48 protein-coding genes (1 of these 48 running past the window's edge) are annotated in these 57,467 nt (G+C 72.7%); 21 read left to right on the top strand and 27 right to left on the bottom strand.

The window, feature by feature from the left end:
- Positions 1–4 precede the first annotated feature (4 nt).
- Both AB0H71_RS26030 and AB0H71_RS26035 read left to right on the top strand, forming a co-directional pair.
- Complete coding sequence (locus AB0H71_RS26030) at positions 5–865, top strand: hypothetical protein (RefSeq protein WP_357025993.1); 861 nt, start codon at positions 5–7, stop codon at positions 863–865.
- A 116-nt stretch (positions 866–981) separates the two neighbouring features.
- Positions 982–2,337: an AarF/UbiB family protein gene (locus AB0H71_RS26035; RefSeq protein ID WP_357025995.1), complete on the top strand. Its 1,356-nt coding sequence runs from the start codon at positions 982–984 to the stop codon at positions 2,335–2,337.
- A gap of 72 nt (positions 2,338–2,409) precedes the next feature.
- Here the strand turns inward: AB0H71_RS26035 and AB0H71_RS26040 are convergent, their stop codons facing one another.
- The 3 genes from AB0H71_RS26040 to AB0H71_RS26050 all read right to left on the bottom strand — a co-directional run bounded on the left by AB0H71_RS26040 (position 2,410) and on the right by AB0H71_RS26050 (position 5,511).
- Positions 2,410–2,691 carry a WhiB family transcriptional regulator gene (locus AB0H71_RS26040; RefSeq protein WP_357026324.1) on the bottom strand — a complete coding sequence of 94 codons (282 nt, stop codon included), beginning with the start codon at positions 2,689–2,691 and terminating at the stop codon, positions 2,410–2,412.
- Positions 2,692–2,866: 175 nt separating this feature from the next.
- Positions 2,867–3,202, bottom strand: coding sequence for a hypothetical protein (locus AB0H71_RS26045; protein WP_357025997.1), 336 nt, complete (start codon positions 3,200–3,202; stop codon positions 2,867–2,869).
- Between the two features lie 134 nt (positions 3,203–3,336).
- A complete protein-coding gene (locus AB0H71_RS26050) occupies positions 3,337–5,511 on the bottom strand; it encodes an ATP-dependent DNA helicase UvrD2 (RefSeq protein ID WP_357025999.1) in 2,175 nt (724 codons plus the stop codon).
- A 92-nt stretch (positions 5,512–5,603) separates the two neighbouring features.
- Here AB0H71_RS26050 and AB0H71_RS26055 point away from each other — a divergent pair, with 92 nt between their 5' ends.
- A complete protein-coding gene (locus AB0H71_RS26055; RefSeq protein ID WP_357026326.1) occupies positions 5,604–5,837 on the top strand; it encodes a mycoredoxin in 234 nt (77 codons plus the stop codon).
- Between the two features lies 1 nt (position 5,838).
- On the opposite strand, the gene nudC is transcribed toward AB0H71_RS26055, so the two are convergent.
- Positions 5,839–6,738, bottom strand: a complete 900-nt coding sequence (gene nudC / locus AB0H71_RS26060; protein ID WP_357026001.1) for an NAD(+) diphosphatase — start codon at positions 6,736–6,738, stop codon at positions 5,839–5,841.
- A gap of 20 nt (positions 6,739–6,758) precedes the next feature.
- Positions 6,759–7,811, bottom strand: coding sequence for an NAD-binding protein (locus tag AB0H71_RS26065; protein WP_357026328.1), 1,053 nt, complete (start codon positions 7,809–7,811; stop codon positions 6,759–6,761).
- Positions 7,812–7,955: 144 nt separating this feature from the next.
- Between AB0H71_RS26065 and AB0H71_RS26070 the strand changes: the two genes are divergently transcribed.
- Positions 7,956–8,351: a hypothetical protein gene (locus AB0H71_RS26070; protein WP_357026003.1), complete on the top strand. Its 396-nt coding sequence runs from the start codon at positions 7,956–7,958 to the stop codon at positions 8,349–8,351.
- 158 nt (positions 8,352–8,509) lie between these two features.
- On the opposite strand, the gene AB0H71_RS26075 is transcribed toward AB0H71_RS26070, so the two are convergent.
- Both AB0H71_RS26075 and AB0H71_RS26080 read right to left on the bottom strand, forming a co-directional pair.
- On the bottom strand, positions 8,510–12,064 hold the full coding sequence (locus AB0H71_RS26075; protein ID WP_357026005.1) for an ATP-dependent DNA helicase: 3,555 nt from the start codon (positions 12,062–12,064) through the stop codon (positions 8,510–8,512).
- Positions 11,995–15,546: an ATP-dependent DNA helicase gene (locus tag AB0H71_RS26080; RefSeq protein ID WP_357026330.1), complete on the bottom strand. Its 3,552-nt coding sequence runs from the start codon at positions 15,544–15,546 to the stop codon at positions 11,995–11,997. The genes AB0H71_RS26075 and AB0H71_RS26080 overlap by 70 nt, the downstream gene beginning before the upstream one ends.
- Positions 15,547–15,709: 163 nt before the next feature.
- Between AB0H71_RS26080 and AB0H71_RS26085 the strand changes: the two genes are divergently transcribed.
- The 7 genes from AB0H71_RS26085 (at position 15,710) to mtnC (ending at position 22,488) form a co-directional block, all read left to right on the top strand.
- Positions 15,710–16,486: an alpha/beta fold hydrolase gene (locus AB0H71_RS26085; protein WP_357026007.1), complete on the top strand. Its 777-nt coding sequence runs from the start codon at positions 15,710–15,712 to the stop codon at positions 16,484–16,486.
- On the top strand, positions 16,486–16,791 hold the full coding sequence (locus AB0H71_RS26090; protein ID WP_357026009.1) for an MGMT family protein: 306 nt from the start codon (positions 16,486–16,488) through the stop codon (positions 16,789–16,791). The genes AB0H71_RS26085 and AB0H71_RS26090 overlap by 1 nt, the downstream gene beginning before the upstream one ends.
- 183 nt (positions 16,792–16,974) lie before the next feature.
- Positions 16,975–17,709 carry a VOC family protein gene (locus AB0H71_RS26095; RefSeq protein ID WP_357026010.1) on the top strand — a complete coding sequence of 245 codons (735 nt, stop codon included), beginning with the start codon at positions 16,975–16,977 and terminating at the stop codon, positions 17,707–17,709.
- A 10-nt stretch (positions 17,710–17,719) separates the two neighbouring features.
- Positions 17,720–19,558 carry an NTP transferase domain-containing protein gene (locus AB0H71_RS26100; RefSeq protein ID WP_357026012.1) on the top strand — a complete coding sequence of 613 codons (1,839 nt, stop codon included), beginning with the start codon at positions 17,720–17,722 and terminating at the stop codon, positions 19,556–19,558.
- Between the two features lie 69 nt (positions 19,559–19,627).
- Positions 19,628–21,238: an S-methyl-5-thioribose-1-phosphate isomerase gene (gene mtnA / locus AB0H71_RS26105; RefSeq protein WP_357026014.1), complete on the top strand. Its 1,611-nt coding sequence runs from the start codon at positions 19,628–19,630 to the stop codon at positions 21,236–21,238.
- A gap of 3 nt (positions 21,239–21,241) precedes the next feature.
- Complete coding sequence (locus tag AB0H71_RS26110) at positions 21,242–21,817, top strand: cupin (protein ID WP_357026016.1); 576 nt, start codon at positions 21,242–21,244, stop codon at positions 21,815–21,817.
- A complete protein-coding gene (gene mtnC, locus AB0H71_RS26115) occupies positions 21,814–22,488 on the top strand; it encodes an acireductone synthase (protein ID WP_357026018.1) in 675 nt (224 codons plus the stop codon). Before AB0H71_RS26110 ends, mtnC begins: the two co-directional genes overlap by 4 nt.
- Here the strand turns inward: mtnC and AB0H71_RS26120 are convergent, their stop codons facing one another.
- The 3 genes from AB0H71_RS26120 to AB0H71_RS26130 all read right to left on the bottom strand — a co-directional run bounded on the left by AB0H71_RS26120 (position 22,489) and on the right by AB0H71_RS26130 (position 25,623).
- Complete coding sequence (locus AB0H71_RS26120; RefSeq protein ID WP_357026020.1) at positions 22,489–23,430, bottom strand: hypothetical protein; 942 nt, start codon at positions 23,428–23,430, stop codon at positions 22,489–22,491.
- A 367-nt stretch (positions 23,431–23,797) separates the two neighbouring features.
- The gene (locus tag AB0H71_RS26125; protein WP_357026022.1) at positions 23,798–24,583 is read right to left on the bottom strand and encodes a helix-turn-helix transcriptional regulator; all 786 of its coding nucleotides are present in this window, start codon (positions 24,581–24,583) and stop codon (positions 23,798–23,800) included.
- A 254-nt stretch (positions 24,584–24,837) separates the two neighbouring features.
- Positions 24,838–25,623, bottom strand: a complete 786-nt coding sequence (locus AB0H71_RS26130; RefSeq protein WP_357026024.1) for a helix-turn-helix transcriptional regulator — start codon at positions 25,621–25,623, stop codon at positions 24,838–24,840.
- Between the two features lie 357 nt (positions 25,624–25,980).
- On the opposite strand from AB0H71_RS26130, the gene AB0H71_RS26135 reads away from it, so the two are divergent.
- From AB0H71_RS26135 to narI, 4 genes are read left to right on the top strand one after another with little or no spacing between them, the layout of a single operon-like run.
- Positions 25,981–29,652, top strand: a complete 3,672-nt coding sequence (locus tag AB0H71_RS26135; protein ID WP_357026026.1) for a nitrate reductase subunit alpha — start codon at positions 25,981–25,983, stop codon at positions 29,650–29,652.
- A 10-nt stretch (positions 29,653–29,662) separates the two neighbouring features.
- The gene (gene narH, locus AB0H71_RS26140; protein ID WP_357026332.1) at positions 29,663–31,354 is read left to right on the top strand and encodes a nitrate reductase subunit beta; all 1,692 of its coding nucleotides are present in this window, start codon (positions 29,663–29,665) and stop codon (positions 31,352–31,354) included.
- A complete protein-coding gene (gene narJ, locus AB0H71_RS26145; RefSeq protein WP_357026028.1) occupies positions 31,351–32,031 on the top strand; it encodes a nitrate reductase molybdenum cofactor assembly chaperone in 681 nt (226 codons plus the stop codon). The genes narH and narJ overlap by 4 nt, the downstream gene beginning before the upstream one ends.
- The gene (narI, locus tag AB0H71_RS26150; protein ID WP_357026030.1) at positions 32,028–32,765 is read left to right on the top strand and encodes a respiratory nitrate reductase subunit gamma; all 738 of its coding nucleotides are present in this window, start codon (positions 32,028–32,030) and stop codon (positions 32,763–32,765) included. Before narJ ends, narI begins: the two co-directional genes overlap by 4 nt.
- Positions 32,766–32,769: 4 nt before the next feature.
- Here narI and AB0H71_RS26155 read toward each other — a convergent pair whose 3' ends face one another.
- Positions 32,770–33,159, bottom strand: coding sequence for a hypothetical protein (locus AB0H71_RS26155; RefSeq protein ID WP_357026031.1), 390 nt, complete (start codon positions 33,157–33,159; stop codon positions 32,770–32,772).
- A 12-nt stretch (positions 33,160–33,171) separates the two neighbouring features.
- Entirely contained in the window at positions 33,172–34,545 is a 1,374-nt protein-coding gene (locus AB0H71_RS26160) for a hypothetical protein (protein ID WP_357026033.1), read from the bottom strand.
- Between the two features lie 246 nt (positions 34,546–34,791).
- Here AB0H71_RS26160 and AB0H71_RS26165 point away from each other — a divergent pair, with 246 nt between their 5' ends.
- Together AB0H71_RS26165 and AB0H71_RS26170 are read left to right on the top strand one after the other, a co-directional pair.
- On the top strand, positions 34,792–35,019 hold the full coding sequence (locus AB0H71_RS26165) for a hypothetical protein (RefSeq protein WP_357026035.1): 228 nt from the start codon (positions 34,792–34,794) through the stop codon (positions 35,017–35,019).
- 51 nt (positions 35,020–35,070) lie between these two features.
- Positions 35,071–35,985, top strand: a complete 915-nt coding sequence (locus AB0H71_RS26170) for a hypothetical protein (protein WP_357026037.1) — start codon at positions 35,071–35,073, stop codon at positions 35,983–35,985.
- On the opposite strand, the gene AB0H71_RS26175 is transcribed toward AB0H71_RS26170, so the two are convergent.
- The 3 genes from AB0H71_RS26175 to AB0H71_RS26185 form a co-directional block, all read right to left on the bottom strand.
- Positions 35,986–37,719: an amidohydrolase family protein gene (locus tag AB0H71_RS26175; protein WP_357026334.1), complete on the bottom strand. Its 1,734-nt coding sequence runs from the start codon at positions 37,717–37,719 to the stop codon at positions 35,986–35,988.
- A gap of 9 nt (positions 37,720–37,728) precedes the next feature.
- Positions 37,729–39,363, bottom strand: coding sequence for a class I adenylate-forming enzyme family protein (locus tag AB0H71_RS26180; RefSeq protein WP_357026038.1), 1,635 nt, complete (start codon positions 39,361–39,363; stop codon positions 37,729–37,731).
- A gap of 80 nt (positions 39,364–39,443) precedes the next feature.
- Positions 39,444–40,481: an NAD(P)-dependent alcohol dehydrogenase gene (locus tag AB0H71_RS26185; protein WP_357026336.1), complete on the bottom strand. Its 1,038-nt coding sequence runs from the start codon at positions 40,479–40,481 to the stop codon at positions 39,444–39,446.
- Positions 40,482–40,603: 122 nt separating this feature from the next.
- On the opposite strand from AB0H71_RS26185, the gene AB0H71_RS26190 reads away from it, so the two are divergent.
- Positions 40,604–41,218, top strand: coding sequence for a helix-turn-helix domain-containing protein (locus tag AB0H71_RS26190; protein WP_357026041.1), 615 nt, complete (start codon positions 40,604–40,606; stop codon positions 41,216–41,218).
- Here AB0H71_RS26190 and AB0H71_RS26195 read toward each other — a convergent pair whose 3' ends face one another.
- The 8 genes from AB0H71_RS26195 to AB0H71_RS26230 all read right to left on the bottom strand — a co-directional run bounded on the left by AB0H71_RS26195 (position 41,219) and on the right by AB0H71_RS26230 (position 50,694).
- Entirely contained in the window at positions 41,219–41,674 is a 456-nt protein-coding gene (locus AB0H71_RS26195) for a VOC family protein (RefSeq protein ID WP_357026043.1), read from the bottom strand.
- A gap of 81 nt (positions 41,675–41,755) precedes the next feature.
- Positions 41,756–42,700 carry an alpha/beta hydrolase family protein gene (locus tag AB0H71_RS26200; RefSeq protein ID WP_357026045.1) on the bottom strand — a complete coding sequence of 315 codons (945 nt, stop codon included), beginning with the start codon at positions 42,698–42,700 and terminating at the stop codon, positions 41,756–41,758.
- Positions 42,701–42,781: 81 nt separating this feature from the next.
- Entirely contained in the window at positions 42,782–43,483 is a 702-nt protein-coding gene (locus AB0H71_RS26205) for a sirohydrochlorin chelatase (protein ID WP_357026047.1), read from the bottom strand.
- Positions 43,480–44,730: a uroporphyrinogen-III synthase gene (locus AB0H71_RS26210; RefSeq protein WP_357026049.1), complete on the bottom strand. Its 1,251-nt coding sequence runs from the start codon at positions 44,728–44,730 to the stop codon at positions 43,480–43,482. The genes AB0H71_RS26205 and AB0H71_RS26210 overlap by 4 nt, the downstream gene beginning before the upstream one ends.
- A gap of 10 nt (positions 44,731–44,740) precedes the next feature.
- Positions 44,741–45,136, bottom strand: coding sequence for a nitrite reductase small subunit NirD (nirD, locus tag AB0H71_RS26215; RefSeq protein WP_357026051.1), 396 nt, complete (start codon positions 45,134–45,136; stop codon positions 44,741–44,743).
- 65 nt (positions 45,137–45,201) lie between these two features.
- Positions 45,202–47,733: a nitrite reductase large subunit NirB gene (gene nirB / locus AB0H71_RS26220; protein WP_357026053.1), complete on the bottom strand. Its 2,532-nt coding sequence runs from the start codon at positions 47,731–47,733 to the stop codon at positions 45,202–45,204.
- Positions 47,734–47,762: 29 nt separating this feature from the next.
- Positions 47,763–49,196, bottom strand: coding sequence for a nitrate/nitrite transporter (locus tag AB0H71_RS26225; RefSeq protein WP_357026055.1), 1,434 nt, complete (start codon positions 49,194–49,196; stop codon positions 47,763–47,765).
- Positions 49,197–49,440: 244 nt separating this feature from the next.
- Complete coding sequence (locus tag AB0H71_RS26230) at positions 49,441–50,694, bottom strand: MFS transporter (RefSeq protein WP_357026058.1); 1,254 nt, start codon at positions 50,692–50,694, stop codon at positions 49,441–49,443.
- 65 nt (positions 50,695–50,759) lie between these two features.
- Between AB0H71_RS26230 and AB0H71_RS26235 the strand changes: the two genes are divergently transcribed.
- Together AB0H71_RS26235 and AB0H71_RS26240 are read left to right on the top strand one after the other, a co-directional pair.
- Complete coding sequence (locus AB0H71_RS26235) at positions 50,760–51,431, top strand: FadR/GntR family transcriptional regulator (RefSeq protein WP_357026060.1); 672 nt, start codon at positions 50,760–50,762, stop codon at positions 51,429–51,431.
- Positions 51,432–51,564: 133 nt separating this feature from the next.
- Positions 51,565–53,040, top strand: a complete 1,476-nt coding sequence (locus tag AB0H71_RS26240; protein WP_357026062.1) for a nitrate/nitrite transporter — start codon at positions 51,565–51,567, stop codon at positions 53,038–53,040.
- Between the two features lie 52 nt (positions 53,041–53,092).
- Here AB0H71_RS26240 and AB0H71_RS26245 read toward each other — a convergent pair whose 3' ends face one another.
- The 3 genes from AB0H71_RS26245 to AB0H71_RS26255 form a co-directional block, all read right to left on the bottom strand.
- Entirely contained in the window at positions 53,093–53,944 is an 852-nt protein-coding gene (locus tag AB0H71_RS26245) for a TIGR02569 family protein (RefSeq protein WP_357026064.1), read from the bottom strand.
- Between the two features lie 103 nt (positions 53,945–54,047).
- Positions 54,048–55,229, bottom strand: coding sequence for an adenylyltransferase/sulfurtransferase MoeZ (moeZ, locus tag AB0H71_RS26250; RefSeq protein ID WP_357026066.1), 1,182 nt, complete (start codon positions 55,227–55,229; stop codon positions 54,048–54,050).
- A 99-nt stretch (positions 55,230–55,328) separates the two neighbouring features.
- On the bottom strand, positions 55,329–56,288 hold the full coding sequence (locus AB0H71_RS26255) for a DUF3152 domain-containing protein (protein WP_357026338.1): 960 nt from the start codon (positions 56,286–56,288) through the stop codon (positions 55,329–55,331).
- Positions 56,289–56,531: 243 nt separating this feature from the next.
- On the opposite strand from AB0H71_RS26255, the gene AB0H71_RS26260 reads away from it, so the two are divergent.
- A complete protein-coding gene (locus AB0H71_RS26260) occupies positions 56,532–57,224 on the top strand; it encodes a TetR/AcrR family transcriptional regulator (RefSeq protein ID WP_357026068.1) in 693 nt (230 codons plus the stop codon).
- Between the two features lie 58 nt (positions 57,225–57,282).
- Here AB0H71_RS26260 and AB0H71_RS26265 read toward each other — a convergent pair whose 3' ends face one another.
- Positions 57,283–57,467: the 3' portion of a DUF3107 domain-containing protein gene (locus tag AB0H71_RS26265; RefSeq protein ID WP_357026340.1), read on the bottom strand. 43 nt of this gene lie beyond the right edge of the window; the window shows 185 of its 228 coding nt (coding positions 44–228); its start codon lies off the right edge, out of view; the stop codon is at positions 57,283–57,285.

Consider the following 57,467-nt stretch of genomic DNA (forward strand, 5'->3'; position numbering starts at 1 on the left):
CGGCATGACGCCACCACCGCGAGGGCCCCTGCTGCAGCCGGGGGTCGCCATCCTGGTCCGCCCCTCCGGGGCCGTTCAGCTCGGCTGGGATCCGGAGCGCGCCGTCGTGCTCCGCCCGCCCGGGCTCGACCCGGCCGTCGTCGAGCGCTTCCTGCGCGGGCTGGACGGGTTGCAGACCCGGCCGCAGGTGCTCTGGCGGGCGGGTGAGCTGGGGCTCGCGCCGGAGCAGGCGAACGCCCTGCTGGACGCGGTGCAGGCCGCGGGGCTGCTGGTCCTGCCCGCCGACGGCCCCGCGCCGATTCGCGCGGTGCGGGTGCACGGCCGCGGCCCGCTCACCGACCGGGTGCTGGAGTGGCTGCGCGCCGAGGGGCTCGCCCCGGCCCGCTCGCCCGGCGGCTACCGCCGCGACGAGGTGCGGCGCTGGCGGGAGGATCTGGTGCTCCTCACCGACACCCTGGTCATCGACCCGCGGCTCGGCGCGGAGCTGGTGCTGGCCCGGATCCCGCACCTGCCGATCCGGATCCGGGACGGCCGCGGCGTGGTCGGGCCGCTGGTGCTGCCCGGCGCCACCAGCTGCCTGCGCTGCGCCGACCTGGCCCGCAGCGGCGGCGACGCCGAGTGGCCGCACCTGGCCGCGCAGCTGCTGGATCGGGTGGGCGCGGCCTCGCCCGCCATGGTCGCGCGGACCAGCGCGCTCGCGCTCACCGAGCTGGAGGCGATCTTCGCATGTTCCGCGCGCCGCGAGCCGCAGACGCTGGACGCGATCCTGGAGCCGGATCCCGACTCGCACGCGGTGCGCAGCAGGCGCTGGCCCGCGCATCCGGACTGCGGGTGCAGGCTGCTGGCGGCGGGCCCGGCCGCATGACGCCGCCGGGCGGACCAGTACGGCAGCTCGGCGGGAAGGCGGCCGAGCCGGGCCTGCCCCGCGAGTGTGGCGCACAGACCATCGATTTTCATGGCACGGCCGGGGAGGTTTCGGCCATGATGGGAACTGTGTCCGACATTGCGCGCCGCAGCTCATCCCGCAACGCGAAGTTAGCCAAGATTCCACTCGGGATCGCTGGCCGCGCCGCCGTCGGGTTCGGCAAGCGGCTGGTGGGCGGGGATCGCACCGAGATCAGCGCCGATCTGAACCAGAAGGCGGCCGAGCAGCTGTTCTCGGTGCTCGGCGAGCTCAAGGGCGGCGCCATGAAGTTCGGCCAGGCGCTGAGCGTCATGGAGGCGGCGGTCCCCGAGGAATTCGGCGAGCACTACCGCGAGGCGCTCACCAAGCTGCAGGCCGCGGCGCCGCCGATGCCGACCGCCACCGTGCACCGGGTGCTCGACCAGCAGCTCGGCACCCGCTGGCGGGAGCGGTTCAGCGAGTTCGACGACGAGCCGACGGCATCGGCGAGCATCGGGCAGGTGCACCGCGCGGTCTGGGCGGACGGCCGCCAGGTCGCGGTGAAGGTGCAGTACCCCGGCGCCGACGAGGCGCTGCGCGCGGATCTCAAGACGCTCTCCCGGATGTCCGGGCTCTTCGCGTCGGTCATCCCCGGCGCGGACGTCAAGCCGGTGCTCGCCGAGATCACCGAGCGCACCGAGGAGGAGCTGGACTACCGGAACGAGGCCGCGCACCAGCGCGCCTTCGCCAAGGCCTTCGCCGGCCACCCCGACTACGTGATTCCCAAAGTTGTCGCGGGTTCGCCCAAGGTGATCGTGACCGAGTGGGTCACCGGCACCCCGCTCTCCGGCATCATCCGGGCCAGCGACGAGGATCCGGCGGGCACGGTGGAGCTGCGCAACCGGGTGGCGGCGCTGCTCGGCACCTTCCACTTCTCCTCGCCGGTGCGGGCCGGGCTGCTGCACGCCGATCCGCACCCGGGCAACTTCATGATGCTGCCGGACGGCAGGCTCGCGGTGATCGACTTCGGCGCCTGCGCCCCGCTGCCGAACGGCTTCCCGCCGGAGCTCGGCCGGATGCTGGCGCTCTCGGTGGCGGAGCGGTACGAGGAGCTGACCGCGCTCATGTACGACAACGGCTGGGTGATCCCCGGCCGCACGGTGACCCACCAGGAGATCGCCGACTACCTGCGCCCCTTCACCGACCCGATCAAGACCGACTCGTTCCACTTCACCCGGCGCTGGATGCAGCGGGTGGCGGGCAAGGCGTCGAACATCTCCAGCGCGGAGATGAAAACCGCGCGGGCGCTGCAACTTCCGCCGGAGTACGTGATGATCTTCCGGGTGCTCGGCGGCTCGATCGGCATCCTGGCCCAGCTCGACGCCGAGCTGCCCTTCATGCAGCTGGCGCGGGAGTGGATGCCCGGCTTCACCGAGGAATCCGCGCTGCACTGACCCCGGAAACCAACGAACCGCCCACCGGAAAACGGTGAGCGGTTCGTCGGCGGACAGTCGGAAAGCCGGGTTTCATGCCGGGATCGCGACCTTACGCGGCCGGCCACGCGGCCGCTTGCGGGCGATCACGACCCCCTGATCGAAGATCTCGCCACCCCAGACCCCCCACGGCTCGCGCCGGTCGATGGCGGCGCTCAGGCAGCGCTTCCGGATCGGGCAGCTGGCGCACAGCGCCTTGGCCTCTTCCAGCTGGACCGGGCTCTCGGCGAACCACAGGTCGGGGTCGCCGGCTCGGCAGGGCAGGGCGGCCACCGCGCAGGCGCGCGGGGACTTGGCCACGGTCCGGCATGTCACGTCAGTAGCGGCCTGCGGCCATTCCTGGGCGGTGAACACGTCGTTCTCCTTCAGCTCGTTGCAGCGGTTCGGATGTTCGGTGCGAAACCGGTGCCACTGCGGCTGAAGGAGCCGGAGAATACTGGCCACGATTTCGCGCTGTGCGCTCCGTGGCCAGGAGGTGGGGGAGAATTCCCTACCTAGGTCGACATCTCTGTCGAATCCTGATCACGGACGCTGGGTGTGCGTTGCGGAGGCGTGCTGCCGCATTGCCGAGCTCCTCGGCGAATGCGGGCTGCCAGCCTGCGCTGGGCTTGTCCTGCGAAATGGCGTAAACGGGCAGCCGCAGGCCCTGCGTATCGCAGACCTGCGCATTGCCACCGCCGACACCGGACAGACCGATCCCCTGCACGGCGAGGATCCCCCGGGAGGCCGACATGGCTGTGCCCATCGCGCCGTCGACGCGCATGGTTTCGCCACCGCGCGGTGCGGTGCCGGATCCGGTGCTGCCGAAGATCGTGATGTTGTCCACTGGTCTGCCTCCCTCCTGTACTCGTCGGTTGTCGTGTTCCGTGTTCACCGGGCGCGAGCCCGGCCGATGCGCGCGGGAGAGACCTCCCGTTGCGCGCTCATCCACCATAGGCGGGCGCCCCATAACGCCACAACCTATTTTCTACCTGCAGTTTCAGGGGCATTCGCGGTAGCGGCCGGAGTGGTAGTGCGGCGCGAGCGGACGAGGGCGAGCACGTCGGCGCCGTACTGCTCGAGCTTGCCCGCGCCGACTCCGGCGATGCTCGCCAGCGCCGCGTCGTCGGCGGGCAGCTGCTCGGCGATGGCGGTGAGCGTGAGATCGGTGAAGACGGTGAACTCGCGCACCCGCATGGCCTCGGCCTTCTCCGCGCGCCACGCGCGCAGCGCGTCGAGCAGCACCTGGTCGAGCTCGGCCGGGCAGCGCCTGCAGCGGCCGAGCATGGTGGCGTAGGTGCCGATCAGCGGCTTGGCGCAGACCCGGCAGAGCGGCCGCTCGGTGCTGCGGGCCGGCGCGGCCGCGGCGGCGATCCGCGAGGCCGGCGAATCCTCCGGCACCAGGCCGTTCAGGAAGCGGGAGCGGCGGCGGTTGCGCCTGCCGCCGCTGTTGCGGGCCAGCGCCCAGGACAGCTGGAGCTGCTCGCGGGCGCGGGTGACGCCGACGTAGAGCAGCCTGCGCTCCTCCTCCAGCTGGTGCTGGTCGGCCACCGCGCCGTCGTCGCCGAGGACGTGCCCGATCGGCAGCATGCCGTCGGTCAGCCCGACCAGGAAGACGGCGTCCCACTCCAGCCCCTTGGCGGCGTGCAGCGAGGCCAGCGTGACGCCCTGCACCGTCGGCGGGTGCCTGGCCTCGGAGCGGGCGGCCAGCTCGCGCAGCAACCCGGCGGCGTCCAGCTCGGGGTCGTGCGCCACCAGCTCATCGACCAGCCCGGCCAGCGCGGTGAGCCCGGACCAGCGCTCCCGCGCGCCCGCGCCCGCCGGCTCCTCGGCGGTGAGCCCGAGCGGGGCCAGCGCCGCGCGAGTGAGCGTGGCCAGCGCGGCGCCGCGGCGCGCCGCCTCCGGCAGGTCGTCGCGCTCGGCGGCCCGGCGCAGCGCCGAGACGCCCTGCTTGATCTCGGCCCTGGCGAAGAAGGCCTCGCCGCCGCGCACCTGGTACGGAATGCCGAGCGCGCCCAGCGCCTCCTCGTACGCCTCGGACTGGGCATTGATCCGGAAGAGCACCGCGATCTCGGCGGCCGGGGTGCCCGCCGCCAGCAGCCGCTCGATCTCCTTCGCCACCGCGGCGGCCTCGGCGGGGGCGTCGTCGTACTCGGCGAAGACCGGCTCCGGGCCGTCCGCGCGCTGGCCGATCAGCTGCAGCCTGGTGCCCGCGATCCGGCCGCGGGCGGCGCCGATCACCCGGTTCGCCAGCGACACCACCTGCGGGCTGGACCGGTAGTCGCGCTCCAGCCGGACTACCGTCGCCTCCGGGAAGCGCCGGGAGAAGTCGAGCAGGTAGCGCGGGCTGGCGCCGGTGAAGGAGTAGATGGTCTGGTTGGCGTCGCCGACCACGGTGAGGTCGTCGCGCTCGCCGAGCCAGGAGTCGAGCACCCGCTGCTGCAAGGGGGTGACGTCCTGGTACTCGTCCACCACGAAGCTGCGGTAGCGCTCGCGGAACTCGTCGGCCACCGCCGGGTAGTCCTCCAGCGCGGCGGCGGTGTGCAGCAGCAGGTCGTCGAAGTCGAGCAGCATGCCGTCGGCGGAGGACTTGGCGGTCTCGTAGGCGTCGTAGACCCTGGCCACCCGGAGCGCCTCGCGCGGGGTGTCGCGGCGGCGCTCGGCGACCGCGGCCGGGTAGTCCTCCGGCGCGATCAGCGAGGCCTTCGCCCACTCGATCTCGCTCAGCAGGTCGCGCACGCTCTCGGTGTCCGACGGCAGCCCCTCGGCGTGCGCGGCCCGCGCCACCAGCGGGAACTTGTTGTCGATGAGCCGCCACGGCACGTCGCCGACGATCTGCGGCCAGAAGTAGCGCAGCTGCCGCAGCGCGGCGGCATGGAAGGTGCGGGCCTGCACCCGGCCCGCGTCACCGCCGAGCCCCAGGCCGCGCAGCCGCCCGCGCAGCTCACCCGCCGCGCGGGCGGTGAAGGTGACCGCGAGCACCTGGTCGGCCTTGACGTGCCCGGCCGAGACCAGGTGCGCGATCCGGTAGGTGATGGTGCGGGTCTTGCCGGTGCCCGCGCCCGCGAGCACGCACAGCGGCCCGCGCGGCGCGCGCACGGCGGCGGCCTGCTCGGGGTCGAGCGCGGCGGGATCGAAGGGGGGCACGGCTCCCATCATGGCAGTGCGCGCCGACAGCTCCGGGCGGGAACAGGTTCGGCCGCGGCGGCGTTGTTCCGATCGTGAGTGACGCAACCCCGCAGCTGACCATGTACTCGACCACCTGGTGCGGCTACTGCCGCAGGCTGAAGAAGCAGCTGGACGAGAACGGCATCACCTACGCCGAGGTCGACATCGAGCAGGATCCCGCCTCCGCCGAGTTCGTCGGCAGCGTCAACAACGGCAACCACGTGGTGCCGACGGTGAAGTTCACCGACGGCTCCACCGCCACCAACCCGACGCTGGCCGAGGTCAAGAAGATCCTGTCCGGCATCTCCTCCTGAACTAGACGCCCGCCCACGACTCCACGATGGTGCGGGCGATGGAGATGCTGCTCGGCAGCAGCAGCCGGGAGCCGGTCTCCCGCGCGGACCAGTCGCCCTGCTCCAGGGCGGCCCTGACCTCCGCGCGGGTGAACCAGTGCGCCTCGGCGATCTCGCCGTCCGAGAAGACCAGCTCCTCCTCCGCATCGCCGACGGCGGCGAAGCCGAGCATGAGCGAGCGCGGGAACGGCCACGGCTGGCTGCCCAGGTAGGTGATGTCGCGCACGTGCACGCCCACCTCCTCCAGCATCTCCCGCTCGACGCAGCGCTCCAGCGACTCGCCCGCCTCGACGAACCCGGCGAGCAGCGAGAACAGGGTGGGCGGCCAGCTGTGCTGGCGGGCCAGCAGCACCCGGTCGGCGCCGTCGTGGATCAGGCAGATCACCGCGGGGTCGATGCGCGGGAACTCCTCGTGCCCGGCCTCGGTGGTGCGCGACCAGCCGCCCTTGCTCGCCGCCGTCGCGACCCCGTCGGCGCCGCTGAAACCGGCCTTGTCGTGCCAGTTCAACAGGGCCATGGCCGCGGTGAGGATGCCCGCGGTGTAATCGTCCAGGTCGCCCGCCATGGCGCGCAGGTCGGTGAGGTCGCCGGTGAGCTCCGGCTCCCGGATGGCCCAGAGGTGCCTGCCGTCGGGGTCGGTGCCGAGGAAGACCGCGTTCGGGCTCGGCTCGGCCGAGTAGCCGACGGCGGGCTCCAGCACCAGCGCGCCCTCGGTGCGGCGGAACCGGCCGCGCCGGTCCACGTGCAGCAGCAGGGCCCGGGCCCAGCCCTCCTTCAGCGCCTGTTCGTCGGCCCTGATGTGCTCGGCCCGGTCGATGGTGGAGCGGGACAGCAGCGGAACGTCCTTGAGCGTGAAAGACACCCGTCGAGCCTAGCGCGCAACTATTTGGCGACGCGCTTGATGTAGAGCAGCTTGTCGCCGGCCTCGATGGCGTCCACCTCGGGCTCGCCCACCCGGATCAGGTCGCCGCCGCGCACCACGCCGAGCACGATGTCGCTGAGGTGCCGCGGCGAGCCGCCCACCTCGGAGAGCTCCACCTCACGCTCGGCGACCGCGAAGCCGTGCTCGGGGGTGAGCAGGTCCTCCATCATCTCCACCACCGAGGGGGTGGTGGTGGCGATGCCGAGCAGCCGGCCCGCCGTCTCCGAGGAGACGACCACCGAGTCCGCGCCGGACTGCCGCAGCAGGTGGATGTTCTCCGCCTCGCGGATGGCGACCACGATCTTGGCCTTCTTGTTCAGCTCCCGGGCGGTGAGCGTGACCAGCACCGCGGTGTCGTCGCGGTTGGCGGCGACCACCACCGAGGCGGCGTTCTGCACGCCCGCCAGGCGCAGCACGTCGGACTGGGTGGCCGAGCCGTGCACGGTGACCAGCCCGGCATTGGCCGCGGTCTCCAGCGCGGCGAGATCGGTGTCGACCACGACGATGTCGCCGGGCTGGACATTGTCGCCGAGCATGGCGTCGATCGCCGTGCGGCCCTTGGTGCCGTAGCCGACGACGACGGTGTGGTTGCGCACGCGGTGCCTCCAACGCTGGATCTTGAACGCCTGCCGGGACCGCTCGGTCAGCACGCCGAGGGTGGTGCCGACCAGCACGATGAGGAAGAGCACCCGCAGCGGGGTGATGACGATGATGTTGACCAGCCTGGCGTCCGGCGAGATCGGGGCGATATCGCCGTAGCCGGTGGTCGAGAGCGAGACGGTGGCGTAGTAGAACGCGTCGAGGAAGGAGAGCTCGTCGCCGGAGTTGTCGCGGTAGCCGTCCCGGCCGAGCCAGACCACGAAGGCGGCGAAGAAGAGCAGGAAGATCGCGAACAGCACCCGGCGGGTGAGCGAGATCCACGGGCTGCTCTGGATCTCCGGGATGCGCAGCACGCCGACGAGGGCGAAATCCGGGCGCCCGGTCAGCCCGACGGCGCGCGGCCGCAATCGCAGATCGGCGAAGACCCGCCCGCTTCGTTCGCCGAGCCGATCCTCGCGGAGCCCAGCATCTTCCTCCGGCACAGCACGGCAGCCTAACCGATCCGGCGGACGGCGTCGGGGCTCGACGCGAACGGGGGGCGAATGTCAGGGTGAAGCATGGCAACCACCACCGACCCCGCCCGCCGTCCCGCGCTGCTGCTCGCGGCCGGGCTCGCGGGCGCGGGCGTGATGCACTTCGTCACCCCCAAGTTCTTCGATTCCATCGTGCCGCCGGTGCTGCCGGGGCAGGCGCGCACCTACACCTACGCCTCCGGGGTCGCCGAGCTCGCCGTGGCAGGCGCCCTCGCGGTGCCGCGGACCAGGGGGTTCGGCGGCAAGCTCGCCGCGCTGCTCTTCCTCGCGGTGTTCCCGGCCAATCTGCAGATGGCAGTGGACGTGACGACCAATCCGAAGGCGTCGCCGCTGTTCAAGCTGGGGTCGATCCTGCGGTTGCCGCTGCAGATTCCGATGATCACGACGGCGCTCTCGGTGAGCCGCAAGGCGCGGGGCTAGGCCCTGTCTCGAAGTCCGGCCGGATGCATCCGTGGCTCGGATCGCCGCCTGGCAAGGCGGAGGAGGAGCCGATACCGGGGTTGTATCGGTGACGACGACAACGCGGCCAGGCGGTGATCCGGGCCGCGGAGGCGCCGGATGGGACTTCGAGACAGGGCCTAGGCCTCCGGATCGTCCTCGAGCCACTGCCCGGTCGCGCCCGTGGCGTCGCCGTCGCGGGCCGGGGCAGCCGCGCGGACCAGTTCCGCGAGCTCTTCCGGGCCCGCGAGGCCGCTCGGGGCGACGGTGCGGCCGGTGCGGACGTAGTAGAACGCGGCCGTGACCTTGCCGAGCAGCTCGGCCTCGGGGGCGCCGGTGCGGCCCGCCATGAGCCGGGCCCAGGCGACGCGGTAGACCGCGAGCTGCATGGCCAGCGCGGGTTCGTCGGCGGTGTCCGGCTCGGCGCCGGTCTTCCAGTCGACCACGGTCCAGCCGTCCGCGTCGGCGAAGACCGCGTCCATCCGGCCGCGCACCACGGTGCCTGCGATGGTGGTCTCGAAGGGAATCTCCACATCGATCGGGGTGCGGTTGGCCCAGGTGGAGCCGAGGAAGCGCTCCTGCATGCGGGCGAGCTCGGCGTCCTTGGCCGCCGCGCCCGCGTCCGCGGCGCCGGGCAGCTCGTCCAGGCCGGGCAGCTGGTCGGCGGCGAACCAGCGCTGCACCCAGGCGTGGAAGGCGGTGCCGCGGCGCGCCATCGGGTTCGGCGGGTAGGGCAGCGGCCTGCGCAGCCGGGCCGCCAGCGCGGCCGGGTCGGCGCGCAGGTCGACCAGCGCGGTGGCCGGGATCCGGCCGGGCAGCTCGACCTCCCGCTCCCCCGTCGCGCGCTCGGCGGCGATCTCGGCGAGCAGCGCGTCCACGTCGTCGGCCCAGCCGTCCGGGTCGGGTTCGGTGTCGGACCCCGCTGCCACACTGGGGTCGTCCGGGCTCGACGACCCAGGGGGGACGGCATGATCGGCATCCTCGGCGCGCAGCCGGGCCAGCGCGCTCCGCACCCGCTCGGCCCCGCCGGTGACCGCGGCGCGGCGGTGCCCGAGCGGGTCGCGCGGCCAGTCGGCGCCGATCGGCTCGTCGGTGAGCGGGTTCTCGGCGCCGTCTTCGGGCGGGTCGACCCAGTGCGCGAGCTCCAGCAGGCCGTCGGTCCGCTCGCCCGCCTCCCGCAGTTCGAGCAGGAAGTCCGACGGGCCCTTGGGTTTCGAGCCGGTCTCCGCCCACCAGAATCCGGAGACCAGCAGCACCCGCTCGGTGCGGGTGAGCGCCACGTAGAAGAGCCGCCGCTCCTCGTCCAGCCTGCGCGCGGCGAGCTCCTCCTTGTGCTCGCCGATGGCCCGGTCCAGGTCGGCGCGGTCGCCGAGCTCGAGCAGGTCGAGCACCGGCACGCCCTCCACCGAGTCGGCGGTGGCCCGGTCGCCGCGCAGCGCGGTGGGGAGCTCGGCGGGGGCGCCGAGCCAGGTGGACGAGCCGGTGCCGGAGGGGAAGACGCCCGCGGCCACGTGCGGGACCGCCACCACCTCCCACTCCAGCCCCTTGGCGGCGTGCACGGTGAGGATCTGCACCCGGTCCTTGGCCACCTCGATCTCGCCGGGCTCCAGCCCGTTCTCCACCGACTCGGCGGCGGTCAGGAAGGCGAGCAGCCCGGCCAGCGTGGCGTCGGAGTCGGCGGCATAGCCGGAGACCACGTCGGCGAAGGCGTCCAGGTGCTCGCGGCCCGCGCCCGCGCCGAGCATGGCCCGCCTGGCCTGGGTCTCCACCGCGACGCCGATGGTCCGCTCGACATCGGCGACCAGCTCGGTGAGCGGCTGCCCGGCCCGCTCGCGCAGCGCCGCCAGCTCCCTGGCCAGCGCGGTGATCCGGGCGTAGCCGGGCTCCGAGTAGTGCGCCGCGGCACCGGGATCGGCGATGGCGTCGGCCAGCCCGGCCTGCTCGGCGGGCTCCGGCGCGACATCGCGCAGCGCGGCGGCGAGCCCGGCGGCGTCGGTGATGTCGCCCGCCGCCTCGTCCGGGCGGCGGGCGATGGAGAGCTCGCGGGCGCGCCTGGCCAGCGCGGCGACGTCGGCGATGCCGAGCTGCCAGCGGGCGCCGGTGAGCAGCCGCAGCGCGGCGCTGCCCGCGCCCGGCTCCGCGATCAGCCGCAGCGTGGCGACCACGTCGGCGACCTCGGGGGCGGCGAGCAGCCCGCCGAGCCCGACGATCTCCACCGGCAGGTCGCGCTCGCGCAGCGCCTCGGCGAGCGGCGCGGCATCGGCATTGCGGCGGATCAGCACCGCCGAGGTCGGCGGCGGCTCGCCCGCGGCGCGCTTGGCCCGCCACTCCGCGGCGACCCGGTCCGCGACCCAGTCGCGCTCGGCGGTGACGGTCTCGGTGAGGGCGAGCGCGACCGCGCCGGGCCCGGCGTGCGGGGCCGCGCGCAGCTGCGCCACGGTGACGCCGCCCGCGTCGATCGCCCTGCGCCGCAGCGGCTCCGAGACCAGGTTGGCCAGCACCAGCGGCTCCGGCGGGTTGCGCCAGCTGGTGAGCAGCGAGAGCGTCGGGGCGGGCACGCCGGGGGCGGCGGGGAAGTCGGTGGTGAAGCGCGGCAGGTTGGCGGCGGAGGCGCCGCGCCAGCCGTAGATGGACTGCATGGGGTCGCCGACCGCGGTCACCGCCAGCGGGAGCCGGTCCGGGGCGGGCGCGGCGCGGGCGCCGCCGAAGAGCGCCGCGAGCAGGATGCGCTGGGCATGGCCGGTGTCCTGGTACTCGTCGAGCAGCACCAGCCGGAAGCGGTCCCGCTCGGCGGCGCCGACCTCGGGGTGCTCGGCGGCGAGCCGGGCGGCGAGCGACATCTGCGAGCCGAAGTCGAGCGCGCCGCGGCGGCGCAGCGCCTCCGCCAGCTGGCGCACCAGCGGGAGCAGCCCGACCCGCTCGCGCTGCACGGCCACGATGTCCTGCAGCCCCTTGCTCGGCCCGCCGCGCTGCCGGGGCCCGGCGGGCAGCGTGAAGACCAGCTTCTCCAGCTCGGTGTGCGCCTCGGCCAGCTGCTCCGGCTCCACCAGGTGCTCGGCGAGCTGGCCGCTCAGCGCGAGCACCGCCTCGGTCACCGAGACCGGGGTGCGGTCGGTGTCCAGCTCGCCCTCCCAGCCGCGCACCACCTGGTGCGCGAGCTGCCAGAGCTGGGTCTCGGTGAGCAGCGTGGCGGAGGGCTCGACCGGGAGCAGCAGGCCGTGCTCGGTGAGCAGCCTGCCCGCGTACGAGTGGTAGGTGCTGATCTCCGGCTCGGCGCCGGCCAGCAGGGTGCGCAGCTCGCCGCCCGGGTCGAGGTCGCGGAGCAGGGGGGCGCCGGCGAGCCGGGCCAGCCGGGTGCGGATCCTGGCGGTGAGCTGCTGCGCGGCCTTGCGGGTGAAGGTCAGCCCGAGTACCTGGTCCGGGGCGACGAGGCCGTTGGCGACCATCCAGACCACCCTGGCGGCCATGGTCTCGGTCTTGCCCGCGCCCGCGCCCGCGACCACGAGGGCCGGGCCGGGCTCGGCGGCGATGACCGCGGCCTGCTCGTCGGTCGGCGGGGGGAGGCCGAGGGCGTCGGCGAGTTCGTGCGGGGTCACGGCGGGGCCGGGGAACGCGCCGGGGGCGCTCACTCGTCGGTCACCTGCCTCCCCGTGTCGCGCGTCGGGCAGCACCCGGTGACCGGGCAGTGCCTGCATCCCTCGTTGCGGACGGCGCGGAAGCCGGGGCCTTTCGTCGCGCCCGCCGCATCGTGCACGGTATCGCGCCAGCCCTCGAGTGCCTCGTCGGCCAGCGGTGGTTGGGCGCGTTCCGCCGCCCCCTGCTTCGTGTTCGGGACGGCGACGTAGACCAGGCGGGCGCCGCCCGGGGGTTGCGGTTCGGGGCCGGAGGCGGGTTCGGCGGCTGGCTGCGGGTCGGGTGGGGCTGCGTCGCCCGGTTCGGCGGCCGCTGCTGCCAGGGCGGCGTCGAGGGCACCCGCGGCGACCGCGACCTGGTAGGTGGCGAGCTGGGCGTGGTCGGCCGCGGCCTGCTTGGTGACGGGGCTCTTGCCGGTCTTCACGTCGACGATGACGAAGCGGCCGTCGGCATCGCGCTCCAGCCGGTCCACCCGGCCGCGGATGCGCACCGGCGGCTCGCCCTCGGCGCGGGCGGGGAGCAGGCAGTCGACGGCGATCTCCACCCCGGCCTGGGTGAGCTCGGCGCGGGTGGCGCGGAACCAGGCCAGGAAGTTCTCCAGCATGCCCTCGGTGCGGCGCAGCTCCTGGCGCGAGTGCCAGCCGGTGCCCGGCTCGACATTGGCCCACGCCTCGTACAGCGCGTCCCGCACCCGCTCCTCCGGCACCTTCCCGGCCAGCGCCTGCACCAGGGTGTGCACCAGGTTCCCCTTGAGCGCGTACGGGTTCTCGCCGTCGCTGCCGCCATTGCGCTCCAGCGCCCAGCGCAGCGGGCAGGTGCGCAGCAGCTCGACGGTGGAGGGCGAGAGGTTCACCGGGGCGCCGTCGTCGGCCCAGAGCGGCTCGGCGGTGCTCGGCGCGCCGGTGCCGTACCACTCGTCCGGGTGCGTACCGCGCACCCCGGCGGCGGCCAGCCGGGCCAGCTGGTGCGCGGCCCGGTCGCGCCGCTCGTCGTCCGCCTCCGGGTCGCAGACCACGCCGCGCAGCTCGGCGACGAGCGCGTGCAGCACCAGCGCCCGGCCCGGATCGGCCACGGGGAGCACCCCGGGCTCGCCGTCGTCGCTGTGCCCGAGCAGCTCGGTGAGGAAGCGCGACGGCACCAGATCCCGGTCGCCGGTGACCGATTCGACCGCCGTCACCAGCAGCGAGCGCCGCGCCCGGCTGCACGCGACGAGCAGCAGCCTGCGCTCCTCGGCCAGGATCGGCGCCGCCCGGCTCACCCGCTCGCCCGCGCCGGAGACGCCGCCGTACAGGTCGACCAGGTCCTCGGTGTGCAGCAGGGTGCCGCGCGGGCGCGGGTTGGGCCAGAGCCCCTCCTGCACCGCGGCCACCGCGACCACGTCCCACTCGCGGCCGGCGGCGGCGTGCGCGCTGAGCAGCTCCACCGCGTCGCCGGGGGCGACCGGGGCGGAGAACTCCTGCGGTATCTCCTGCTGCCGGACGTACTCGACGAACCCCTCCAGGCTGGCGCCGGGCAGCCGGTCGACGTAGGCGGCGGCCGCGTCGAAGATGCCGACCGCGGCGTCCAGGTCGCGGTCGGCCTGCATGCCGACGGCGCCGCCGCGTTCGGACTGCGCGACCCAGCGGCGCTCCAGCCGGGAGCCGGTCCACAGCGCCCACAGCACGTCCTCGACGGCGCCGCCGCGGCGGCGGGCGGCGCGGCCGCGTTTCAGTGCGGTCAGGGTGCGGCGCAGCGGCGCGGACTCGACCTCGGTGAGCCGGTCGAGCAGGGCGCTGTCGCCGGTGCCGACGATGATGTCGCGCAGCGCCTCCGCGGACGAGCGGTCGTCCGGATCGGGCTCGCGCTCCAGCGCGGCGCGGCGGATACCGCGGCGGAGCCGGCGCAGCGCGATCTGGTCGGCGCCGCCGAGCGGCCCCGCGAGCAGGTCGAGCGCGTCCTCCGGCTCGAAGAGCTGCGCGGTGGAGCCGTCCGGGCCGCGGCGGGTCTCGTCGCCCGCGAGCAGGGCGCGGACCGCGAGCAGCAGCCAGGCGGCGCCGCGCCTGCGCGCCAGCGGGACGTCGGGTGCCGGTTGGTGCACCGGGACGCCCGCCGCCAGCAGGGCGCGGCGCAGGGGGGCCAGCGAGGCGGGCACCGAGCGCAGGATCACCGCCATGCGCGACCACGGGACGCCGTCGCGCAGGTGCGCCCGGCGCAGGTGGTCGGCGACCAGCGCGGCCTCCTTCGCCGGGGTCGCCAGCACCCGCACCCGCACCTCGGCCGGGGGGAGGTCGTCCGGCGCGGCGGAGTCTGCCGGGCCGTTGCGCGGATCATCGCCCGATACCGAGCGGCCATCCGGCTCCCCGGAGGCCCGCTCCGGATCGCCATCGGCCCCCGCGGCAGCTCGGTCACCGCCCGGCGCGGACCGGCCGGAGTCGGGCCGCGGGGCGCCGGATGGCCTTCCTGCCTCGGCGCGGCCGGGGACCGGGCTCCGATCCGCGGGGTCAGCGGGCACGGCCCGGGCGATATCCAGCGCCGACTCCACCACCCGGTGCGGCGGGTTCCCCGGCAACCGCCCGGCGATGCGGGCGATCGCGACCTCGATCGGGCCGTCGGTGCGGTGGTTGCGGCGCAGCAGGATACGGCGGTCGGCGGGGGCGCCGGGGTCGGTGACGAAGGCGGGGTCGGCGCCGCGGAAGGTGAAGACGGCCTGGTCGGGGTCGCCCGCGAGCACGGTGGTCGCGGCTCCGGCGCCGATGGCGCGGACCAGCAGCGCGGCCTGCGGGTCCAGGTGCTGGGCGTCGTCGACGAGCAGGTAGCGGATGCGCTCGCGCTCCTCGGCGAGCAGCTCGGGGTCGGCGGCGAGCGCGTCCAGCGCGGCGCCGACGAGCTCGGCGGCGTCCAGCGCGGGCGCGCTCGCCTCCGGCGCCTCCACCCCGACCGACCAGCGCAGCAGCAGCGACTCCTCGAACCGGCGGGCGAACCGCCCGGCCGCCACCCACTCCTCGCGCTCGTGCTCGCGCCCGAGCCGGACCAGATCCTCCGGCCCGAGCCCGCGCTCGGTGGCGCGCAGCATGAGGTCGCGCAGCTGATCGGCGAAGCCGGCGAGGCCCAGCGCGGGCTGCAGCCGCTGCGGCCAGAGCCGCGCGCCCGCGGCCATGTCGAGCAGGTCGCCCTGCAGCAGTTCGCGGACGACGGCATCCTGCTCGGCACCGGTGAGCAACCGCGGCGGCGGGTTGCCGTGCCTGGTGGCGTGGCGGCGCAGGATGGCGAAGGCGTAGGAGTGCAGGGTGCGGGCCAGCGGCTCGCGGCTCGCGCCCGGGACGCCGCCCTCGTCGGCGTCGTCCGGGCGCAGCCGGGCGGTGACGGCGTCCCGCAGCGTGTTCGCCGCCTCCTTGGAGTAGGTGACGACCAGCACCGATCCCGGGTCGACGCCGGCCGCGATCCGCTCCGCCGCGTACTCGACGAGCAGCGTGGTCTTCCCCGTGCCCGGCCCGCCGAGCACCTGCCACGGCCGCCACCCCGGCCGGACCGGCCCGGCGTCCGCGGCCGCGAAGAGCGCGCGCACCTCGGCGCCCCGGACGGGGATCCGGGGCGCGGTTATCCGCCGGCGAACGAGCCGCACCGCGCTATCCGATCGCACCACGCCGGCTATTCCAACAGACGCCCCCGACAGCTCCGCGGCGGCGGCCGCCGCGACACCGCCGTCCGGCACCCGGCAAAATGGCCGGATGTCCGATCTGCACGTCCATCGCTTCGGTCCGGAGAGCGGTCCGGCGGTCCTCGCACTGCACGGCGTGACCGGGCACGGCAAACGCTGGGAGGCGCTCGCCGCCGAGCACCTGCCCGAGGCGCGCGTGCTGGCGCCGGACCTGCGCGGGCACGGCCGCTCCACCGGGCTGCCACCGTGGAACTTCGAGACGGTCGTCGCCGATCTCGTCGCGCTGCTGGAGGCCGAGGACGCCGGGCCGGTGGTGCTGGTGGGGCACTCGTTCGGCGGCGCCTGCGCGCTGCACCTCGCGCACCGGCGGCCGGACCTGGTGCGCAGCCTGGTGCTGCTGGACTCGGCGATCGGGCTGGAGCCGGAGCGCATGCTCGATATCGCGCTCTCCTCGCTGGCCCACCCCGACTACGACAGCGTGGCGCAGGCGCGCCGGGACAAGCAGGAGACCGGGTGGGGCTCGGTGGAGCCGCGGCTGCTGGAGGCGGAGCTGGACGAGCACCTGGTGCCGACGGCGAACGGGCAGGTGGGGTGGCGGATGAGCATTCCGGCGGTGAACTCGTACTGGGGACAGCTGGCGCGCGGGTACGTGTTACCGCCCGCCGAGCTGCCGACCGTGCTGGTACAGGCCATGCGGGTGCGGCCGCCGTTCCTCACGACCGAGTTCCTGGCGGCCATCTCGGCGCGGCTCGGGTCGAATTTCCGGCTGCTGCAGTGGGATTGCGATCACATGGTGGCGCAGGAGCTGCCCGCCGAGACGGCGGCGCTCATCCGCTCGGTGCTGTAGTGGCGACCGGGGACGAGCAGATCGAGCGGGTGCGGGCGCTGGTGGCGGCGGTGCCGGCCGGGCGGGTGACCACCTACGGCGATCTGGCCGCGGCGGCCGGGCTCGCCAGTGCGCGCACGGTCGGCTGGATCATGCGCACCGACTCCGGTGATCTGCCCTGGCACCGGGTGCTCGGGGCGAGCGGGCGGCCGGCCGCGCACCTCGCCGAGCGGCAGTTGCGGTTGCTCGCGGCCGAGGGGGTGCCGATCGTCGACGGGCGAGTGCGGTTGCGCGAGGTGCGGTACCCCTTCGCCGAGCTGGACTGAACATCCGAGCGCGGCGGGTCTCGATCCGCGGGGCGCGGGGCCCGGGTCGCGTGCCGCAGCCAGCCAGCGCCGCGTCTACGCCGGCGGGACGTCGGGGGCCGCTGGCACTGCTATCCGTTGCCCCCGGACAAGAGCGCGTCGTTCGGGCCCGGCTGCGGGGAGCCCGCAAGTACCGTGGGAACCATGTCCACCCGCCTGGTGTACGTCGCGGTCCGCGCGCAGCGGCCGCGGACGCTCGCGGAGTTCTGGGCCCGGCTGCTCGGCTGGACCGTCACCCTCGACACCGACGACCGGGTCGATATCGCCGCACCCGACCCCGGCCTCCCCGGCCCGGCGCTCACCTTCCGCACCGCCCGGCCGGACGCCCCCGCGCACACCACCCCCAACCGCCTGCACCTCGACCTCGCCACGCACAGCCCGCGCCAGCAGGACGACCGCGTCCGGCGCGCCCTGGAGCTGGGTGGCAGGCACCTCGATATCGGCCAGGGCGCGGTGCCGTGGGTGGTGCTGGCCGACCCGGAGGGCAACGAGTTCTGCGTGCTGGAGCCGCGCCCGGAGTACGCGGGCACCGGCGCGCTGGCCGCGGTGGTGGTCGGCGCCGCGGCACCGGCCCGGCTCGCGGCATTCTGGTCGACGGCATCGGGGTGGCCGATCGCGCGCGAGGGCACCGTGGCGGGGTTGCGCTCGCCCACCGAGCTCGGCTCCTGGCTGGAGTTCGTCCCGCACCCGGGACCGGGTGACGACCGGCTGCACCTGGAGCTCGGCACCCGCGCGGCCGCCACCGCGGCCGAACGGCTCACCGCCGCGGGCGCGGTCCCGAGGCCGGGGCCGGGGCCGTGCGGCGGCACCCGCTTCACCGACCCGGGGCACAATCCGTTCTGTCTGGTCGACGCCGAGCGCGGCCGGCCGACGAACTAGCATCGCCCGCATGGGGAACCGCGCCGCACCGCCGCCGGAGCGGGCCGATGCCGTCGTGCTCGCGGGCGGCCGGGCGAGCCGGATGGGCGGGGTGGACAAGCCGGGCATCGTGGTCGGGGGCCGATCGCTGCTGGATGCCGCGCTGGCCGCCGTCGCCGGGTGCGCGCGGGTCGCCGTGGTCGGCCCGGAGCGCGCCGAGCTCGGCTCCGAGGTGCGGCAGACCAGGGAGGATCCGCCCGGCTCGGGTCCGGTCGCGGCGCTCGCCGCCGGGCTGGGTGCGCTCGGCGCGGAGCCGTCGCCGCTGGTGGTGGTGCTCGCCGCGGATCTGCCCTTCCTCACCGCCGACACCGTGCGACGGCTGCTCGAGCACCTCGGCGCGGCCGATGCCGCCTTCGCGGCGGACTCGGACGGTCGCCCGCAGTACCTCATCGGGGTGTGGCGGCGCAGCGCGCTGGACGCCGCGCTGGCCGCGCTCGGCTCCCCGGTGAACCACCCGATGAAGGCGCTGGTCCCCGCCGCCAGCACGGTGCTCGAGCTGCCCGGCACCGACGACTGCGATACCGCCGAGCAGGTGCTGCGCGCCCGCACCGCCCTCGGCGACACCCTGGACGACGCCCGCGCCGCCCTGCGCACCGGCCTCACCCCGCTGCCCGCCCGCGGCGCCGCGCTCGCCGAGGCCCGCGGCGCCGCGCTCGCCGAGCCGCTGCACGCCGCCGGGCCGCTCCCCCGCTTCGACGTCTCCGCCATGGACGGTTACGCCGTGGCGGGGCCGGGACCGTGGCGCATCCGGCGCGATATCGGGTACGCGGGCGGCGAGCGCCCGGCCGGGCTGGAGCCGGGCGAGGCGGTGCGGATCGCCACCGGTGCGCACGTCCCCGACGGAACCACCCGCGTCGTCCGCGACGAATTCGCCGCCCTGCTCCCCGGCGCGCCGCAGCCCGCACCCGGGGAAGGCCACGCCATCGACCCGCAGCCCGGCCCTGCCGCGGACGACCGAAACGCCCCGCGGCCCGCTCACGCGGAAATCCTCGCGCTCCTGCCCGACTCACCGCTGCGCGATGACATCCGCCGCCGAGGCGAGGACCGCGACCTCGGCGACGAGATCGCCCCGGCCGGCACCCCGGTCACCACGGCCCTGATCTCGGCCGCCGCCTCGGTCGAGGTGACCACCGCCGCCGTGCGCGGCCCGGTGCGCGCCCGGATCATCATGACCGGCGACGAGATCCGCGCCGACGGCCCCCTGCACGCCGGGCAGACCAGGGACTCCATCGGCCCGATCCTCCCCGCGCTCCTGGCCGGCCGCGGCATCACCGCCGTCGACCGCGTGCACCTGCGCGACACCGCGCACGGCTTCGACGCCGTCCTCGCCGCCGCGCACGACCGCGACCTGCTGGTGGTGGTCGGCGCGACCGGCGGCGGCGCGGCCGATCAGCTGCGCGGCGCGATCGCGCGCTCCGGCGCCCGCATCCTCGTCCCCCGCCTCCGGCTCCGCCCCGGCGGCTCCACGCTGGTCGCCGAGACCACCGCGGGCACCACCGTTCTCGGTCTTCCCGGCAATCCGTACGCCGCCGTCGCGACGCTGCTCGCGCTCGCCCCCGCCATCGTCTCCGGCCGCACCGGCGCCGCCCCCGCCCCGGCACTGCGCGGCCCGCTGCACAATGCCGCCGAGATCGCGGGCCCGGTCCCGCGGATCGTCCCGGCCCGGTACGCGCCGGAGGGCGGCTTCCGCGGCGACCCCGCGATCCGCACCGCGCACCTCGGCGGGCTGGTCGGCCGGGACGGGCTGGTGGTGGTCCCGGCGGGCGCCGCCGACGGCGCGCTCGTCGAATTCCTCACACTTTCCCGCTGATTCGATTCTGGCGACCCGCCGCCCCCGCTGGTTCACTGGAGGGCGACCGCGACCCGAAGGACCCACCCGATGGACGACAGCTCCCTGCGCTGGGTCGACGGCGCCCTCGTCACCCTCGACCAGCGCGCCCTGCCGCGGGAAACCCGCGAGCTGCGGCTCGGCACCGTCGACGCGGTGATCGAGGCGATCGGCACGCTCGCCGTCCGCGGCGCCCCCGCCATCGGCATCGCGGGCGCCTTCGGCGTCGCCATCGCCGCCGCCGCGCACACCGGCCCGGCCGGGCTCGACCTCGCCGCCGTGCGCGCCGACGCCGACCGGCTGATCGCCGCCCGCCCGACCGCGGTGAACCTGGCCTGGGCGGTGCGCCGCGTGCTCCCGCTCGCCGCCGATGGCGCCGACGCGGTGCTCGCCGCGGTGCTCGCCATGCTCGACGAGGACGCCGCGGTGAACCGCGCCGCCGCCACGCACGCCGCCGACCTGGTGCGGCGGCTCACGCCGGACCGCCCGCTCCGGCTGCTCACGCACTGCAATACCGGCCGCCTGGCGACCAGCGCCTTCGGCACCGCCTTCGGCGCCATCCGGGTGCTGGCCGAGCGCGGCGCCGTCGCCGAGGTGCTGGTCGACGAGACCCGCCCGCTGCTGCAGGGCGCGCGGCTCACCACCTGGGAGCTGGCCGCCGCCGGAATCCCGCACCGGCTCACCGTCGACTCCGCCGCGGCCTGGGCCATGGCGAACGGCCTGGTGGACGCGGTGCTGGTGGGCGCGGATCGGATCGCCGCGGACGGCTCGGTGGCGAACAAGATCGGCACCTACGGGCTGGCGCTGGCCGCGCACCACCACGGCATTCCCTTCGTGGTGGTCGCCCCGGAGTCGACGCGGGATCCGGCGACCGCGACCGGTGCGGAGATCGTGGTGGAGCAGCGCGCCGCCGACGAGGTCACCGGCTTCGGCGGCGCCGCGACGGCGCCCGCCGGGACCGCCGCCTACAACCCGGCCTTCGACGTCACCCCGCCGCCGCTGGTGACCGCGGTGGTCACCGAGCGCGGGGTGGTCTCCGGAACGGTGCTCGCGGAACCGGCCCGCGCGATCGCCGCGGTCTCCGGGGAACTGCACGCGCGCGGCTGGATGCCGGGCACCGCGGGCAATATCTCGGTGCGCTCCGGCCCGGACGCGGTGATCACCGGCAGCGGCCTGGCCAAGGGCGAACTCGGCCCGGCCGACATGGTGACGGTGCGCATCGCCGACGGCGCCGCGATCGCCGGGCGGCGGCGCCCCTCCGCCGAGACCGCCATCCACACCGCCGTCTACCGCACCACCGACGCGGGCGCGGTCGTGCACGTGCACTCCCCCGCCGCGACCGTGCTGGCCACCAGGTCCGGCGCCGGCCCGCTGCGAATCAGCGGCTACGAGCTGATCAAGGGCCTCGGCGGCGGCACCGAGCTCACCGTCCCGGTCTTCGCCAACCACGCCGACGTCACCGCGATCGGCGCGGAGGTGGAGCGGTACCTGCGCGAGAACCCCGGCGCCGCACCGGCCCTCGCCATCACCGCGCACGGCATCACCACCTGGGGCGCGGATCTCGCCCAGGCGCGGGACCGCGCGGAGTGCCTGGAGGCGCTCTGCGAGCTGATCGAGCGCACCGGGCACGCGCACGCCGACGAACTACTCGAGATCGGATAGGACATGACCCTGCTCCAGGTGATGAGCGCCGACCGCCCGGACGAGATCCGGGTGCGGACCACCGACCGCGCGGCCATCGGCGCCGAGCTCGCCGCGCACGGCATCCACTTCGACGGCTGGCCCGCGCTGGACGGCGCCGCCGCCCGCCCCTCCGACGAACTGCTCGCGGCCTACGCCGACCGGATCGCCGAGCTGGACGGCTCGGGGAAGTACAAGCACGTCGACGTCGCCCGGCTGCACCCCGACGACAGCGACCCGCAGTGGCCGGTCGTCGCCGCGGCCGCCCGCGCCAAGTTCCGCGACGAGCACCGGCACGCCGAGGACGAGGTGCGCTTCTTCGCCGCCGGCCGCGGCTGCTTCTACCTGCACATCGACGACGCGGTGCTGGCCGTGGTCTGCGAGGCGGGCGACCTGCTCGCGGTGCCCGCCGGCACCACGCACTGGTTCGACATGGGCGACCGCCCCGACTTCGTCGCGCTGCGCTTCTTCGAGGCCGAAGACGGCTGGGTCGGCGATTTCACCGGCGCGCCGATCAGCGGCGGCTTCCCCACCCTCGACGAGCTGCTCGCCGCGCGGTGACCACCGCCGTCGTCCTGGATATCGAGGGCACCACCAGCTCGACCGCGGCCGTCAGGGAGCGGCTCTACGGCTACACCCGGCGCGAACTGCCGCGCTGGATCGGCACCGACGAGGCGGCCCCGGTGCGCGCGGCGACGCGGGAACTGGCCGGGCGGCCCGGCGCCACCCCGGCGGAGATCGCCGAACTCCTGCTCGGCTGGCTCGGCTCGGACGCCAAGGCCGAGCCGCTCAAGCTGGCCCAGGGGCTCATCTGCCACGCCGGGTTCCGGGCGGGCGCGCTGCGCGGCGCCTTCTACCCGGATGTCGCGCCCGCGCTGCGCGGCTGGCACGCGGCGGGGCTGCGGCTCGCGGTCTACTCGTCCGGCTCGGAGCGCAACCAGCGGGACTGGTTCGGCCACGCCGAGGGCGGCGAGCTCGCGTCGCTCGTCTCCGGCTGGTTCGACCTCACCACGGCCGGGCCGAAGCGGGAGCCGGGCTCGTACCGGCGGATAGCGGCGGCAATGAACACGCCCCCGGACGAGCTGCTCTTCCTCTCCGACCACCCGGACGAGCTGGACGCGGCGGTGGCCGCGGGCTGGCGGGTGGCCGGGGTGCACCGCGCGGGCGAGCCGAACGCCCCGCGCCCGCCGCACCGCTGGATCGCGGAGTTCGGCGAGCTGGCGCTGCCCTGACTACGCGCCGTGCGCGCGCAGCGCCATCTGCCTGCCGGAGCGGTCGGTGGCGAAGATGCGGCGCGCGTGCAGCGCGACCGGGCTGGTCGACCAGGGCGCGAGCGCGGTGGTGAACATGAGCTCGCACCAGGAGAGCGCGGGCACCTCGCCCGCGGCCAGGGTGGCGATCAGCGAGAGCTCGGTGTCCTGCTCCTGCCAGGCGGCGATCAGCCAGGCCGCGTCCAGCCTGCCGAGGAATTCGATGGCGTCCTCCGGCGGGCCGTGCGGGGTGTCCACGGCGAGGTGGACCACCGCGGCGATCGCGTGCCGCATCTTGGCGTCCAGCCCGACCGCGTCGTGCAGCAGCAGCGCCTCCAGCGCGGCGCGCAGCTCGACGCTCTCGTCGATGGGGTCGAAGGAGTCCGGACGGTCGGCGGTGGCGTGGTACATGGTGGCAAGCCTTTCCTCAGGGGCCGTATGGAGTTGTCGGTGCAGGAGCCGGGCGGTGGAGGCGGGGTCGGCGGCATCGTCGAGCGCCGCGGGTTCGCAGTCGCCGATGAGGTCGTCGAGGGTGCCCGCGCGCCAGTTCAGCCGCCCGTAGGCGTGGCACCAGTCGAGAGCGGGATTGTCGTCGGTGACGATCAGATCCAGCGCCAGCCCGGCCAGGGAGGCCGCGCAGGCCAGTGCGGTCGCGTCGATGTCGGAGTCGATGACGCAGAGGTGCAGCGTGGCCTCGTCCAGCCCGGCGTCGGTGCGGGCCCGGCCCGCCAGCCAGACCGCGCGGGCGGCGGCCGCGGTGGCCGCGGCCAGCCGGTCACCGCGCGGGTGGTCCGGATCGTCGGCCGCGAACGGCCCGTACCACAGCGCGTTCCCCTCTTCCCCGCACACCGCGAAGGTGCCGGAGCTGCTGTCGCCGGCGGCGGCCAGCGAGATATGCGGTACGGACTCGAAACGCTGCACCATTCCGGCTCACTTCCCCGCGGTCCACGATTCCGGTCCGGTTCGATACGAACCATCGGATCCCTGCTCCGGAATACGTCTCGCCCACTCGAGCTGAATTGTCTCGAGTCAGGTCTACCGACGCGGACAGGCAGATGTCCACGAATCGCCGTTGATCCGGCAAACCCCTTGTTGTACATACACCCGGCAGTGACACACCGGATTCCGCTGAACCACAGGCGGAATCGATCGTGCTCGGGCAAAATCTCGGCATCCGCTCCGAAGCACGCACCGCGAAGCACGCGGTTCCAGCGCACGGCCTGGCCACGCCCTCAGGGGAACGTTCTAGCTAACTTCTAGTTAATTGAAATCGCCCGATTGCCCGGCCTTCTCAGCGCACCCGCATGCCGAGGAAGTACTGCACGAAGCCGGGGTACGGCCCCGCGTCCAGCCGGAAGGTCTGCACCGCGATGTGCTGCGGCACCCCGGTCCGCGGGTCACGGAGGTACATGGCGAGCCGCTCGCGCCCGTACGAGGCGCCGCCGCGCTCCCACAACCTGCGGAATTCCGGGAACTCGGCGAGTTCGGCGAGAAAACCGACCGCCCAGTCCGATTCGGCGTAGCGGCCGATCGCGGCGCGCAGCGACTGCACCGCGAGCATGGCCTCGTCCTCCCACTCCAGCACCACCCGCGGCGCCGCCGGGTCGGCGAAGAACCAGCGCAGCACATTGCCGTTCTCCACCAGCCCCGGAAACGCGCTGCGGTAGGCATCGTTGCAGGCCAGGACATTCCAGCGGATGTCGAGGTAGGCCGCGAGGTTGGGCTCCTGCATGGCGAGCGTGCGGTGCATGTCCCTGCTGACGGCGGCCCGGAGGGTGGCCGGCTCGGGCAGCTCGGCGTGCTCAAGCCCGGCGAGTTCGAGCAGGTGCCTGCGCTCGTCGTCGCCGAGCAGCTCGATCCGGTCCAGGTACGCGATCAGCGCCGCGAGCACCGGGCGGGTGGGGCGGTCCCGGTCGCCGTTCTCCAGGTGCGTGATGTAGCTGGCGCTCACCCCCGCCGCGAAGGCGAGCTTCTCCCTGGAGATCCGGCGGCTGTCCCGCAACTCCCGGAGCAGCCCCCCGAGCGTCGGCAGCCGCAGCTGCCCCTCCGCACCCGACCCGGGTGTCTTGCGTGCCACAGCAACCCCGCTCCCGATTCGCCATCCGACGCAGCACCGTAGTTGACCACACGCGGCCCGGCTTTCCGGCGGCAAACCGAAGGGGCGCGACGGTGCGAGACATTTCCCACAGCGCGTGCCATATCGGCGGCCCACCCCGTCGAGCACGCTGAGCCGATATTAAACGACGAATTACCGGTGAAATGCGCAGCGCCGGTCGGCTCGGCGAAGTGGGGACTTTCGGCCCTGCCGATCGTCCCTTCCGGGGCCTGCGCTCAGCTGCTGCGGAAGCCGAGGAAGAAGCGGATCCACCCCGGGTGCACGCCGGAGTCGACCTCGTAGACCTGGAACTCCAGCAGGCAGGGTGCGCCCGCGGCGGCGTCGTGGAAGCGCAGCGCGGGGAGGTCGCCGCCGTAGGAGATGGCGCCGGTGCTCCAGAGCCGGCGGAACTCCGGGTAGCGGCTCAGCTCGGCGAGCAGCGCGCCCGCCCACCCGGCCTCGCCCGGCCTGCCGATCCGGCCGCGCAGATTGGCGACGCTGAGCGCGGTGACCTGGTCCCAGTCCGGCAGCGCGCGCCGGGCGCCGGGATCGCCGAACATCCAGTGCAGCATGTTCCCGCCCTCGGCCAGCCCGGGGAACATCGCCGCGGCCACCCGGTTCACCGCGAGCAGGTTCCAGCGCGCGTCGAAGAAGCCGGCCGGGTTGGGCTCGTGCAGACTCAGGCCGCGCCGCATGGCCGGGCCGATCCCGGCGCGCAGTTCGTCGACGGTCGGCACCTCGGTGACGGCGAGCCCGGCCAGTTCGAAGAGGTGCCTGCGGTCGTCGGCGGGCAGCCGGACCACCCGGTCCAGGTAGCGGAGCAGCGCGTCGACCACCGAGCGGGTGGGGTGCTCGCGCTCGCCGCTCTCCAGGTGCGCGATGTAGCTGGCGCTCACCCCGGCGGCGAAGGCGAGTTTCTCGCGGGAGACACCGCGATCGTCCCGGATCCGGCGCAGCGTGCCCCCGAAGGTCGGGGGGACCACGTCGAGGCGGTCGCGAGCCTCCAGCACACCATCCGACACGGCACACCACTCCCTGCGCTGTCGTACACCGCGAACCGGCGGACCTCATCGACGCGTCGGCCGCGGTGTGGGGCCGATCCTGTGTTGCCCCATGCTCAGCGATCCAGGCGGAAACAGCGCGCGGAGCCACGAAACTTTATCGATTCTTTACCTACGGGCCTGCGGCTCGCTGTGTAAACAAATGTAAACCGCCCGAGAACCGGCGGTTTCCGAACCATCACCGCGGACCCCGTTCGACCAGGTGATCCGCGGCCACCGTGACCGGGGTGTTGCGGCCGCCTCACAGCTCACCCCGGGCCGAAGCGGGCTGTGAGACAACCGTTTTGACCTGCGACGATGCCTCCTTACCCTCGGGTGGTGGCCGATACGCGAGAAACGCAGGATCCGGGTGACGCGCTGCTCCGGCTCGGGCGCTACTTCCGGCGCGACGAGACCTCGGACGATCTGCGCAGCGTGCACCGGGTGGGCGGGCGCTCGGCCGACGAGTTCTACCGGGACCGCTGGTCGCACGACAAGGTGGTGCGCTCCACGCACGGGGTGAACTGTACCGGGTCGTGCTCCTGGAAGATCTACGTCAAGGACGGCGTGATCACCTGGGAGTCGCAGCAGACCGACTACCCCTCGGTCGGCGCGGACAAGCCGGAGTACGAGCCGCGCGGCTGCCCGCGCGGCGCCTCCTTCTCCTGGTACACCTACTCCCCCGCCCGGGTGCGCTACCCGTATGTGCGCGGGGTGCTGCTCGAGCTGTACCGGGAGGCCAAGGAGCGGCTCAAGGACCCCGTGCTGGCCTGGGCCGATGTCGTCGAGGACCCGGTGAAGGCGAAGCGGTACAAGGCGGCGCGCGGCAAGGGCGGCTTCGTCCGGGCCGAGTGGTGGGAGGCGGCCGAGATCGCGGCCGCCGCGCACGTGCACACGGTCAAGGAGTACGGGCCGGACCGGGTCGCCGGGTTCTCCCCGATCCCGGCCATGTCCATGGTCAGCCATGCCGCGGGCGCCCGGTTCATCTCGCTGCTCGGCGGCTCCATGCTCTCCTTCTACGACTGGTACGCGGATCTGCCGGTGGCCTCGCCGCAGGTCTTCGGCGACCAGACCGACGTGCCGGAGTCGGCGGACTGGTTCGACGCCAGCTACCTGATCATGTGGGGCTCGAACGTCCCGGTGACCAGGACCCCGGACGCGCACTACATGACCGAGGCCCGCTACCGCGGCCAGAAGGTCATCGTGGTCTCGCCGGACTACGCCGACAACACCAAGTTCGCCGACGAGTGGGTGCCCGCCCGCCCCGGCACCGACGCCGCGCTCGCCATGGCCATGGGCCACGTGATCCTGCGCGAGTTCTTCGCCGAGCGGCGCACCGAGCGATTCCACGAGTACGTCACGAAGTACACCGACCTGCCGTACCTGGTCTGCCTGGACGGCGAGCTCCCCGGCAAGTTCCTCACCGCCGCCGACCTGGGCGAATCCGGTGAGGGGGCCGCGCACAAGCCGGTCCTCCTGGACGAGGGCGGCGCGCCGATGGTGCCGAACGGCGCGCTCGGCCACCGCTTCAACGCCGCCGACGCGGGCCACTGGAACCTCGACCTCGGCGACACCCGCCCGCTGCTCACCCTGCTCGGCGGCAAGCCCGCCACCGTGCGGCTGCCGCGCTTCGACGCCGATTCCCCCGAGGTGCTGCTGCGCGGCGTTCCCACCCGCGAGGTCGCGGGCAAGCGGGTGACCACCGTCTTCGACCTGCTGCTCGCGCAGTACGGGGTGGGCCGCGACGGCCTGCCCGGCGACTGGCCCACCGGCTACGACGATCCCGAGCGGCCGTACACCCCGGCCTGGCAGGAGCGGATCACCGGCGTCCCGGCGGTGCAGGCGGAGCGGATCGCGCGCGAGTTCGCCGACAATGCCGAGCGCTCCGGCGGGCGCTCCATGATCCTCATGGGCGCGGGCACCAACCACTGGTTCCACTCCGACCAGATCTACCGCTCGTTCTTCACCCTGACCCTGCTCACCGGCTGCCAGGGCGTGAACGGCGGCGGCTGGGCGCACTACGTCGGGCAGGAGAAGTGCCGCCCGGTGACCGGCTGGTCGACGCTGGCCTTCGGGCTGGACTGGCAGCGCCCGCCGCGGCAGATGCAGGGCACCGTCTTCTGGTACCTGAGCAACGACCAGTGGCGCTACGACCCCTTCACCGCCGAGAGCTTCGCCTCGCCGCTCGGCACCGGCCGCTTCGCCGGCCGCACCGCCGCGGACAATATCGCGCTCGCCACCCGCCTCGGCTGGATGCCGAGCTACCCCACCTTCGACCGCAACCCGCTCGACCTCGCCGACCAGGCCGCCGAGTCCGGCAAGCCCGCCGCCGAATACATCGTGGACGAGCTGAAGGCGGAGAACCTCCGTTTCGCCTGCGAGGACCCGGACGCCCCGGAGAACTTCCCGCGCTGCCTCACGGTGTGGCGGGCCAACCTGCTCGGCTCCTCCGGCAAGGGCAACGAGTACTTCCACCGGCACCTGCTCGGCACCGACTCCAACCTGCAGACCGACGACACCCCGGGCGTCCGCCCGCAGGAGCTGGTCTGGCGCGACGAGGCCGCCACCGGCAAACTCGACCTGCTGCTCTCGCTCGACTTCCGGATGACGAGCACCACGCTCTTCAGCGATATCGTGCTGCCCGCCGCCACCTGGTACGAGAAGCACGACCTCTCCTCCACCGACATGCACCCCTTCGTGCACGCCTTCTCCCCGGCCATCTCGCCGCCGTGGGAGGCGAAGACCGATTTCGAGGCGTTCCACCGGATCGCGCGCGGCTTCTCCTGGCTCGCGGAGAAGCACCTCGGGGTGCGCAAGGACATTGTCGCCGTCCCGCTGCAGCACGACTCCCCCGACGCGCTGGCCCAGGCCGGGGGCAGGGTCCTCGACTGGAAGGCGGGCGAGTGCGAGCCGATCCCCGGCCGCACCATGCCCAAGCTGGTCGAGGTGGAGCGCGACTACCCGCGGCTGGCGGAGAAGATGGCGGCGCTCGGCCCGCTGGTCGAGACGCTCGGCACCACGACCAAGGGCGTCACCACCTACCCCGAGCCGGAGGTCCGCTACCTGGCCGGGACCAACGGCACCATCGTCTCCGGCATCGCGCAGGGCAGGCCCTCGCTGGCCAAGGACACGCACGCCGCCGAGGCGATCCTGGCGCTCTCCGGCACCACCAACGGCCGGCTGGCGGTGGAGGGGTTCGAGGCGCTGGAGCGGCGCACCGGCACCGAGCTCGCCGACCTGGCCCGCGAGCACGAGGGCAAGCGGATCACCTTCGCCGACACCCAGGCGCGCCCGGTCCCGGTGATCACCTCGCCGGAGTGGTCGGGCAGCGAGACCGGCGGCCGGCGCTACTCACCGTTCACCATCAATACCGAGCGGCTCAAGCCCTGGCACACGCTCACCGGCAGGCAGCACTTCTACCTGGACCACGACTGGATGATCGAGCTCGGCGAGCAGCTCCCGGTCTTCCGGCCGCCGCTGGACATGTCCGCGCTCTTCGCCGAGCCCGGCATCGGCAGCGTCACCGAGCGCGGCGTCACCGTGCGCTACCTGACCCCGCACTCCAAGTGGTCCATCCACTCCGCCTACCAGGACAACCTGCACATGCTCACGCTGAGCCGGGGCGGGCAGAGCATCTGGATGTCGGAGAAGGACGCCGCCAAGATCGGAGTGGCGGACAACGACTGGATCGAGGCGGTGAACCGCAACGGCGTCGTGGTGGCGCGCGCCATCGTCAGCCACCGGATGCCGGAGGGCACCGTCTTCATGTACCACGCGCAGGACCGCGCGGTCGACGTCCCGCGGATCGAGGGCACCGGCGCCGCCGACTTCAAGGGCAAGGGGAAGCGCGGCGGTATCCACAACGCGCTCACCCGGATCATGATCAAACCCTCACACCTGATCGGCGGGTACGCGCAGCAGTCCTTCGCGCTGAACTACCACGGCCCGACCGGGAACCAGCGCGACGAGGTCACCACCATCCGCCGCCGCTCGCAGAAAGTCGAGTACTGATATGCGTGTCATGGCCCAGCTCGCCATGGTGATGAACCTGGACAAGTGCATCGGCTGCCACACCTGCAGCGTCACCTGCAAGCAGGCGTGGACCAACCGGGGCGGCACCGAGTACGTCTGGTTCAACAATGTGGAGACCCGCCCCGGCCAGGGGTACCCGCGGCAGTACCAGGACCAGGAGCGGTGGAAGGGTGGGTGGACGCTGAACAAGCGCGGCAAGCTCACCCTGAAATCCGGGTCCCGGCTGAAGCGGCTGCTGAACATCTTCGCCAACCCGGAGCTGCCCACCGTCTCGGACTACTACGAGCCGTGGAGCTACGACTACGACAACCTGCTCTCCTCGCCGCCGACCGACACCGTCCCGGTGGCCCGGCCGAAATCGCTGATCACCGGCGAGGACACCCAGGTCACCTGGGGCGCGAACTGGGACGACGACCTCGGCTCCGGGCCGGAGCAGGTGGGCCGCGACCCGCTGCTCGGCAAGCTCTCCGAGCAGGTCAAACTGGAGTTCGAGCAGACCTTCATGTTCTACCTGCCGCGCATCTGCGAGCACTGCCTGAACCCGTCCTGCGCGGCCTCCTGCCCCTCCGGTGCCATCTACAAGCGCGCCGAGGACGGGATCGTGCTGGTCGACCAGGACAAGTGCCGCGGCTGGCGGCAGTGCGTCACCGGCTGCCCGTACAAGAAGATCTACTTCAACCACAAGACCGGCAAGGCCGAGAAGTGCACGTTCTGCTACCCGCGGGTGGAGGTCGGGATTCCGACCGTGTGCTCGGAGACGTGTGTCGGGCGGCTGCGCTACATCGGCGTCATGCTCTACGACGCGGACAAGGTGGCCGAGGCGGCGGCGGTGACCGAGGTCGCCGACCTGTATCCGTCACAGCTCGGCGTGTTCCTGAACCCGCACGACCCGCGGGTGATCGCCGAGGCCGAGCGCGCCGGGATCTCGCCGGAGTGGATCCAGGCGGCGCAGGATTCGCCGGTCTACAAGCTGATCGTGGACTACCAGATTGCGCTGCCGCTGCATCCGGAGTACCGGACCATGCCGATGGTCTGGTACGTGCCGCCGCTCTCCCCCGTGGTCGACGTGCTGAGCGAGACCGGGCACGACGGTGAAGACGCGGGGAATCTCTTCGGCGCCATCGACGCGCTGCGCATTCCGGTGGAGTACCTGGCCGAGCTCTTCACCGCCGGGGAGATCGGGCCGGTGCGGGCCGCGCTGCAGCGGCTCGCCGGGATGCGCGCGTTCATGCGCTCGGTGAACCTGGGCCAGGAGCCGGATCTCACCATCGCGCCCTCGATCCGGCTGGAGCCGGAGGAGATCGAGGCCATGTACCGGCTGCTGGCCATCGCCAAGTACGAGCACCGGTATGTGATTCCGAGCGGGGCCGGGTCCGAGGCGCATCAGCTGGATTCGCTGGCTACCGGGTGCAGTTTGGATGTGGACGGCGGGCCGGGGATGACGGCGCTGGATCAGATGGTGGAGAAGTTCCATCTGACCGACTCGAATTCGGCGGCGCCGGAGCAGAAGTCGGGGCGGATCAACCTGCTGGACTGGGACGGGCGGAGTACCGACGGGCTGGTCCCGGTGAACGGCTCGGCGGGCGAGAGCGCGGGGCGTGGCAACGGCGCCGCGCCGGCGGGTGGCAACGGCGCCACCCGGTCCGGCGCCGCCTCCGCCGACGAGGCGGCCGTGCGATGAGCCTGCTCAAACTGCGCCGCCGCCCGGAGCCCGCCGTTCCGCTCCCCGAGCCGGATCGGCTGCTGGTCTGGCGGCTGGCCGCGCTGCTGCTCGACTATCCCGGCCGGGAGACGCTCGAGCTGCTCGATACGCTCTCGTCCGCCGTCGACCGGCTCCCCGCGCCGATCGGGCCGCTGCTGGCCGAGTTCGTCGGCTACCTGCGCGGCACCGACGAGATCTCGCTCGCCGCGACCTACGTCGAAACCTTCGACCTGCGCAAACGCGCCAGCCTGCACCTCACCTTCTACGCCTACGGCGACACCCGCAAACGCGGCATGGCGCTGCTCCGCTTCAAGCACGCCTACCAGCACGCCGGCGTCGAACTCGACGACCGCGAACTCCCCGACCACCTCCCGGTGCTGCTGGAATTCGCCGCCACCGTCGACCCCGTCGGCGGCGAACGCCTGCTCGGCGAGCACCTCCCCGTCATCGAACTCCTCCGCCTCTCCCTCGCCGACACCGGCTCCCCCTACGCCGCCGTCCTCGGCGCCGTCACCGCCACCCTCCCCCCGCTCACCACCGCCGACCGCCGCCGCATCGCCGAACTCGCCGCCCAGGGCCCGCCGGACGAGGACGTCGGCCTCGAGCCCTTCGCCATGGACCCCGACCTGTTCACCGCCGGAGAGGGGCGCCGATGAGCACCATCGTCTGGATGACGCTGCCCTACATCGCCTTCACGTCATTCCTGCTCGGCCACGTCTGGCGCTACCGCACCGACCAGTTCGGCTGGACCACCCGCTCCTCCCAGCTGCACGAGAGCCGTTTGCTGCGGCTCGGGTCGCCGCTCTTCCACTTCGGCATGCTCGGCGTCTTCGGCGGCCACGTGCTCGGCGTCCTCATCCCCCAGTCCTGGACCGACGCCATCGGCATTTCGCACCACACGTACCACGTGGTCGCGGTCGGCGCGGGCTCCGTCGCCGGCTTCGCCGTGATCGCCGGGATCGGCATCCTGCTCTACCGCCGCTTCACCGTCCCCGCCGTGCGCCGCGCCACCACCCGCTCCGACAAGGTGATGTATTTCCTGCTGGCCGGAGCTTTGATCACCGGGCTGCTCAATACCGTCGGCAGCAATCTGCTCTGGGGCACCTACAACTACCGCGAAACCGTCTCCCCCTGGTTCCGCAGTCTCTTCACCGTCGACCCGCAGCCGGAGTTGATGGTCGGGGTGCCGTGGACCTTCCAAGCGCACGGGCTGTTCGTCCTGGTCCTGGTCGCGATCTGGCCCTATACCCGGCTGGTGCACATGTTCAGCGCGCCGATCGGGTATCTCACACGGCCGTACATCGTCTACCGCAGCAAGGAGACGAACGCCGCCGATACGCGGCGGTACGCGCGGGCGTGGGAGTCGACGGCCCTGCCGCCCGGCAAGTGACGGGCTACGCCCGCTCCTTCGCCGCCGCGACCTCTCGCTCGATCGTCTCGAAGATGCCGATATCGGTCTTCTGCTGCCACTCCGGCAGTTGGTCCCACGGCGCGACATAGCCCGGCTTCGGCTCCGGTATGCGCGCGTAGATCTGACCGATCCAGCAGATGGCGACGAACTGCCCCTTGAGCTCGGGCGACAGCCGGGTGGCGGCACCGTCGGTCGCCTCGATGAACTCGGCCACCTGACGGTAAACCGTTGCCGCACTTGCCCGTTCCCAATCAGGAGTGTCTTCCCACGGCGTGATGTAACCGTCCTTCGGCGTGCCGGGGAAGTGCGTCGTGACGCCGCTGATCCACGCCTCGCGGAAGACCCGGCCGCCGTGCTCGAAGTCGGTGTTCAACGGTGCTCCTCGTCAGTTTCGGTGGGACACTGCCAGCGTAGTGATCTGCTGCTGGAGGTAGTCGACGTGCCGGTCTCCACGCAGTTCCGACAGTCGTTCACCCAACCGATCCAGCCTTCGGCCGATGTACCCCGAACGGGTGCGGCGGGCGATATCGACCGCAGCGCCGCCGAACCACGCCGTCTGTACCGGATCATCGCGCAGCGCTCCGGCTGCGGCGAGGTCGATCAGGACACCGGCTCGGCGACGTGGGGACAGCGGGCGATCGAGCAGTGGCCGGAGGAGGTGTTCGGCGCGTTCGGGGCGGTCCAGTTGGATCAGGCAACCGGCGTGTTCCTCCTCGATGCGCTCCCCGGAGAAGCGCAGCCAGCCGAGCGTAGGCGTCGCGCGAAGATCGAGGACGCCGCGTGCGGTGTCGAATGCCTGCTCACAGGCGTGAGCATCACCGAGACCGGCAAGTACCTGCGCTCGCACACTGGCCACCCAGTGCGTCGTCGGCAACGTCCGGTCGCCGCGCACCGCGATACTTGCCGCCCGATCCACGAGCGGCAAAGCCTCGCTGAACCGGCTGTCCATGATTCCGATGTAAGCATGCCGCGTCAGGGCACAGGCCCACAGGTCGTAGGCGCGAGCTCGGGCGGCGAAGGTGCCGGACAGGGCATAGCAGTGCGCCGCTTCGCTCAAATGGGTGCCATCCATCAGAATTTCGCCCGCGAGTTGGAGAACATCGGCGATCAGTTCGTGCTGGCGATCGCGGAAAGTCGCCGTTCGGGAGCCGCGGAGCCCTTCGATCAACAGGCCGAGCTGGCTGCGAACCGCGCCGAATACCGAAGCCTTCGTTTCGGACTCGCCGTAGAGCTGCCACAGCGCTCTGTTGCGGACGGCACACTCGTCCACTGTCGCGATATCCACGTGACCCGAGGCTGTGGCCCGGTCGACGCTGGTCGGCATCGCGAGCGTAGTCGTGGCGATGCTCGAGAGACGCAACAACTCGCGACGGTCCATGTCCGTGACCTCCGTGGGGGTCGTACCACCGGGAGAGGTGGGAAGACTCCTTTCCACAGTAGTGGCGACGGACTGTGCAGTTTGAACAGGTTTCGGACGCTTGGCGATCCCTGGTCGATGCCGATCCCGCCACGTCGCTTCTCCCTCGGCCAGGATCTGCTCAAACCTGGCCCGGTCGTCGTCCGAGGCTCGCGACTGGTAGGTCGTATCCAGAATCGCCTGGGTATTGGAGCGCGGCACAACCGCGCTCAAGCCACTGCGCCAGTTAGCGACAGTCGTCGTCTCCAGCCCGAGCAGTGCTGCGAAATCTCGCACCGATCGTCTCATCGCCTCTTGCAAAGCGGCTGCTTCGAACCCCGTCCATTCCCGCCCCCGCACCATCGCTCCACCCTACTGTTTTCAGCCCTGAACTGGGCGAATTCGTCCCCGACGCCAACGGTACCCGAACACCGGACGACTGCAAGCCCGACCGGCTGACGGCCAGAGTCGAATGCGGTACCCGGCACCGGGCTGACGCCTGAATCGTCTCCTCCGGCGCACCGGCCCGTCAGAGTGGCAGGCCGGTGGCGAAATGCCCCCGGTGCCGGGTACCGCCGACCATTTCGAATGTTCTGCCATGGAGGATCCGTGACCAGCAATTCGTCCGGCATGTATCCACTCACCGCAGCGATTCAGCACGAAGCACTGCGGACGCACAGTGCGCCGGACGGGGCCTTCAGCGTCGGGGAAGCGCACCGCGAAATGCAGGTGCACCGGGACTGCCGCCTGGATGAGTGTGCGCGGAAGGCTACCGCTTTTCAGACATTGATCGATGCAGGACGTGTGACGCCGGATTCCGCACGGCAGCCGCGCTGAGCGACGGGAGCTGTAGTAACTCCCGCTACCGCGCTGGCGATGGAGGCGGGTGTGAGCAGCACACGTCCCCGCTTTGTCCAGCTACCGCATCCCGGACGGGAGATCGCGCCTCGGCAGGATGCCGTTCCGTGGAATACCGGGTCGCACGGGCGCAAGTTCTTGCGCGGGGCCGGGGAGTTTCTGGCCGAAAGCGGTGAAGCCCGGCCGCAGCGCGGGGAACTCGCGTTCTGGGGTGAGTGGGAGTCGCCGTCGCGGATCGTTCAGCGGTGGCCGCGGGCGGGGCAGTTGCCGCGGGCGCTGCATGAGCCGTGCTGGACGCGGCCGATCCAGCCGTATCCGCGGCAGAACACGGATCCGTGGGTGTTCGGGGAGCGGATGATCTACAGCAATTGCAAGCAGAACACCAGGAAGGGGCCGACTGCGCTGCGGAGTTTGGATCCGGGTTCGGTGATCGTATTCGGCTCGGCGCTCGGGGGTGAGTTCTGCGTGGATACGGTGTTCGTGGTGGCGTCGGCGGAGCCGTGGACCCCGCTCGCGGTGGGGAAGCACGGGCTGGATGATGCGTTCCTGGCGGCGACGGCCGAGCCGCTCGGTGCACCTGTTGCCGGTACCGGCGGTGGTTGCGCGCCGTCGCCGAGGGCGGTGCTCACGCTGTATCGCGCTGCCACCTTCGACGAGCCGGTGAACGGCATGTACAGCTTTGTCCCGGCGCTGCCCGCGGACGCCGATGAGCCGCGGTTCGCCCGGCCTTCCCTGCGGATACCAGGTGCGATCAATCCGGCGAGCGCGCAGAGTCACCGGTGCGCGCCCGGTGTCGACTCACCCGCAGCGGTGTACGAGCTGTGGAGCGAGACGCGGCAGCAGGTCGTCGATCAGGACCTCGTCCTGGCCACGCACCTCGATATCCCAGCTCGGTGCGTGGCGCCGACGGCGGATGTCCCGCCGCGAAGAGGCACGGTGTGCTGATCAGCGGGCGCGCAGGAAACGGCCGGTGCGGACGGTGCCGAGACGCTCGGCGACAACGCCGTCCCCGAAGACGAACTCACCGTTCACCAGAACAGCGGTGATCGCCCGGTCATTGCGATTGACCATGCGGGAGAGCCCGTCGTAGGCGGGAATGGCGGCCTCGGCGTAGTCGTCCAGGGACGAATCCAACCCCTCCGGGTCGAGCACGACGAGATCAGCGCGGTCGCCAAGGCGCAGGTGGCCGGCGTCCAGCCCGTACCAGTCGGCGAGCTCGCCGGTCAGCCGGTGCACCGCGTGCTCGATGGTCATGAATGGCTTCCGGGCCTGGTGGACGCGGCGGAGGAAGCGCAGGCCGAAGTTGTAGAAGGCCATATTGCGCAGGTGCGCGCCGGCGTCGGAGAAGCCGAGCTGGACGCCGGGGTCGACGGAGATCCGGTTCAGGACGTCTTCGCGGTGGTTGGAGATGGTGGTGCGCCAGCGCAGTTTGCGGCCGTGCTCGACGACCAGGTCCAAATAGGCGTCGACCGGGTGCAGACCGCCGCGGTCGACGCCGACCTGGCCGAAGGTCTTGCCGATCACCGCAGAGTCCGGGCAGTCCACGATCTCGGCGTCGAAGAAGTCGCGGTGCCACACGCGGGGCCCGAACTTGCTGTCGTAGTCGGCCCGGAACCGGCGGCGGTACCCCTCGTCCTGGAGGAGAGAGCGCTGCTCCTCGATGCGGTCGGCGAGGTGCAGGGCGGCGGCGCCGGAGCCGAACTCCTCGAAGATCACCAGGTCGATGCCGTCGGCATACACCTCGAAGGGCACCGGGAGGTGCTGGAAGCGCAGGTTGCCGCCGAGCGCGTTGAAGAGCCGGGCGAGCAGCGGGAAGACGCGGATGATGAACGGGATGGCCTTCAGGTCGGCGGCGGCGAGCAGGCTGACCGGCAAAGGCTTGCGGAAGAGCCCGACGGTGCTGGCGGCCATGGTGACCAGGCTGTGCGGGCGGGCTACGTCCGGCCCGCCCTGGAGGGCGCGGCCGTAGCGGCGGAGCACGGAGTTCAGCCGGTGCCGTTCGCGGCTGCGGGCGTAGGTCGACGGCAGGGTGCGGGAGCGGCAGGTGTCGCCGTCGAGCTTGTCGAATTCGAGCTGTTGCGAGGACATGCCGACGAACCCGGCTTCGAGTGCGGCAACCAGCCTGCGCTCCATCTCGGCGAGTTCGGAAGCGCCGGGGCGGAAGGAACGGTCGGTGGCGCGGTCGAGGCCGAGCACATCCGCCCTGATGTCGGAGTGGCCGATGAAGGCGGCGATATTCGGGCCGAGCGGCAGCGCGTCCAGGTAGGCGGCGTACTCCGCGGCATCGCGCCACACCTGGTGCTTCTCCACGCCGTCGACCACGTGCTTGCGCGGGATCGCCTCCACGCGGGCGAAGAGATCCGCGGCGGTGGTGGCGTCGACGTGCACGGTGGAGAGCGAGCAGGAGCCGAGCAGCACGGTGGTGACGCCGTGCCGCACCGACTCGGCGAGCGCGGGCTGCTGCAGCACCTCGATGTCGTAGTGGGTGTGCACGTCGAGCATGCCGGGCAGCACCCAGCGGCCCTCGGCATCGATCACCCGCGGGCAGCCGGTCTCGTCCAGCGGGACGGTGGAGACGGTGGCGACCCGGCCGTCCACGATGCCGAGGTGCCGGACGGCCGAGGGCGCGCCGGTGCCGTCGAACCAGCGGCCGCCCTTGACGATGGTGTCGTACACGATGTCTTCTCTCTACAGTGCTAGATCGCGCCGGACGACCTTGCCGGTCGCGTTGCGCGGCAGTGCTTCCGGAGTCAGCCGCCAGTGCGCGGGAACCTTGAAGTAGGCGAGCCGCGCCGCGGCGAATTCCCGCAGTTCATCCGCGGTGACCGGGCCGGTGGTGACGACCAGCGCCGCCACCGCCTGGCCGAGGTCGGGGTCGGCGACGCCGAAGACCGCCGATTCGGCGACCGCGGGGTGCTCGTCCAGGACGTTCTCGATCTCGGTCGGGTACACGTTCTCGCCGCCGCGCAGGATCAGGTCGCTGCGCCGCCCGGCGAGGTAGAGCCTGCCGTCGCGGAGCGCGCCGAAGTCGCCGGTGCGCAGCCAGCGCTCGCCGTCGAGGGCGGCGGCGGTGGCGGCGGGGTCGTTCCAGTACTCGAGCATGACGTACGGGCTGCGCACGCAGATCTCGCCCTCGGTGCCCTCGGGCAGGTCGTTGCCCTCGGGGTCGCGGATGGCAACGCTCACCCCGATGATCGGGCTGCCCACCGTCTCCGGGAAGGCCGCCAGCTCCGGCGGCGTGGCCAGGGTGCCCGCGGTGCCCGCCTCGGTGAGGCCGTAGCTGGTGGCGAGCTGCACCGGCAGCGCCTCCCGCAGCCGCTGGTGCAGGGCGGGCGAGGAGGGCGCGGTGTTCAGCGAGAAGGCGCTGAGCGAGGAGAGGTCGTACTCGGCCAGGTCCCGCTCCAGCAGCCGGATCGCCATGGTCGGGACCGCGCCCCAGTGCGTGACCCGCTCGCGCTCGATGAGCCGCAGCACCCGGTCGGCGTCGAACTTGCTGTCCGGGAAGATCACCGCTGCGCCGGTGGCGATCCGCGGCACCACCAGGTTGTGCAGGCTGGCGATGTGGAAGAGCGGCGAGCTGAGCAGCCAGCGCTTGGCGCTCGGCCGCTCGGGGTCGAAGGCGAGCCCGGCGAAGGTGTCGGCCATGGCCTCGGTGAAGCGGTGGTACTCGGTGACGGCGAGCAGGTTGCGGTGCGTGTGCACGACGCCCTTGGGCCTGCCGCTGGTGCCGCTGGTGTAGAGGATGACGGCCGGGTCGTCCTCGGCCACCGGGGTCTCCGGCGCCGCGCCGGCGAACTCGGCGAGCAGCGCGGGGAGGTCGTGCTCGATGGTGAGCACGGGGATGGCGGTGCCGGTGATCCGCTCGGCCCGCGCGGCGTCGGCGATCACCACCGCCGGCGTGGAGTGGCCGAGCGCGTAGTCGATCTCGCGCGGCGCCCACCAGGCGTTGTACCCGGCGGCGATGGCGCCGAGGCTCTGCGCGGCCCAGAAGGCGATGACCCACTCCGGGGAGTTGGCCGCCAGGATGGCGATCCGATCGCCCTTGCCGACGCCGTACCGCGCGGCCAGCCCGGCGGCCAGCGCGCCGGCGGCGTCGGCGTGCTCGGTGTAGGTCCAGCGGCGCTCGGCGGTGACCAGGTAGTCGCGGTCGCCCCAGCCCCTCGAGTCGGTGAGCGCGGTGCCGAGCGAGCGGCGGCGGTTCACGAAAACCGGAAGCTCGGTGCCGAGCACCGGCTCCGTGGCGAGCGCGAACGGGCCGCCCGGCCCGGCGAGTTTCGCCGCCACCTGCGCAGCGAGCTGCCGCGGATCTGCCGCCATCGTCATCGGGACACTCTCCTGCCTCAGGGAACCAGTACCGCGCGGCCGCGGATCTGCCGTCTTGGTCATCGGGACACCCACCCGCCTCAGGGGACCAGCACCGCGCGGCCGCGGATCTCACCGCGCGCCAGCCGGTCGAACGCGATGCGGCCGTCGGCCAGCTCGAACCGCTCCACCGCCACCGACAGCCGCCCGGCCCGCGCCAGCGCGACCGAATCGATCAGGTCGGACTTGGTGCCGCCGTACGACTTCCGCACCGAGGCGCCCCACGGCCAGCCCGGCCCGCCGGACGGCCCCGCGGTCAGCTCCGGCGCGCCGCCGCCGAGCCCGACCATGCGGTACGCGCCGTTCGGCGCCACCGCCTGCACCGCGAGCGCGGCGGTGGCGTCGGTGCCGACGAAGTCGAAGACGGCCTCGGCGCCGCGGCCGTCGGTCAGCGCCAGGATCTCGGCGGCGGTCTCGGGGCCGGCGATCAGCCCGAGGTCGGCGCCGCACTCGGTGGCCAGCGCCAGCTTGTCCGGGCCGACGTCCACCGCGATCACCCGCACGGCGTCGACGGTTTTCAGGATCTGCACCGCGACGTGCCCGAGCCCGCCGATCCCGATGGTCACCGCGGTGGCGCCGGGGTACAGCTGCTCGCGGGCACCGCGCACGGCGTGGTACGAGGTGAGCGCGGCGTCGGCGAGCGGCGCGGCGGTGACGAAATCCAGGTCGCCGATCGGCACGAAGGAGCTCGCCGGGACCTTGATGTACTCGGCCATCCCGCCGTCCGGGCCGAGCCCGGGGCAGGGCGGCATGGCGGTGCGCCCGGCCGCCCGGCACACGTTCTCGTTGCCGCTCACGCACTCCCGGCACACCCCGCAGGACCAGCACAGGTAGATGAGCCCGCGCTCGCCATCGGCGATCCCGGTGACGGCGCTGCCCACCGCGGCGACGGTGCCCGCGATCTCGTGCCCCATGGTGAGCGGATTCGGCAGCGGGAATTCGAGTTCCAGCACGTAGAGGTCGGAGTGGCAGATGCCGACCGCGCCCACCCGGATCAGCAGCTCGGTGGGGCCGGGCTCCGGGATCGGCACCTCGCGCAGCTCCAGGGTGTTGGGCCCGGTGAGCTGCAGCGCCCGCATCGTCGAGGTATCGCCCACCACACGCTCCTGTCCGCGCCGGGCCCGACGTGACCTGGCACACAGGACGCTAGCAGTCGCTGGACACAGCGTCCAGTGAACGACGGAATGTCTATGATCGGACGATGCCCGCCCACACCGAGCCGCGGCGCACGCTGCGCGCGGAGCAGAAGTTGCGCACCAGGGAGCGCATTCTGGAGGCGGCGAGCGCGCTCTTCGTGCAGCGCGGCTACGGCGCCGTGCGGGTTGACGATGTCGCGGCCGCCGTCGGGTGCAGCCGCGCCACCTTCTACCTGCACTTCACCGGCAAGATGGCGGTGCTGCGCGAGCTCGGCGAGCGCACCGCGCTGCCGAACGCGCTGGCCTTCTGCGAGGACCTGGACCGGGTGCTGGAGACCGGCTCGCGCGCCGAGTTCGAGGACTGGATGCGCCGCGCCATCGACTGGTTCGAGCAGCACCGCGACCTGCTCTCGGCCTGGGACGAGGCGACGGCGCTGGAGCCGGAGTTCCGCGACCTCATGCGCGCCGGTTTCGCCGCGCTGCCGGAATCCATGACCGCCTACCTGGCGCGCTGGCCCGCCGAGCGCCGCGACGAGGCCAGGTTGCGGGTAGAGATGCTGGTGGCGCAGCTGGAGCGGTTCTTCACCCGCTGGGCGCTGCTCGGCACCATCGACGTCACCGCGGACCGGGCCGCCGCGGTGCTCGCCGACATCTGGTTCCCCGCGCTGCAGACGCCCTGATCAGCCCCGGTCGTGCGCGGCGCGCAGGGCGGCGATATCGATCTTGGACATGCCGCGCAGCGCGGTGGCGACGGCACCGGCGCGGGCGGGCTCCGGCGAGCCCATGAGCTCGGGCAGCTCGTCCGGGACGACCTGCCAGGAGAGCCCGAAGCGGTCGGTGAGCCAGCCGCACGGCCCCGGCGTGCCGCCGTCCGCGGTGAGCGCGGCCCAGAGCCGGTCGACCTCGGCCTGGCCGTGCACGCTCAGCTGCAGCGAGGCGGCGTCGGTGAGCGGGTGGCCCGGACCGCCGTTCATCAGGGTGACGGCGTGGCCGTCGAGGTCGAGCGTGACGATGAAGGCGCGGCCGTCCGGGCCGGGGGTGCTGCCGGTGACCCGGGAGTTCGGGATGGCGGCGGTGTAGAGCGCGGCGGCCTCGTCGGCGCCGGACTCGAGCCAGAGGAAGGTGGTGACGGTCATGGTGTCTCCTCGATCGGTGAACTGCTGTCACCCTGCGGTCGGAGCCGGTTCCCGGTTCTCGACACAGCTCGGGAAGAAGTTTCAGGCGCCGATCGCGGCGGCGATGACCGGCCAGGAGTTGCGCAGGTCGTCCTGCCAGTAGGGCCAGGCGTGGGTGCCGGTGCGCAGGTCGGTGGCGGCGGGGATGCCGAGCGCGGCGAGCCGGGCCAGGAACGGGCCGGTGCAGCCGCCGATCACCGTCTCCATGATGCCGCCGACGAGCGCGCGGTCCGGGTGCGCGAGCGAATCGTGCGCGCCGGGCAGGCCGTTGCCGGCGGAGACGTAGAGCGCGGTGCCGCGCAGCCGGTCGGCGTTGACGGTGGGGTCGTGCGCGGGCCAGGCCGGGTCGGCGGGGCCGCCCCACATGTTCGTGGCGTTCGCGCCGAAGACGCCGAGCTGGGAGTAGACCATGGCGCGGGCGGCTGCGTCGCTGGTGCGCGGGCAGCCGCTGAAGGCGCCGACGGCCTGGAAGCGGCCGGGGTGCTCGATGGCGAGGTTCAGCGCCGAGGTGGCGGACATGGAGACGCCGGCCACCGCCATCCGGTCGGTGCTGCCGAAGCGCTGCTGGAGCAGCGGCGGGAGCTCGGCGCCGAGGAAGGTGGACCAGCGGTTGCGGCCGAGCACCGGGTCGTCGGCCTGCCAGTCGGTGTAGTACGAGGCGCGGCCGCCCATGGGAACCACGACGGTGACCGGCTTCTCCGCGTAGAACTCGGCGACGTCGGTGCGGGTGGTCCAGGGGCCGCCGTCCTCGCCGCCGTCCACCGCGTTCAGCAGGTAGAGGACGGGGGTGCCCTGGCCCGCGTTCGAGACCCAGAGCGTGATCGGGCGGTCCATGGCGGCGGAGTGCACCACCACCTCGAGCTGCCTGCCGCCGAGTGGGCGCACATCCAGGATGCGCGCCGGGCCCGGGTCGGCGGTGGCGGTGGCCTGCGGGAGCAGGACCCCGGCGAGGGCCGTGAGCAGGACGAGCAGGGTCCGGCGGATCATGCCTGTAGTTTGCTCCTCCCGGTGTGCTCCCGTGCGGAACGCGCGGAAGCGTGTCCGATCAGGGGGGCAACCGGTCCCCGCTCAGCGGGCGTGCGCCAGCTCCCTGACCCCCGCGTGGTAGCGCGAGAGGATCAGCCGGACGACGGCCGGATGCACACCGATGGGCTCGGCGACGGCATCCGCCCCGGCATCGTGCAGCCGCTGGTGGAACAGCCCGTGCGCCAGCAGGTACGAGGCGACGACGACCCGCTCCGCGCCGGCGGCGCGCAGCTCGGCGACGACCTCGGGCACCCGGGGCGTCCCGGTGGCGACGTAGGCGATCCGCACCGGAACCCGCAGCTGCTCGGCGAGCAGCCCGGCCGCCCGCCGGACGTCACCGCGCGCCCTGGCATCCGACGACCCCGCCGCCGCCAGCACCACCGCGTCCCCGCGCCGCCACCCGGCCGCGCGCAGCCGCAGCACCATGACCCGGGCCAGCGCGGCATCCGGGCCCATGGCAGGCGTCACGGTGACGGCGCCGTGCCCGCTCTCCGCCACCTCGCGCGGCACGTCCTGGTAGACGTGGTACCCCGAGGCCAGAAATGCCGGAACCAGCACCGCTGCAGAGGAATCCAGATCCCGCAGCACCTCGGACGGTGAGGGCCCGAGCACGTCGACGAAGGCGGTGCGCACCCGCGGCGCCCCCGGCTCGGCGGCCACCGCCTCGGCCAGCGCCGCGATCATCTGCACACCCCTGGTACTGCGCGTCCCGTGCGCGACCAGCACCAGCGCGGGGGCGCTCACCAGGCCCCCACCACGCGACGCCCCGGCACCTGCCTGCCGCCGCGGAACGGCTGCACCGTGCCGGCGCCGCCCCCCGGCGTCACCACCGGCGGCGGCGGATTGTTGTCGATGCACTCGGCGGCGTCCAGGGCGAGCCGGTAGCCGCGCTTGACCACGGTCTGGATCGCCTTCGGGGTGCCGAGTCCGGCGCGCAGCCGGGCGATGGCGGTCTCCACCGCGTGCGTGTCGTCGCCGCCGCCGGGCAGCGCGGCCAGCAGGTCCTCCCTGGACACCACCCGCCCCGGCTGCCTGGCCAGCGAGCGCATGAGCGCCATCGGCGCGGGCGCCAGCTGGCGCACCTCGCCGTCCACCACCACGCAGGCGCCGCGCACGCTGATGTGGTGCCCGGCGGCGTGGATCCGGTTCGCCCTGCGCGGCAGCTCCTCGGCGACGTGCCTGGCCAGCGCGCCGAGCCGGGCCCGGGCGGGCTGGGTGGTCGGCACGCCGAGCTCCTCCAGCGGGGCCGCGGTGATCGGCCCGACGCAGGCGGCGAGCACCCGGCCGCGCAGCGCGTAGAGCAGCCCGTCCAGCAGCCCGGACTCCTTGGCGCGCATCAGCATCGAGGCCACCGCGGGCGCGCTGGTGAAGGTCACGCAGTCGATGCTGCCGGTGACGATGGACTCGATCAGGGTGTCCATCGGGCCGTGGTCGTCCGGCGGCACCCAGCGGTACACCGGCACCGGGACCACGTCGGCGCCCGCGCAGCGCAGCACCTCGCAGAAGTCGGGAACCGGCTCCCACTCGGTGGTGGCGCCGTGCAGCTGCACCGCGATCCGCACCCCCTCCACGCCCTCGGCGAGCAGGTGGTCGAGCACCTCGGCGGAGGATTCCGAGGCGGGCGACCACTCCTCGCGCAGCTCGGCGGCGCGGATGGCACCCTTGGCCTTGGGGCCGCGGGCCAGCATGCGCACGCCGGAGAAGGTCGCGCGCAGCTCCTCGGCCAGCCCCCAGCCCTCGGCCGCCTCCATCCAGCCGCGGAAGCCGATGCCGGTGGTGGCGACCACGAGCTGCGGCGGCTCGGCCATGAGCTGCCTGGTGACGCGCTCGAGCTCGGTGTCGTCGGCGAGCGGGATGATCCGGATGGCGGGCGCGGAGACGATGCCCGCTCCCCGCCGGACGAGCAGGGTGGCGAACTCCTCGGCGCGGCGCGCCGCGGTGATGCCGATGGTGAAGCCGGCTAGTGCGGCGCTCGGGTCGGGCGTCGTCATGGGCGTGGCCTCATCCATCCGTGGCGGTATCACCGACCGGCTTGTTCGAAATCGACACCAGCCCGTCGTCGACCCGCACCGCGTACACCGGCAGCGCTGCCGAATCATCATCCAGGCAGCGGCCGTCCACGAGGGAGAAGGCCTGCTTGAGCAGCGGTGACGCCACCACCGGCACGCCGCCGCGATCGCCGACGATCCCGCGCGACATCACCGCGGCGCGACCGAACGGGTCGATATTGCCGACGGCGTAGAGCACGCCGCCAGGCAGCAGGAACAGCGCCGCCTGGCGGCCGCCGCGCAGCAGGACCGCGACGCCGCGGCCGGGGGTCAGGTAGTCGAGGCGGCAGGCCTGTGTCCACCCGGTCGTCGTGGCCGGCGCGTAGCCGGGGGTGTCGATAACGGTCATCACTCTTCTCCTCGCCGAAGCCCTACCTATTGGTACCGGCGTCCTGTTTCAACGCGGTTAAACGGTCATTTCCCGGCGGTAGCGGCCACCGCGGGCATGCCGAGCAGCACCGGCACCTTGCGCTCGCCGCTGTCGTCGAAGGAGATGGTCGGGTCGGACTCCTCCGGCGCGTTCACGAACGAGACGAACCGGGAGAGCTTCTCCGGATCATCCAGCACCGCGGCCCATTCGTCGCGGTAGCCGTCCACGTGCTTGGCCATGGCCAGCTCCAGCTCCTCGGCGATGCCGAGGCTGTCCTCGCAGACCACCGAGCGCACGTAGTCGATGCCGCCCTCGAGTGATTCCTGCCACGGCGCGGTGCGCTGCAGCCGGTCCGCGGTGCGGACGTAGAACATCAGGTAGCGGTCGATGTAGCTGATCAGCGTGGCGTCGTCGAGGTCGCCGGCGAGCAGCACCGCGTGCTTGGGGGTGAGCCCGCCGTTGCCGCCGACGTAGAGGTTCCAGCCGTTCTCGGTGGCGATCACCCCGACGTCCTTGCCGCGCGCCTCGGCGCACTCCCGCGCGCAGCCGGAGACGGCCAGCTTGAGCTTGTGCGGCGAGCGCAGCCCGCGGTAGCGCTTCTCCAGCAGCACCGCCATGCCGACCGAGTCCTGCTGGCCGTACCGGCACCAGGTGGAGCCGACGCAGCTCTTCACGGTGCGCAGCGACTTGCCGTAGGCGTGCCCGGACTCCATGCCGGCGTCCACCAGCCGCTGCCAGATCAGCGGCAGCTGCTCGACCCGGGCGCCGAAGAGGTCGATCCGCTGCCCGCCGGTGACCTTGACGTACAGGTCGAACTCCTTCGCCACCTCGCCGATGGTGATGAGCTGCTCGGCGGTGACCTCGCCGCCCGGCATCCGCGGCACCACCGAGTAGGTGCCGTTCTTCTGCAGGTTGGCCAGGAAGTGGTCGTTGGTGTCCTGCAGCGCGGCCTGCTCGCCGTCCAGGATGTGCTCGCTGGAGGTGGAGGCCAGGATGGAGGCGACGGTCGGCTTGCAGATATCGCAGCCGGAGCCCCTGCCGTGCTTGGCGATCAGCCCGGAGAAGGTGCGGATGCCGGTCACCTGGACGATCTGGAAGAGCTCGGCGCGGGACTGCTCGAAGTGCTCGCAGAGCGCCTTCGACATGGCGACGCCGGACTGCTCCAGCAGCTTCTTGAGCATGGGCACGCAGCCGCCGCAGGAGGTGCCGGCGGAGGTGCAGCTCTTGATGCCGGGGATATCGCAGGCGCCATCGGCGATGGCGCCGCAGATGGCGCCCTTGGAGATGTTGTTGCAGGAGCAGATCTGCGCGTCGTCCGGCAGCGCGTCGGCGCCGAGCTCGGCGCCGGCCGGGGAGATGAGCGCGGCCGGCTCGGCGGGCAGCGGCCGCCCGACCAGCGGGCGCAGCGCCGCGTACTGCGAGGCGTCGCCGACCAGGATGCCGCCGAGCAGGGTCTTGGCGTCGTCGGAGACGACCAGCTTCGCGTAGGTGCCCTTGGCGGCGTCGTGCAGCACCACCGAGAGCGCGCCCTCGGTGCTCCCGTGCGCGTCGCCGAAGCTCGCGACGTCCACGCCGAGCAGCTTGAGCTTGGTGGAGAGGTCGGCGCCGGGGAACTCGCCGCCGCCGCCGAGCAGCCGGTCGGCCACGATCTCCGCGGTGGTGTAGCCGGGGGCGACCAGGCCGTAGCAGACCCCCTCGACCGCGGCGCACTCGCCGATGGCCCAGATGTGCGGGTCCGAGGTCTGCAGCCCGAGGTCGGTGACGATGCCGCCGCGCGGCCCGACCTCCAGCCCGGCGTCGCGGGCGATCTGGTCGCGGGGGCGGACACCGGCCGAGAAGACCAGCAGCCCGGCCTCGATCACGCTCTCGTCGCTCAGCGTGATCTTCAGCCTGTTCGCGGGGGTATCGCCGGTGGCCTCGATGGACGAGGTGCCGACGCCGGTGTGCACGTGCAGCCCGAGATCGCTGACCAGCCGCTCCAGCACCGCGCCGCCGCCCTCGTCGACCTGGGCGGGCATCAGCCGCTGGTTGTACTCGACGACGTGCGGGGTCATCCCGAGCATGCGCAGCGCGTTCGCCGCCTCCAGCCCGAGCAGCCCGCCGCCGACCACCACGCCGTGCGCGCCGGGCCCGGCGGCCTCGGCGGCGGCCCTGATGCCGTCCAGGTCGTCCAGGGTGCGGTAGACGAAGCATTCGGCGTTCTCGTGGCCCGGCACCGGCGGCACGAAGGGGTACGACCCGGTGGCGAGCACCAGCGCGTCGTAGGCCAGCACCTCGCCGGTCGTGGTGGTGACGGTGCGCGCGTCCCGGTCGACGGCCGCGGCGCCCTGGCCGAGCCGCAGCTCCACCAGGTCGTCCCCGGCGTACTCGTTACCGGGCAGCGCCAGCGCGGCGGTGTCCCAGCTGCCGATGTAGGAGGAGAGCCCGACCCGGTCGTAGGCGGGCAGCGCCTCCTCGCTGAGCACGATCACCCGCCAGGTGCCCTCGGTGTCCCTGGCGCGCAGTGCCTCGACGAAGCGGTGGCCGACCATGCCGTGACCGACGACCACGGCGGTGCGAATTGCTGTGGATGTCATGGGGAGTTCCTTCGGGTGGTTGGTGCGGGTCAGCGGGCGCGGACGGCGTCGGCCTCGGCTTCGAGGACCAGCGCCTCCGCCTCGACGACGATGTCGGTGGCGCCGGCGGGGCGGCGGACGAACACCAGCCAGGTGAGCGCGACACAGGCGACGTAGAAGCCGGTGAAGACCCAGAAGGCGGTGGTGGCCGAGCTGGTGGAGGCGTAGGAGGAGCGCAGCACCAGGTTGATCCCGACGCCGCCGAGCGCCCCGATGGCGCCGACGAAGCCGATCAGCGCGCCGGAGGTGTTCTGCGACCACGCCGCCCGCTCGGGCTCCGGCAGGCCGCGCCCCCTGGACTCCTCCTCGAACACCGACGGGATGAGCTTGGTGACCGAGCCGTTGCCGAGCCCGGAGAGCACGAAGAGCGCGATGAAGCCGATCACCAGCGCCGTCATGGTGCCGCCGGTCGGGACGCCGCCGTTGCCGTCACCGGCGGTGCTCGCCCCCGCCACCAGCAGCGCCGCCGCGGTCATCAGCACGAAGACCACCGCGGTCACCCGGCCACCGCCGACCCGGTCGGCCAGCTTGCCGCCGTAGGGCCTGGCCAGCGAGCCGAGCAGCGGGCCGAGGAAGGCGATCGAGGCGGCGTGCAGCGTGGCCTGGGCGGCGGTGTCGCCCCCGGCGCGGAAGCTCAGCTGCAGCACCTGGCCGAAAGCGAAGCCGTAGCCGATGAAGGAGCCGAAGGTGCCGATGTAGAGGAACGCGACGGCCCAGGAGCGGCGCACCTTGAGCGCGGTGAGCATGAAGCCCAGGTCGGCCTTCTGGTTCGCCAGGTTGTCCATGAAGAGCGCGGCACCGACCCCGGCCAGCGCGATCAGCACCAGGTAGACGGCGCAGATCACCGAGGCGTACTCGTTGCCGAGGGTCGCGATCACCGCCAGCCCGACCAGCTGGATCACCGGGACGCCGATATTGCCGCCGCCCGCGTTCAGCCCGAGCGCCCAGCCCTTGAGCCGCTGCGGGTAGAAGGCGTTGATGTTCGTCATGGAGGAGGCGAAGTTGCCGCCGCCGAGCCCGGCGAAGGCCGCCACCACCAGGAACGTGGTGTACGAGGTGCCGGGCTGATTCACGAAGTAGAGCGTGAGCAGCGTGGGGATCAGCAGCATGAGGGCGCTGAAGACCGTCCAGTTGCGGCCGCCGAAGCGGGCGGTGGCGACGGTGTAGGGGATGCGGAGGATCGCGCCCACCAGCGTCGGCACCGCGACCAGGAAGAACTTCCCGGCCGGGTCGATACCGAACTGCTCGGCGGGCATGAAGAGCACCATCACCGACCAGATGGACCAGACCGAGAACCCGACGTGCTCGGCGAAGACCGACCAGATCAGATTGCGCCGTGCGATGTCCTTGCCGCCTGCTTCCCAGGCCGCGACGTCCTCGGCATCCCACTCGGAGATGGTGTGCTTGCGCGTCGACGTGCTCAACGGGGCCTCCCTGTCTTGCGGATGGCCCAACGGTAGGTAACGGGTATTGCCGGAATGCTGCGCGAAATGACCGCCGGATCAACGGTTGCTCACCTGCCGGGCGCCCCGCGGGTGAGACCCGGAGCTTTGTTTCGGGCATGTGACGCAAGCGTTCTCGTCGCGTCACGAAGAGCCGAAACCGCAGGCTGCCGCCGGTGAGGTGTGACCTACAGCATGAACCGGGCGCGCTCCGGGCGCAACCGGATCACCAGCTGTCCTCGAGCATCCGCGGCTTGCAGGCCTGCCACGCGCCGAGCAGCATGATCACGGCCACCGCCGAGAGCAGCCCGAACCCGGCGGCCCAGCCCCCGGTCGCCGTGTGCAGCACGCCGAAGAGCAGCGGGCCCACGCAGGCCACCGCGTACCCGACGCCCTGCGCGAAGCCGGAGAGCGCGGCCGAGCCCGCCTGCGTGCGGGTGCGCAGGTTGATCAGGGTGAGCGCCATCGGGAAGGTGCTCGGGCCGAGGCCGAGGATCACCACCCACAGCACCGGCGCCGCCATCGGCGCGAAGTAGAGCCCGGCGAAGGCCACCCAGAAGCACACCGCGCAGCCGAAGACGATCGGGAACGGGTTCGCGAAGCGCGCCACCACCACCGGCGAGCCGAGCGCGGCGACCAGCCCGAGCAGCGAGAAGAGCGCCACCATGGTGCCGCCGAAGGCGGCGTCGGCGCCGGCGTCGGCGAGCACGGCGGGCAGCCAGGCGAAGATGGCGTAGGTGGAGAGCGAGGTCATGCCGAACATGACGGCCATGCCCCAGGCCACCGGCGAGCGCCAGACCCGGCCGCGCGCGGCGCCGGGCTCCGGCAGCGCGGTGACATCCTCCCGGTCCCGGCCGCGCCGGACGCGCAGCACCGCGAACCACGGCACCGCCGCCGCGAAGCCGGCCAGCGCCCAGACCCCGATCGAGATCCGCCAGCCCTGCGCCTCCGCCAGCGGCACCGCCACCAGCGCGGGCAGCACCGTTCCGAGCTGCACCATGGTGATGTAGAGCGCGCTCAGCACCGCCACCCGGTCCGGGAAGTACCGCTTGACCAGCGGCGGGATCACCACATTGCCGATTCCCATCCCGGCCAGCGCGAGCGCGGAGAAGACCAGCAGCGCGCCGGTGCCGGAGACGGTGGCGCGGATCAGCATCCCCGCGCCCGCGGCCAGCATGGCCACCAGCGCGGTGCGCTCCAGCCCGAGCGGCCGCACCAGCAGCGGCGCCAGCACGCCGGAGAGCGCGAAGGCCGCGGTGGGGATCATGCCGAAGACCCCGACCACGGCGGTGCCGTAGCCGATGTCGGCGCCGATCCGCTCGGCCAGGGGGCTGAACGCGGTGACCGCCACCCGGAGGGTGAAGGCGGACATCACAATGGCGGCGAATACCAGCAGGCGACCCTCCAGCAACGCGCGCCGACGCGCCGCAGGCTGCGTCGACGTGGATTCGGTCGCCGAGGGGTCGAGGGTGGCAGTCACCTGGGAATCATAGGATGACCCGATGATGTCGGGCAACCCGGTGTGAGCAGCGGTACCCTGTCGCTGTGCAACCCGTCCGGCGCACCAGCCTCATCGCCCAGGTGACCGAACAGCTGCGAGCCGAAATACGCTCCGGCCGTTGGGCCATCGGCTCGCGAATACCCACCGAACCCGAGCTCACCGAGCTCACCGGCACCGGCCGCAACACCGTGCGCGAGGCGGTGCAGGCGCTGGTGCACGCCGGCATGCTGGAGCGCAGGCAGGGCTCGGGCACCTACGTCATCGCCGCCTCCGAGGTCGGCGGCACGCTCGGCAAGTACTTCGCCGACGCCGAGGAGCGCGACGTGCTGGAGCTGCGCAAGGCGCTCGACACCACCGCCGCCGGGCTGGCCGCGCGCCGCCGCGACGACACCGACATCGAGAACCTGCTCCGGCTGCTCGCGGTGCGCAACGAGCAGAACTGGGACCACTACGACGCCGATTCGGTCGCGGCCGACGTCGAGCTGCACCGCGCCATCGTGGTCGCCAGCCACAATGCGGTGTACCTGGAGTTCTACGATTCGCTGCTGCCGACCATCGAGCGGGTGATCGCCGCGCGGGCGGTGAAGCAGCCCGCCGCGTACCAGGAGGAGCACACCGACCTGGTGCGGGCGGTGATCGACGGCGACCAGGAGCGCGCCGAGCGGGCCGCGCAGTGCTTCCTCGGCTCGCTCATCGCCGAGTACCCGGATCACTGAGGTAACCGAAGGGTCACCACCCGGTTGCCGCCGATGTGAGCGGGAATTGCCGCCCACGTCACCGGGGGCCACGGGGACGCAACAACGATTTCCTACCTTTTTCTGGACCGAGGTGTCGAGGGGAAGGAATCCGATGACAGCGGTGGCCGAATCCGGTACGCAGACAGAACCGTTCACCCATCAGAAGCGCGGCCGCTGGCTGGAGCGCTGGGAGCCGGACAATCCCCGGTTCTGGGAGTCCGGCGGCAAGCGCACGGCCAGGAAGAATCTGTCCTTCTCGGTCTTCGCGGAGAACCTGGGCTTCAGCGTCTGGGTGATCTGGGGCACCGTGGTGACCAGCATGGGCGCCGCCGGCTTCCCCTTCCTGGCCGGGCTCGGCAAGGGCGACCCCGTCGCGGTGAGCAACGCGCTGCTGCTCACCTCCACCCCGACCCTGGTCGGCGCGGCGCTGCGGATCCCGTACACCTTCGCCATCCCGCGCTTCGGCGGCCGCGCCTTCACCGCGTTCAGCGCGGCCATGCTGCTGATCCCGACGCTCGGGCTCGCCTGGTTCGTGAACCAGCCCGGCACCCCCATGTGGGTGTTCCTGGTGCTGGCCGCGCTGGCCGGGTTCGGCGGCGGCAACTTCTCCTCGTCGATGGCGAACATCTCGTTCTTCTTCCCCGAGGGCAAGAAGGGCGCGGCGCTCGGAATCAACGCCGCGGGCGGCAATCTCGGCGTCGCGCAGACCCAGCTGGTGCTGCCGCTGCTGATCACCCTCGGCACCCACCTGACCGCCAAGGACCCGGCCGGGTACCGCTTCGGCATCACGCTCTCGGTACTGATCTGGGTGCCGTTCATCCTGGTGGCGACGTTCGGCGCGCTGCGCTACATGGACAGCATCGCGACCGCGAGGTCGGACGGCCGCTCGTACAAGCTGGCGCTCACCAACCGGCACACCTGGGTGATGTCGTTCCTCTACATCGGCACCTTCGGCTCCTTCATCGGCTTCTCCTTCGCCTTCCCGACCCTGATCAAGGCCAACTTCCCGGACCTGGCGAAGATCGGCTGGATCACCACGCTGGGCAACCTGGCCTTCCTCGGCGCGCTGGTCGGCTCGTTCAGCAGGCCGTTCGGCGGCTGGGTCTCGGACAAGGTGGGCGGCGCGCGGATGACCGTCGCCGTGTTCGGCGGCATGGCGGTCGCGGTGGCGCTCATCATGGCGGCGCTGGAGCTGAAGAGCTTCCCGCTCTACCTGATCTCGTTCCTGCTGCTCTTCGTGTTCACCGGGATCGGCAACGGCTCCACCTACCGGATGATCCCCTCCATCTTCAGCGCCGAGGCCACGCGGCGAGCGAAGGCGAACGGCATGGACGCCGCGGAGGCGGCGGCATCGGCCCGGCGCCAGGCGGGCGCGGCGATCGGCGTCATCGGCGCGGTCGGCGCCTCCGGCGGGTACCTGCTGCAGCAGGCGCTGCGGCTGTCGAACATCAACTTCGGCAGCATGGCGCCCGCCTTCTGGGCCTACGCCCTCGCCTTCCTGGTGATGGCCGGGGTGACCTGGTGGTTCTACCTGCGCTCCTCGTTCGCGGTGAGCCGCGCGCCCTCCCTCGCCTACGCCAACGTCTGATCCCCGCACCCGCGAACGGCGCGCCGGAGCCCCCGGCGCGCCGTTCGCGCGTTCAGACCAGGAGCCGGACGACGTCGGCGGTGCGGGCGAGCCCGGGGAAGGCCTCGGCGCTGGAGCGCGGGTGCAGTGCGTGCACGGCGAGCCGGAAGATCACGGCCCGCAGCAGCATCTGCGGCCACTCGGGCAGCTCGCCCCAGCGGTCGAGCAGGCCGTCGTCGGCGCCGCCCCAGGAGAGCGCGTCCACCACGATCACCCCGGCGGCCCAGGCGGCGGGGCGCCAGTACGGGGTGATGTCGGTGAGGCCGGGGGCGCTGAGGCCGTTGAAGAGCACGGTGCCGAAGAGGTCGCCGTGCACCAGCTGCGCGGGGGTGCGCACCGGGCGGCGCAGCGTGGCCAGCTGGCCGAGCAGCTCCATGCTGTGCACGCCGTCCGGCGAGGTGGGCGGGGGCGCGCCCGCGCCGCGCAGGCTGCGCAGCGGGACGGCCTCCCAGGCCGCGCGGTCGGCGGCCACGAAGACGTCGACGTCGAGCCAGGGCGCCACCGGCGGCTGCACCAGGAAGCGCGGCCGCTCCAGACCGGCGGTGGCCTCGTGCAGCCGCAGCGAGACCGAGACCACCTCGTCGTGCCTCGGCTCCGGCACGCCGTCCAGGTAGTAGTCGGCGCGCCAGCCGGAGACCACGTAGCGGCCGTCGGTGGCGCGCACCGGGCGGGCCAGCCGCACCCCGTCCACCGCCAGCGTCTCGCGCACCCGCGCCGACCACGCGGCGCGGGCGTGGTCGGCCACCGGGCTGAGCACCACGTCGTCGAGCAACCAGCCGCCGTCCCAGTCCCCCAGCGACACCGGAGTCACCGACTGGAGACCGAAGGTGGCACGCACGTGATCGGGAGGTTCCACGGAGGTCACGGGCGGTACCGTAACTCCGCCGCCGGAGCCCCGGCGGATGCCGCGCCGCAGCGTGAGAGCGCTGTAGCACATCCGTAGCATCCGCCGCGGGCCGCGGCTCCGGCTAGTAGACGGGCAGGCTCTTGTCCACCTGCTTGGCCCAGGCGATCACGCCGCCCTGCAGGTGCGTGGCGTCGGCGAAGCCCGCCTGCTTGAGCGCGGCCAGCGCCTCCGCCGAGCGGATCCCGGTCTTGCAGTGCAGCACGATCGGGCGGTTCTGCGGCAGCTCGGCGAGCGCCTCGCCGGAGAGGATCCGGTCCTTGGGGATGAGCGTGGCCCCGTCGATGTGCACGATGTCCCACTCCACCGGCTCGCGCACGTCGATCAGCTCGACCTTGTTCTCCGCCAGCAGCGCCTCGAGCTCGCGCGCGGTGATGGTGGAGCCGGCGGCGGCCGCCTGGCCCTCGTCGGAGACGACGCCGCAGAAGGCGTCGTAGTCGATCAGCTCGGTGATCGGCTGCCGCTGCGGGTCGCGGCGCAGCTTGATGGTGCGGTAGTTCATGTCCAGTGCGTCGTAGACCATGAGCCGGCCGAGCAGCGGCTCGCCGATGCCGGTGAGCAGCTTGATCGCCTCGGTGACCATGACCGAGCCGATGGAGGCGCAGAGCACGCCGAGCACGCCGCCCTCGGCGCAGGAGGGCACCATGCCCGGCGGCGGGGCCTCCGGGTAGAGGTCGCGGTAGTTGATGCCGCGGCCGTCGGGGGCGTCCTCCCAGAAGACCGAGACCTGGCCCTCGAAGCGGTAGATCGAGCCCCAGACGTACGGCTTGCCCGCCAGCACCGCGGCGTCGTTCACCAGGTAGCGGGTGGCGAAGTTGTCGGTGCCGTCCACGATCAGGTCGTACTCGCGGAAGAGCTCGACGGCGTTCTCCGGCTCCAGCCGGATCTTGTGCAGCCGGACGTCGATCCCGGAGTTGATCTCCAGGATGGAGTCGCGCGCGCTGTCCGCCTTGGGCCGTCCGATGTCGGACTCGCCGTGGATGACCTGGCGCTGCAGGTTGGAGGCGTCCACCTCGTCGAACTCGACGATGCCGAGCGTGCCGACGCCGGCCGCGGCCAGGTAGAGCAGCGCCGGGGAGCCGAGCCCGCCCGCGCCGATCACCAGGACCTTCGCGTTCTTCAGCCGCTTCTGCCCGTCCACGCCCAGATCCGGGATGATCAGGTGGCGGCTGTAGCGGGCCACCTCGTCCCTGGTGAGCTCGGCGGCCGGTTCGACAAGTGGCGGCAGCGGCTTCGGTGATGACACGTCAAGGGCTCCTCGCGTCGATGGCCGGTGAATTTCTCCGTGCAACGCCGGTGACCGGCCGGTTCTTCCCGGCCATCGTCGCGCACCCGGAGCGTGCGTTCACCCCCGGGGGTACGGCCAGGGGTTGAAGCGGCAGCGCTTGCCGTCCATGGGAACCACCCCGCTCGGGTCCAGCGTGGCGATGGCGTTGTTGTCGGTGCCGAAGGTCTGCTGCATCATCACCGGCGCCAGCCCGCCGTCGGTCTCGCACGGCTGGTGCTGGTGGTAGCCGATGGCGTGGCCGATCTCGTGGTTCACCAGGTACTGCCGGTAGGAGCCGATATCGCCCTCGAAGGCGGGGGCGCCGCGCACCCAGCGCGCCTCGGAGAGCACCACCTGCTCGGAGTCGGCGTTGTAGCAGGACGAGTCGATGGGGATATCGAAGCCGCAGGCCTTCCTGGTGCTCGCCCTGGTACTCAGCGCCACCCTAAAATCGGCGTCGCCCCGGTCCACCCGGCGGAAGCCGAAGCGCGAATCGTGGCCCCAACTCTTGGGGTTGGCGAGCGTGGAGTCGACCATCGTGGCGACCGCCGCGTCCCCACCGTAGGCCGCGGTGTCCACCCCGTCCTCCACCTCGACGGTGTAGGTGAAGACGTACTGCGTGCCGTGGCCCACCTGCCCGGTGCCGCCCGGCACGACGCGCCAGGTGCCCGCGCCGACCTCGGTGAACGGCCCGCCGTCCGGCAGCGCGCCGGTGGGCAGGTCGGCCGGGAACTTTCCGTCGCCGGGCGGTGCGCCGATGATGCCGACGTCGTCGGCGCGCGGGCTCAGCGTGCCGAAGCCGGGCACCCCGTTCGCCACCACCGCGGGCGGCCCGCCGCCGCGCACCGCGTCCACCCCGACCAGCACGGTCACCATGAGCAGCACCGGCAGCGCGTAGGCGCGCCAGCCGTAGGTCGAGAGGAACCGCCGGACGGGCCCGCGGCGCGGCTCCGGTTCGTCTGCGAGCGGGCCGTCGGCGGCGGGATTCCAGCTCGCGGCGAGCGGCTGGCGGGAGCGATCCGGCGGGCTGTAGAGCACGGGCGGGGCCCCACCGGCCGCGACGGGAAGGCGGTCGAGCTCGGCGCCGGATGGTGGTTCCGGTCGGTCGGTCACGGAAGACAGACTCTCACAGCGGCCAGTCTGCCCCGAATCGCCGCATGCCGCAGCGGTGTTGGGCCGGTAATCACGGGCGGGCACGAGCGGCGGGCGACAATTGGTATCGTGCTTGGGATACCCGGTGCAAACCCCATTCTTGCCGGGGCGCCGACTGGGAGAGCCGAAATGACTGACCTCGTGGATCGGATGGCGCGTAACTCGTCGCCCGATCCCCAGCCCGCGGGCAACCGCGGTGCGACCGCGACCAAACGTGGCACCAGGCTGCCGCGCGATGAGCGCAGGCAGCAGCTACTCCAGGCCGCGAGTGAGGTCTTCGTGCTCCGTGGCTACCACGCCTCCGGGATGGACGAGATCTCGCAGTGCGCAGGAGTGAGCAAGCCGGTGCTGTACCAGCACTTCACCAGCAAACTCGAGCTGTACGTCGCCGTGCTGCAGAACTACGTCGACATGCTGGTCTCCAGCGTGCGCCAGGCGCTGCGCTCGACCACCGACAACCGGCAGCGGGTGCGGGCGGCGGTGCAGGCGTACTACGACTTCGTCGACAACGAGCAGCAGGGCTTTCGGCTGGTCTTCGAGTCCGACCTGACCAGCGAGCCGCAGGTGCAGCGCCGGGTCGAGCAGGCCACCGAGGCCTGCGTGGACGCCGTCTTCGACGTGGTGGCGCACGACTCCGGGCTCGACCCGTACCGGGCCCGCATCCTCGCGGTCGGGCTGGTCGGCGCCAGCCAGTTCACCGCGCGGTACTGGCTGGAGGCGGACCGGCCGATCCCCAAGGAGGAGGCGGTGGACACCACCGTCGCGCTGGCCTGGGGCGGGCTCTCGCACGTTCCGCTGCAGCACCCGCTCGAGCGGCCCTGACCCGACGACGAGGGCCCCGCACCGAATCGGTGCGGGGCCCTCGTCGTGGGCGATCGGTTCAGACCGCGGCGAAGCCGACCCGGCCCGCGGCGGAGGTGCCGATCTCGACGTAGGCGACCTTAGCGGACTGGATCAGGTACTTGCGGCCCTTCTCGTCGGTGAGCGCCAGCACCCCGTTGTCGCCGCCGAGCGCGCCGCTGACCAGGGACTCGACCTCGGCCGGGGTCTGCGAGCTGGCGATCA

This window comes from Nocardia sp. NPDC050697, from assembly GCF_040654395.1.
In the GTDB taxonomy this organism is placed as follows: domain Bacteria; phylum Actinomycetota; class Actinomycetes; order Mycobacteriales; family Mycobacteriaceae; genus Nocardia.

Excerpts from the sequence above, each read along its gene's own strand:
- AB0H71_RS26030 (WP_357025993.1), top strand. The coding sequence starts at position 5 with ATGACGCCACCACCGCGAGGGCCCCTGCTGCAGCCGGGGGTCGCCATC.
- AB0H71_RS26035 (WP_357025995.1), top strand. The coding sequence starts at position 982 with ATGATGGGAACTGTGTCCGACATTGCGCGCCGCAGCTCATCCCGCAAC.
- AB0H71_RS26050 (WP_357025999.1), bottom strand. The coding sequence starts at position 5,511 with ATGGGAGCCGTGCCCCCCTTCGATCCCGCCGCGCTCGACCCCGAGCAG.
- AB0H71_RS26055 (WP_357026326.1), top strand. The coding sequence starts at position 5,604 with ATGTACTCGACCACCTGGTGCGGCTACTGCCGCAGGCTGAAGAAGCAG.
- AB0H71_RS26070 (WP_357026003.1), top strand. The coding sequence starts at position 7,956 with ATGGCAACCACCACCGACCCCGCCCGCCGTCCCGCGCTGCTGCTCGCG.
- AB0H71_RS26075 (WP_357026005.1), bottom strand. The coding sequence starts at position 12,064 with ATGCAGGCACTGCCCGGTCACCGGGTGCTGCCCGACGCGCGACACGGG.
- AB0H71_RS26085 (WP_357026007.1), top strand. The coding sequence starts at position 15,710 with ATGTCCGATCTGCACGTCCATCGCTTCGGTCCGGAGAGCGGTCCGGCG.
- AB0H71_RS26095 (WP_357026010.1), top strand. The coding sequence starts at position 16,975 with ATGTCCACCCGCCTGGTGTACGTCGCGGTCCGCGCGCAGCGGCCGCGG.
- AB0H71_RS26100 (WP_357026012.1), top strand. The coding sequence starts at position 17,720 with ATGGGGAACCGCGCCGCACCGCCGCCGGAGCGGGCCGATGCCGTCGTG.
- mtnA (WP_357026014.1), top strand. The coding sequence starts at position 19,628 with ATGGACGACAGCTCCCTGCGCTGGGTCGACGGCGCCCTCGTCACCCTC.
- AB0H71_RS26110 (WP_357026016.1), top strand. The coding sequence starts at position 21,242 with ATGACCCTGCTCCAGGTGATGAGCGCCGACCGCCCGGACGAGATCCGG.
- AB0H71_RS26120 (WP_357026020.1), bottom strand. The coding sequence starts at position 23,430 with ATGGTGCAGCGTTTCGAGTCCGTACCGCATATCTCGCTGGCCGCCGCC.
- narH (WP_357026332.1), top strand. The coding sequence starts at position 29,663 with ATGGCCCAGCTCGCCATGGTGATGAACCTGGACAAGTGCATCGGCTGC.
- narJ (WP_357026028.1), top strand. The coding sequence starts at position 31,351 with ATGAGCCTGCTCAAACTGCGCCGCCGCCCGGAGCCCGCCGTTCCGCTC.
- narI (WP_357026030.1), top strand. The coding sequence starts at position 32,028 with ATGAGCACCATCGTCTGGATGACGCTGCCCTACATCGCCTTCACGTCA.
- AB0H71_RS26160 (WP_357026033.1), bottom strand. The coding sequence starts at position 34,545 with ATGGTGCGGGGGCGGGAATGGACGGGGTTCGAAGCAGCCGCTTTGCAA.
- AB0H71_RS26180 (WP_357026038.1), bottom strand. The coding sequence starts at position 39,363 with ATGACGATGGCGGCAGATCCGCGGCAGCTCGCTGCGCAGGTGGCGGCG.
- AB0H71_RS26185 (WP_357026336.1), bottom strand. The coding sequence starts at position 40,481 with ATGCGGGCGCTGCAGCTCACCGGGCCCAACACCCTGGAGCTGCGCGAG.
- AB0H71_RS26190 (WP_357026041.1), top strand. The coding sequence starts at position 40,604 with ATGCCCGCCCACACCGAGCCGCGGCGCACGCTGCGCGCGGAGCAGAAG.
- AB0H71_RS26195 (WP_357026043.1), bottom strand. The coding sequence starts at position 41,674 with ATGACCGTCACCACCTTCCTCTGGCTCGAGTCCGGCGCCGACGAGGCC.
- AB0H71_RS26200 (WP_357026045.1), bottom strand. The coding sequence starts at position 42,700 with ATGATCCGCCGGACCCTGCTCGTCCTGCTCACGGCCCTCGCCGGGGTC.
- AB0H71_RS26210 (WP_357026049.1), bottom strand. The coding sequence starts at position 44,730 with ATGACGACGCCCGACCCGAGCGCCGCACTAGCCGGCTTCACCATCGGC.
- nirD (WP_357026051.1), bottom strand. The coding sequence starts at position 45,136 with ATGACCGTTATCGACACCCCCGGCTACGCGCCGGCCACGACGACCGGG.
- nirB (WP_357026053.1), bottom strand. The coding sequence starts at position 47,733 with ATGACATCCACAGCAATTCGCACCGCCGTGGTCGTCGGTCACGGCATG.
- AB0H71_RS26240 (WP_357026062.1), top strand. The coding sequence starts at position 51,565 with ATGACAGCGGTGGCCGAATCCGGTACGCAGACAGAACCGTTCACCCAT.
- AB0H71_RS26260 (WP_357026068.1), top strand. The coding sequence starts at position 56,532 with ATGACTGACCTCGTGGATCGGATGGCGCGTAACTCGTCGCCCGATCCC.